Here is a 44556-nt window from a genome sequence, read left to right as displayed (position 1 = left end):
TTCTTAATTCTTAATTCTTAATTCTTAATTCTTTAATAATTTTTGAGTTCAAAGTCCTAAGGTTCAAGAGCAAAGAAAAAGCACGGAGCTGACGAAAGTCAATGAGTACTTTTGAAGACGCTATTGAGTCTTAGGGCGAAGAAATCGGTAATTATTCTCCTTCAAGGCCCCGCACTGGTTTCAATTGTTCCCAGTCATGGCATGAAGGACACGCCCAATAATGTTTACTGCTATTAAAACCACAGGTTCGACAACTATAACGCGGTTTTAGATTCAAATAAGCGCCAATCAATTCTTTGATCATCTCTAAATTTTCGGTGTTGTCATGCTCGGTAGAGTTAACCATTTGCATCTTAATAAAATGCTTAAAGCCTTTAATGGTTGGACGCTTTTTCAAAGCAAGTAAAATAAATTCTTTCGCTTTTTCGTTGCCATATTTAGCTTCAAGGTGACTTAAGTATTTTATCAGTGCGCTCGAACCACCGGTTTCATCATAAACTTTTCTAATAAATTTAAAATATTCATCGTCGGCATCTAACTGATGATAACAATTTTGCATTTCATCAATAACATCAGGAAAGAATTCTTTATCCTGAAGATAGATGTCTTGATAGCATCCGCAGGCTTCATTGAACTGTTGATGCTTTTCATAAATTTGAGCTAATAACCAATTAGCACGACAAGAATTAGCATCATAAATCAACGCCAACTCTAATAACTCTATGACTTCAATAAAGTTATCTTCTGCTAAGGCTGTTGTCGCTAATTCACAATAAAAATTAGCTAAGTTATGAAGAAGTTTTTTATCTTTAGTTTTAACAATGGCTTTTTTATGACTGATGCCTTTTGACCAATCTTTAGTAGACTGGTAAATACGCATTAAATAATCAAGGGATTTTAAGCCATAGTGTTTTGATTTAAGTAGCTTTTCAAACATGGTTTCAGCGCGGTCGTATAAGCCGGCACTAAAAAAATCTTTACCTAGCTCAAAAGCAGCTTGTTGCTTATCTTTAGCGGGTAGATGTTTCTGTCTAACTAAGTGCTCATGCACTTTTAATGCGCGGTCGAGCTCACCACGGCGACGAAATAAATTAGCCATGGCAAAATGTGCTTCAACAGTATCATCTTCAACTTTAAGGGCTTCTAGTAAGTAGTCGATCGCTTTATCTTGTTGATTTGATAGGAGGTAATTTAAGCCTGTTGAATATTTTATCGACAAGGCTTGTTTAGCTGAGTGATCATTTTGTTTAACACTATTACGACCCATGAACCAGCCATAGCCCATTGCAACAGGGAGTAATAAGAACAATAGTTCTAACATATAATTTACACTGATTCTTTAGAGGATGATTTTTTAGGTTTTATCATTCGAACAAACTTCCACAATAATGCAAAGAGTAAGCCCAGTACAAAGCCCAAAGTGGTAAATAAACTGACAGCCGCAGCAACTGATAATTCAGTTCGGGCGATGAGATAATTCAATGTTAAGGTCTGCTCATTTTGACTACCAAAAATAAAAGCGATGACTAGTAAGCTGAACAGGAAAAACGCTGTAATATAAATACGCAAAATAAGTTACCTATGATGAAAATTAAGTTAAAAAAAACGGCATACCATTATAGCATGCCGTTTTATTGATAATTTATCAATTACGCTATTGAAAGATTTACTCTTTCACGTAACTCTTTTCCAGGTTTAAAATGAGGAACGTATTTACCTGCCAACTCAACGGATTCGCCAGTCTTAGGGTTACGTCCAACACGAGGAGCACGAAAATGTAATGAAAAACTACCAAAACCACGAATTTCAATACGCTCACCTTTTGACAAGGTTTGTGCCATCATTTCTAAGATTTCTTTAATAGACTGTTCAACATCTCTCGCTGATAAATGACTTAATTTATCGGCTAATCTTTCAATAAGTTCAGATTTGGTCATTTGACCTCCTGTGTTCACTAGTTTGAAGTTAATAGTACCTTCTCGCCAATGGATTTTAAACGAAGAGAGCGTTATATTTCAAACACTTCTCACCTTCAAGTGTCTAAATTAGTTTTTAGCGTTTTTAAACGCTGCAGCCATTGCACTTAAACCAGTTTCTTCAACTTGGTTTAGGTTATCCATAGCTTCACGTTCTTCAGCTTGGTCTTTAGCTTTGATTGATAAGCTGATAGCACGGTTCTTACGATCCACACCCATAAACTTAGTCTCAACACTATCACCAACAGATAATTCAGTTGACGCATCTTCGATACGCTCACTAGAAATATCAGATACGCGTAGGTATCCTTCAACGCCTTCGGCTAATTCAATTTTAGCGCCTTTAGCATCTACTTCGATAACCTTACCTGTAACAATAGCACCTTTCTTAGTATCTGCAAGGTACTGATTAAACGGATCATCTTCAGTTTGCTTAACACCTAAAGAAATACGTTCGCGCTCAGGGTCAACTTGTAGAACTACAGCTGATATTTCATCACCTTTCTTGTATTCACGAACAGCTTCTTCACCGCCAGCCCATGAAATATCAGATAAGTGAACAAGACCATCAATGCCGCCGTCAAGACCAATAAAGATACCAAAGTCAGTAATTGACTTGATCTTACCTGATACTTTGTCGCCTTTGTTGAAGTTCTTAGCGAACTCTTCCCAAGGGTTAGCGATACACTGTTTAAGGCCTAAAGAAATACGACGACGTTCTTCGTCAATTTCTAATACCATAACTTCAACCGTGTCACCTAAGTTAACAACTTTAGACGGGTGGATGTTCTTGTTAGTCCAATCCATTTCAGAAACGTGAACTAAACCTTCAACGCCTTCTTGGATTTCAACAAAACAACCGTAGTCAGTTAAGTTAGTTACACGACCAGTAAGTTTAGCGCCTTCAGGGTAACGCTTAGCAATTGCTACCCATGGATCTTCACCTAACTGCTTCATACCTAGAGATACACGAGTGCGCTCACGGTCAAACTTCAATACTTTAACTTGTATTTCGTCACCAACATTTACGATTTCACTTGGGTGCTTAACGCGCTTCCAAGCCATATCTGTAATGTGTAGTAAGCCGTCAATGCCGCCTAAGTCTACGAATGCGCCGTAGTCAGTAAGGTTCTTAACGATACCTTTAACTTCTAGGCCTTCTGCTAATGACTCTAACAATGCATCACGTTCTACGCTGCTTTCAGATTCGATAACGGCACGACGAGAAACAACAACGTTATTACGCTTTTGATCAAGCTTAATAACTTTAAATTCTAATTCTTTGCCTTCAAGGTGAGTTGTATCGCGAATTGGGCGAACATCTACTAATGAACCCGGTAAGAAAGCACGAATATCGCTAACTTCAACCGTGAAACCACCTTTAACTTTACCGTTGATAACACCGATAACAGTTTCTTTTTCTTCATATGCTTTCTCAAGCACTTGCCACGCTTCATGACGTTTAGCGTCATCACGTGAAAGAATAGTTTCACCAAAACCGTCATCTGTAGCTTTAAGAGATACGTCGACTTCATCGCCAACGCTTACATCAACTTCACCAGCGTTGTTTTTAAACTGGTTAATGTCAATAACACTTTCAGATTTAAGGCCAGCATCAACGATAACATTGTCTTTAGTAATAGCGACAATCGTACCTTTGATAATTGAACCAGGGCGTGTTTCGATTTCTTTTAAACTTTCTTCAAATAGTTGTGCGAAATTTTCAGTCATAACTTGCATATAAACTCAGTTATTAATCCAGTCAACATCAATGTTTCATGGGGTTATTTAATAGTGCCCAGTGCATCCGTACAGTAGGCTATAGGTTGATTTTTGAAGCTATATAGCTTCGTTTACGTTAACTTGCCATTGGCAAATGTTAAAATCTTAGCGACCACTTCATCAATAGAAAGATCAGTAGAATCAACAATTAACGCACCTTCTGCTGGGATAAGGGGAGCGACCGTACGGGTCTGATCTCGCTCATCTCGCTGACGTATGTCATCCAAAAGGCGCCCGATTTTAACATCAAAACCTTTCTCTTTCAACTGATTAAATCGACGTTGTGCTCGTTCTTCTGCAGAAGCGGTTAAAAATACTTTAACCGGTGCGTTACTAAAAACGATTGTTCCCATGTCTCTTCCATCAGCGACAAGCCCAGGAGCGACTTTAAAAGCACGTTGGCGACGTAAAAGCGCTTCACGCACTCGAGGGAAGGCTGCTATTTTAGAAGCGATAGCACCGACTTCTTCTGTGCGTATGCTATTACTAACATCTTCGCCTTCTAAAATAACTTTTCCTTCACCTTGACTGGTTATTTCAAATTGCACGTCTAAATGAGCAGCAATGGGGATCAAGGATTCTTCATCTTCGATAGTTAAATGGTGATGCAATGTCGCCACTGCAAGCACACGATAAATAGCTCCGCTGTCAAGCAAGTGCCAGCCAAGTTGCTCTGCAACTAAACGTGCGGCTGTGCCCTTACCTGCTCCACTAGGTCCATCTATAGTTATTACCGGTATTTGTTCTATCATATTTTTATCTACACTAAAGCTAGTTAAACTAAGTTAGTCACTTAATTTAAGCTTGATTGAGTGTTAGTCCCACTTGGTTTGCTAAGGTGACAAAATTAGGGAACGAAGTCGCTACATTGTCACACTCTAAAATTTGAATTTCGCCAGTAGCTCGTAATGAGCTAATCGCAAAAGACATGGCAATACGGTGGTCATCATGACTATGAATAGTCCCTGATGTTAATTGCCCACCAACAATATCTATACCGTCATCATAAACAGTACAGTCAATATCTAATTCTTTTAAGCCATCAGCCATTGCTTGGATGCGATCGCTTTCTTTCACTCTTAATTCTTCTGCACCACGTAACCGTGTTGTACCTTCAGCACAAGCAGCCGCAATAAATATCGCCGGGAACTCATCAATGGCAAGCGGTACATCACGTTCGTTAATATCAATACCTTTTAATGGTGATGATTTAACCACAACATCAGCAACAGGCTCTCCGCCCGCCATACGCTCGTTAATGATGCTCAAATCGCCATTCATCTGCTGTAAAATATTAATAGCGCCAATACGCGTTGGGTTCATACCCACATTACGAATAGTCAACTGCCCTTCTTTAGCAATTAAACCCGCAACCATAAAAAATGTTGCTGATGAAATATCGCCAGGTACTTGAATGTCGCAAGCCGTTAATTGATGGCCGCCTTCAATGGAAACCTTTTTACCCATCGGGGTATCTTCAACCTTTACCGGATAACCAAAAGCGGTCAACATGCGTTCAGTGTGATCGCGAGTAATACCGGGTTCGGTTACCGAGGTAATGCCGTCGGCATAAATTCCCGCAAGTAATACACAAGATTTTACTTGCGCACTGGCCATTGGCAAGTCGTAATGAATCGCGGTTAAGGTTTGACCTTCATCAATACCTTGTGAAATAACCGGTGGCGTACCGTTTTCGGCAGCAGAGATATTTGCACCCATTAATTTTAATGGGTCAACAACGCGTGCCATAGGACGTTTATTTAAAGAACTGTCACCAGCCATTTGCCAAGCAAAATTTTGTCCGGCGAGTAATCCCGACATTAATCGGATAGTTGTTCCTGAATTACCAATATTTAAAGCTTCTTGAGGTGCGGTCAAACCACGCAAACCTTTGCCATGAATAACAACATTTTGTTGCTTGTCAGGGCCTTCTATTTTTATGCCCATCGCCTTAAATGCATTCATTGTTGCTAAACAATCGTCTCCAGGTAAGAAACCCGAAACATGCGTGGTACCTTCAGCTAAAGAGCCAAACATAATAGAGCGATGCGAACATGACTTGTCACCTGGTACAATGATATCTCCGGATACTTTTCCGGCAAGGCCTGTGGTGATAGTTAATGTTTTATTTACTTGAGACATTTTTTTTCCATTAAATTAATGTTGTTTTATGACAATTTTTCAATCACTTTTACTAAATATAATTACTTATGTTGCTCGCCAGCACTATAAACGAGCGATGAAACAAAGATAAAACGATTACTTTGCCTGTTATTACTTGCTGTTATTACTTGCTGTTTTTAGCGGAAAATTCTTTCATAAAAGCAACCAACGCAGTTATACCTGCTAATGGCATAGCATTATAGATACTGGCACGCATACCACCCACCATACGATGACCCTTTAAAGCCATTAATCCCTGCGCTTCTGCTTGTTTTAAAAACTCATCATTCAAGCTTTCATCTGTTAACCAAAAGGGAACATTCATTAGACTACGATACTTTGCTTCAATATGATTTTGATAAAACGCGCTTTCATCAATATAACCATATAAAACCTCAGCTTTTTGTTTGTTTATCTTTGAAATTTCTTTAACACCGCCACGCTCTTTTAACCATTCAAACACTAAGCCGGCTAAATACCATGCATAGGTTGGCGGCGTATTGTACATTGAATCGTTCTTTGCTAACACCTGATAATTCATGATTGACGGGGTTGTTAATTGAGCATTCCCTAATAAGTCATTACGTACAATAACAATAGTTAGACCAGAGGGACCAATATTTTTTTGCGCACCGGCATAGATAAGACCGAATTTTTTAACATCAATTTCATGAGACAAAATGGTTGACGACATATCAGCAACCAGTGGCACCCCATGAGTTTCTGGAATATCAAACATCTCGATACCGTCAACGGTCTCATTCGGGCAGTAATGTACAAAGGCAGCGTTAGGGTTTAAGCCCCACTCGTTACTTGATAATACGTGAGTTTCGCCTTCAACCTTACTGACAACATTGATCGCCTTTATTTCACCATAATGCTCAGCTTCTGCAGCGGCAGCTTTTGACCAAGAGCCAGAAATAATATAATCGGCTGATTTGCCTTTTGGTAGTAAATTTAAAGGGACCGCAGAAAATTGACCTCGACCACCACCATGACAAAACAAGACACTGTAATTTTCTGGTATTGCCATCAAATCACGTAAATCCGCTTCGGCTTTTGCTGCTACTACCAAAAACTCTTTACTGCGGTGACTCAGCTCCATCACTGAACTACCGGTATCTTGCCAATTGACAAATTCCACTTGTGCTTTTTTCATTACCTCTACAGGTAACATCGCAGGACCGGCACAAAAGTTAAATACTTGAGACATATAACACAACACCTTCTATAAAGTTTTAAATACGTTTGTCGATGCACTTGGTCAAACTGTTTTAATTATTTTTATTATAAACATCAATTTGGTCAACATTCTCTTGGGTAAAATAAGACTGCTCATCAAATGGAGATATGCTCCTGCATTTGCTTAATACCGTTCGTCCTGAACATCGTCACTCATTCACATCCATGTGATCGTGACATACCGTTCGTCCTGAACATAAAAAGGGCGGTGATTAGCCGCCCTTTAAACTGAATTTTTAGCGGTAACTATTCGTTATCACTTTCGATGAGTTGTTCTTCATCACTATCAGCTTCTGGCAATACCTCTGTTGAAGTACTGTCAGTTGTCGAATCTATTAACTGCTCAGAAGTTTCTTCCGCTCCTTCGAGAACGTCTTCTTCTTCTATTTCGTCAATACGTTGCAATGCAACAACATGTTCGCCTTCAACCGTTCTAATAATACGAACACCTTGAGTATTACGACCAATAACACTGACTTCATTAACACGAGTACGCACTAAAGTACCGTTATCAGTGATAAGCATTATTTCATCTAAATCTTCAACCTGAACAGCGCCAACTACTGGGCCATTTCGGTCGCTGACTTTAATAGAAACAACACCTTTAGTCGCACGACTTTTCGCTGGGTATTCCGTTAACGCGGTACGTTTACCAAAGCCATTTTCGGTTATTGTTAATATTGGGCCATCATTAACTGGCACAATAAGTGACACAACCTTTTGATCACCTTCTAACTTAATACCACGAACACCAGTGCCGGTTCGTCCGATAGGTTTTAATGCCCAGCGTTCTTCACCTGTTTCTGCGTCTAATTTAATTTCACCCGTTTCACTGTCACGAAGTTTCTCATTAAAACGAACAACTTTACCCGCATCCGAGAACAACATAATATCGTTGTAACCGTCGGTAATAGCAACGCCAATTAAGGTGTCATCATCACGTAAGTTAAGGGCTATAATACCGTTAGCACGTTGGTTTTTGTAAGCGGTAAGTGCTGTTTTCTTAACAGTACCTGAAGCCGTTGCCATGATAATAAACTTGTCTTCTGCATATTCACGAACCGGTAATATTGCGGTAATACGTTCACCTGCATCAAGCGGTAAAATATTAACAATAGGTCGGCCACGAGCAGTACGACTCGCTAAAGGTAATTGGAATACTTTCAACCAGTAGAGTTTTCCGCGATCTGAGAAACACAAAATAGTATCGTGGGTATTGGCAATGAGTAAACGTTCAATGAAATCTTCTTCTTTCATCTTAGTCGCTGCTTTACCTTTACCGCCACGGCGTTGTGCTTGATAGTCACTTAACACTTGGTATTTAACATAACCTTCATGCGATAACGTAACCACAACATCTTCTTCTGTGATCAAGTCTTCCATCGATAAGTCATGCGAAGCATTAGTAATTTCAGTACGACGTTCATCACCAAAATCATTACGGATAGTTTCTAGCTCTTCACGAATAATTTCCATTAAACGTTCAGGCGAACCTAATATATGTAATAACTCAGCGATAATATCGAGTAATGCTTTGTATTCAGATAAGATTTTTTCGTGTTCTAAACCAGTCAACTTATGTAAGCGAAGATCTAATATCGCTTGTGCTTGTTGCATAGTTAAGAAGTATTGACCGTCTTGAATACCGAAACCTTCTTCAACCCATTCAGGACGTGCTGCGTCATCACCAGCGGCGCTGAGCATATCGGCAACATTACCTAAATCCCAACCACGAGCCAGCAGTTTTTCTTTTGCTTCACTTGGCGTTGGTGAATTTTTAATTAATTCAATAATCGGGTCAATGTTCGCTAATGCAATCGACAAACCTTCTAGTAAATGCGCGCGTTCACGTGCTTTACGTAATTCAAAGATAGTACGACGAGTAACAACTTCACGGCGATGAAGGATAAACTCTTCAAGCATTTCTTTGATATTAAATAATTTAGGTTGGCCGTTAGTTAACGCCACCATATTTAAACCAAAAGAAACTTGCATTTGGGTAAGTTTGTACAAGTTATTTAAAACAACTTCACCGACTTCTCCACGTTTAATTTCAATAACCATGCGCATGCCGTCTTTATCAGACTCATCGCGTAGCGCTGAAATACCTTCAAGGCGTTTTTCTTTTACCAGCTCCGCCATCTTTTCGATAAGGCGCGCTTTGTTTACTTGATAAGGTAACTCATGAACAACAATCGTTTCTTTACCGGTTGTTTCATGAACTTCGATATCGGCACGGGCGCGAATTTTAATTTTGCCACGACCAGTACGGTAAGCTTCTTCGATACCGGCACGACCACTGATAATACCGGCTGTCGGAAAATCAGGACCAGGTATATGTTCTAATATCTCTTCAAAGGTCAAATCACTATTTTCAATCAGTGCTAAACAACCGTTTATCACTTCTGTTAAATTGTGAGGAGGTATATTGGTTGCCATACCTACCGCGATACCTGAGGTACCATTCACTAATAAATTAGGAATACGCGTTGGCATAACAACAGGTATATATTCAGTACCGTCATAGTTAGGTACAAAATCTACCGTTTCTTTATCAAGATCGGCTAAAATAGAATGTGCTATTTTTGACATTCTGATTTCGGTATAACGCATTGCTGCTGCAGAGTCACCGTCAACCGAACCAAAGTTACCTTGACCATCTACTAGCATGTAGCGTAATGAAAATGGTTGCGCCATACGTACTATTGTATCGTAAACGGCAGTGTCGCCATGTGGGTGGTATTTACCTATTACATCACCAACAACACGTGCTGATTTTTTGTAAGGTTTATTGAAGTCATTACCAAGTACATTCATCGCGAATAATACGCGGCGATGAACAGGTTTTAAGCCGTCTCGTACATCTGGTAATGCACGACCTACAATTACGCTCATAGCGTAATCTAGATAAGAATTTTTTAGCTCATCTTCAATATTGACAGGTACAACATTGTTTGACAAATCGGTCATAAGTCGATGGTATCCCTTAACTTAGCAAGAATTTTGAAAGTTTTTTCGAAATTATAATTATTAATTAACACAGCATACTAGCATAGTTTTAATGAGATGCCATACCGCTTTATTATCTAAAAAGCACTAAAAATGGCCGTGCTGAAAAGTCACAAATCCCCAAGTGGTTATTTATTGTTCAGCATTTTATCTGCCTCAATATTGTTAAGATTTTTGTTGTTCAAAAACACGGCGTTTTGCAATCGCTTTTTCAGTAATAGTTTTATCTAAAACTTTACCCAAGCCAAGTAAAAAATAAACTTCAGCGATAACAAACAATGGACCAATAAGTAATTGATTAATATCATCGAGAAAAGCAGGTTTTGCTTTTTCATAGTGATGACCAATAAATTGGATAACCCAACCAATAACGAAAACGCCGATAGCAATTAGAATATGATGTTCTGCTGTCACAACTTCATGAACACTCCACATTAAAGGGCCAAATAAAATAAACGCGAATAGTGCCAGTGGCAACGATAACAATAGATAATAAAACAGCACAATAACCGGTACTATGCCTGCCAAAGTAAAGTTAACCTGTTCAATACCTAAGTAATTATTAATAAATGTTGATTCAATTTCAAAGGAAACACTGGCCAGTAATAAGGCAATTGACCAAATAATCATCGGCACACCAATAAAGTGGCTGTTAATGTTTTTTCTATTTAAATGGACACTTTTATAAGTGGATAGTTGTTCTACTACTGATTTCATTATGACCTCTTAGGGTTTATCTCATCTTACTTGTTAAGCAATAATTTATCGCTATAGCTACTCAACATCAAGATACAATTACAATGCATTTTACGCCAAGTCGCTATATTGTTCTATTGATTCGGTTGCTCATAATAAAAAACCCTGCCGAAGCAGGGTTTTATTTATCAACATAAAGTGAACGGGTTGCCCCTTTCTTTAGGTTATTTGGGTGTAGCTTGTAGATTTAATGTCATCCCTGAAGCTGCTGAATAACCGTAGATATCCACATACCATACACCTTTAGCTGGGTCGGTAAAGTTACAAGCTTCATTGTTACCATTTTTATAAGGACGACAATCATAAACAGACGTTGTTGACTGTTTACCTTGTGTTACATATAAATCTGCATCACCTGAACCACCTGAAAGTGTAACCGTTAAATCGGCATAACCATCGGCTAAGTCAAGGGTGTAACGTTTCCATGTTCTTCTTGCAACAGTAACATTATTAATTGTGCTATCAATCGGATTAATCGTATTACCACCACCCGTAGTAGGTTCAGTGTAACTCCCCGTTAAACTAACACCAGCAAAATCACTATAGGCTTTAAGTCTTACGTAGTAAGTGCCACCGGCTTGCGTACTTGCACACGATTCAACATTACCTGATTTATAAGGGCGACAATCGTAAACACTGTCGGTTGGCTCAGCACCAAACTTCACATATAAATCTGCATCACCACTACCACCTGTCATAGCAAAATTAATATCTGTTGCGCCAGCAGGTACTTCCATGGTGAAAACTAAATCATTACCCGTTGCAGCCGTTAACTCAGTTTTAACCTGACCATTTTCAAGGACAGTATCTGGTATTGTTCCACCACCACCGCCAGTGTCACCGCCAGAGCCATCACATCCATTCGCGGTAATGTAATCGATCGCATCTTTAGTTTGGGCTAAACCATAACCAAATTTGACATCGCGACCCGCAGCACCTAAATCTTGTGCACTACTATTTAATACGTTACGAATTTCAACGTTAGTACAGCTTGGGTGATGACTCCACACCAAGGCAGCAACACCAGCAACATGAGGAGATGCCATTGAAGTACCACTCATTTTGCCATAATTACCCGCGCCAATATTTATACTGGCGCTTAAGCCAATATTATTTTTCATCGCTGCGCCGTCCGTATCAGATACGGTAACACTTGGGATAGAGGTTGCGTTTGCGTCACCTAATGTGCCACCAAAGCTTCCCGGTGCATTGTTATAAAGAATTGCGCCTACACCCCCGCTGTCTTGACAAGCTTTAACTTTATCGTAAAACGAAATATTGCCACGTTGAATTAAACAAACACTACCTGCAGCGCCTGTATCTATAGTTTCGCCCGTGGCAAAATCATAGAGAGAACCCGTTGCTTGACCTTGGTTTTCCATCGCATTAGCGGTATAACCGACATTAGCGACAGATACTTCAACGACTGAACCTAAACCTTCAGGATAAATAGAATAAACATCAACACCTGGACCAGATATCTCTACTTGGCTATTTTTTTGTGAAAAGTCAGCTAAGGCTTTATTACTGTCAACAGCAGCAACTGACATCACTGCATCGTAAGAAGCAGGAAAGCTTTCTAAATCAGTAGTTGCTGTAGCAACACCATCATTACCGGCTGCAGCTATAAGTAAAACGCCTGCATCATAGGCCGCTTGAATACCATTTTGTTCGCTGGTACTTGAACCAGAACCACCTAAGCTCATATTAATAACGTCTGCGCCGTTACTGACACAATCATTAATAGCACTAACAAGTGTTGAAGAATATCCCCAGCCCGCGGCATTAAATACTTTTATAATGTGCAAATTAGGATCGGTGCCAATAACACCGCGAACACCAATACCATTGTTAAGCGCGGCAATTGTTCCTGCTACGTGAGTACCGTGTGGACCACCTTGATCATACCAGTTACCTGTACCACTATTGCTTGTGCCAGTTATTGTGCCTCCTTGTGCCCCCATGTCTTCATGAGGTAGGTCTAAACCTGAATCAATAATACATATTTTCTTACCGCCAGCATTGGCAGAAGCAATCATATCGTCAACTTGATCGGCTTGAACCATACCAATACCATAAGGCACCGTTTGTGCCATAAAGCGACGTGGTAGATCTTCTTCTACGTATTCGACATTATCGTCCATCGCTAAATTCATCGCTTGTGATGAAGATAGCTCAGCACTGATCATATTTACATCTGGAAATTCGGCTTTAACATTGACCCGCAATTTCTTTAATTTTTCCTTAACAGCGGCAAGACGAACAAAGGCGTTTTGGCTACCAATGAAACTCGTTGCTTGATTGCTGGCTGCTTGGTTATTAGCTGCTTGCTTGTATTTGATAATAAAGCGTTTGGGTAAAGGTGAACTGGTCACTTCAGATAATACATTATCTGCGTTTTGTACGCTAAGCGGTTGGGCAGCGTAAAGTGCTGTCGATATTGATACCGACAATATACTAGCAGTGGTCAATATTAATGATTTCTTTGTTATCTTATTCGACATCTATATTCCTACCTATTAAGTTAATTTTAATTATTATTTTTTTGCTGGGGGAATTTCAAATGAGAGTGATACATCATTATCGAAGCAGCAATGACCATAACATCAAGGTTTAATATATTACAAGCATGTTATTTAAATGTTAAATAAAAGAAACAACAATAAGAGTGATAATTACATAAAAAGCAACGAGTTATAATATTAAACTTTCTTTTTACTGCTCGATGTTAGTGGATAAAGGCTTAAATCAAGGGTATTTATAGCCGATAAAAATCAGTAGTGAGTAAGATAGTAGCGATAAAAAGTCTTAATGTGCCCTACTTTTCTCAGCCTTGGCTCGTCTGCATTAGCATATGACTTATCCACTTTTAACGAGGATAACAAACTCAACGTTCAGTACTAGGCGAACCATTTACTTTAGTTTAGAATTACTGACAATAATTGATTAAAATAATGAAAATGTAATGTCGACAACTAACAACACTAAAGCTGTTAACGTAAATGAAGAAGAAATTGCCAAATTTGAAAAGGTTGCAAGCCAGTGGTGGGACCTTGATGGTGATTTTAAACCATTGCATCAAATAAACCCTATTCGACGACAATTTATTTGTCAGCATGTCGGCGACATTTTTGGTAAAAAAATTATTGATGTTGGCTGTGGTGGGGGTATTTTAGCTGAGAGTTTAGCCAAACTTGGTGGCGATGTTACTGGGATTGACCTCGGCGAAGAACCATTAAATGTAGCAAGATTACATGCGCTGGAGAGTGGATTAACGGTCAATTATCAAAAAATACCTGCCGAAGACAAAGCGATTGAGCAACCCGAAAAATTTGATGTAGTCACTTGTATGGAAATGCTTGAGCACGTACCCGATCCCGCTTCAATTATAGAAGCTTGCGCTCAAATGGTAAAACCCGGCGGTTATGTCTTCTTTTCAACCTTAAACAAATCAATAAAGTCATATTTATTGGCTATTGTTGCCGCCGAAAAAGTCCTTAAAATAGTCCCTGACGGTACACACGACCACAAAAGTTTTATTCGTCCATCGACCTTAATTGGCTGGGCTGAATCATTTGATCTCAAATGCATTGATGCCGCAGGCATTCATTACAACCCGCTGACAGAGAATCACAAACTTATTTCATCACTAGATGTGAATTATATTCTTTGTTGTCAAAAAATATAAATAAGGGAAAGTACATTGCAAAATACTAAAATTTCAGGGGTATTATTTGATCTTGACGGTACCTTATTAGATACCGCCAATGATTTAGGTGCTGCACTTAACTACGTTTTACGAAAATATAACTTAGCAGAAGTAGCCCGTGAAGATTATCGTCCAATCGCTTCTGATGGCGCATTAGGGTTATTAACACTGGGTTTTGCACAAGCTTTGAAAAACTATGATTACGAAGTGTTACGTGCGGAATTTCTCGCTTATTACCAAGAAAATATTGCGGTACATACCTGTCTTTATCCTGGCGTAGCTCAATTACTGTTGACGTTGAATGAACGAAACATTCCTTGGGGTGTTGTCACGAATAAGCCAGAAGGTTTAACAAGACTATTATTGCCTTATTATAGTGAATTCGAAAAATGTTTATCACTGGTTGGTGGTGATACTTTCACCAACCGAAAACCACACCCAGAGCCTATCCTCAAAGCTTGTGAACAAATATCAGTGCCAAGTGAGCTATGTTTGTATGTCGGAGACGCTTTGCGTGATATTGAAGCCGGCAATAGTGCTCAAGCAACTACCGTCATTGCAAAGTGGGGCTATATTATCGCTGGTGAAGATTGTAAAAACTGGCAAGCGGACTATCACGCTGAAACCCCCTTAGATATCTTATCATTACTGTAATAATGTTAAGCCAAACGCGAATAAAGTAACGGTTTAAATCCAGTGATATAGGTCCTTAACTTGCTATAACCAACACATAAAAAAGCCACTCAACCGTGGCTTTTTTCTTAATAAAACACCCATAATAAAGTAGAGCTTGGTTAACTGTTAGTCAATATTGTCAGGGCCTACTCGCACAATTAACTTACCAAAATTCTCACCTTCTAATAAACCAATAAAAGCATTTACTGTATTTTCTAGCCCGGCAATTAAATGCTCTTTATAGTTAATCTCACCTGCTATTAACCATTTTACCATTTGCTCGCTAAACTCGTTATAACGATGACCATAATCATCAAAGACAATAAAGCCTTGCATTTTTATACGCTTAACAAGTAATGTTCCCATCAATGAAGAAAGTCTGTCAGGTCCACTAGGTAATTCTGTCGCATTGTACTGAGAAATTAAGCCACACAAAGGAATACGGGCACAGCTATTTAATAGTGGCATAACAGCGTCAAAGACTTTACCGCCAACGTTTTCAAAATAGACATCAATCCCTGATGAACAAACGGCCGCTAATTGCTCAGCTAAATCATCACTTTTATGATCAAGACAATGATCAAACCCTAAACTGTCAACTGCATAGGTACATTTAGTCTCACCGCCAGCAATACCGATCACTTTACAGCCTTTTAATTTAGCTATTTGACCCACTAAACTTCCAACCGCTCCTGTTGCCGCAGCAACGACTACCGTTTCACCTGCTTTTGGTTGACCGATATCCAATAAACCCATGTAAGCCGTTAGCCCAGGCATACCCAAAACACCTAAGGCATGAGACGGGTTAACCGTATCATTATCAAGCTTGAGCAATTCACTACCATGAATAACGCTATAATCCTGCCAGCCACCAAAAGCGACAACCCAATCACCTTTTGTGTAATCATTGTGATTTGACTCTTCTACTCGACAAACACTTCCACCCACCATCACTGCATTTAAAGCGACGGGATCGGCATAAGACTTAGCATCATTCATTCGCCCTCGCATATAAGGGTCGAGTGAAAGAAAAACCGTACGAAGTAATACTTCGTTAGCTTGAGGGATGGGTTTATTACTAGTAACGAGATTGAAGTTTTCTGCTTTTGGCGCGCCAACGGGTCTTGATGCTAGCACCATTTGGCGATTGATATCTGTTGTTTGAGTCATAAGAGTTACTCCTGTAAAGAGCCAGTAAAAGCGCTAAGTGTGTTGGGATTAAAAAAGGCCAATATAAGAGAAATATATCGACCTTTTATCAATAAGTGCAGCGTGTCAATTAAACAAGCCACTCATTTTTATTTTATCTTTACAAGGCTTGCGTTAAAATCTCTCGGCTTATTGCTAGAGTAATATCACTGTTTTCACCTAGTGCTGTCATGCCATGTTGCTCTAATCGTTCGACAAGGGAATCAATATCAGCGCTACCAAGATCAACGTGAGATAAGCGCGTTGGTACCTGCATCTTTTCAAAAAACTCTTCTGTTAAACGGATAGCTTGATCAATACGTGCATTATCATCACCTTCAGTTATCTGCCAAACACGTGTTGCATATTGAAGTAATTTTTCACGCTTTTGCTCACGACGTACTTTCATCACGGCAGGTAACACAATAGATAAGGTTCGAGCGTGGTCAATACCAAAGGCACCTGTTAATTCATGGCCTATCATATGTGTTGACCAATCTTGTGGTACTCCAGCACCAATAAGACCGTTTAGTGCCATAGTGGCCGACCACATAATATTTGCTCTAACGTCTAAATCATCTTTAGTTGCCGGGGCTAAGGCTTTAGGTCCTTCTTCAATTAAGGTTTGTAATAAACCTTCACTGAACCTGTCTTGTACTTTGCCATTAACGCTGTAAGTTAAGTACTGTTCAATGGTATGAATAAAAGCATCAACAACACCATTACCAATTTGACGATCTGATAATGAGAAGGTCACACTTGGGTCTAACACCGCAAATAATGGACGCACTAAAGGACTAGAAAAAGGGAGCTTATTACCGTCTCGTGTTACCACGGAATTACCATTACTTTCTGAGCCAGTGGCAGGTAAAGTTAACACCGCGCCAATGGGTAAAGCTTTAGTGAACGCTTGCTGTTTGGCAAGAATATCCCAAGGGTCATCACCTTCAAATAATGCCGCAGCGGCAATAAATTTAGCGCCATCAACAACAGAGCCACCGCCAACAGCAAGTAAATAATCAATATTTTCAGCTTTGATGATCGTTTGCGCTTTCATTAAAGTGTCGTAAGTTGGGTTAGGTTCAATGCCTGAAAATTCAAAGTAAGTGTGCTCTTTAAGCGCATCAATAACTTGCTTATAAACACCATTACCTTTGATTGAACCTCCACCGTAAACAATGAGTACTCTTGCATCTAATGGTATTTCTTTTGAAATGGTTTGAATTTCTCCCGGCCCAAAATTAATTTTAGTTGGGTTTTGAAAATTAAAATTTAACATTTATATGTCCTTAAAGGTAAAGCGTTAAATCGATTAGCTAAACAGGTTAGCTAATCGAGTTGTCTGTTCTAAGTAACTATGCTGAAAGGTGAGTTAATAATTTTTCAGCGGCTAATGCCGAGCTAGCTGGGTTTTGACCGGTAATAATGAGGCCATCTTGAATTGCAAAGGCATGCCAATCTTGAGCCTTTTGGTATTCGCCGCCACGTTTAATCAATTCATCTTCTACTAAAAATGGCACAACTTCAGTTAGTTGAACCGCTTCTTCTTCACTGTTAGTAAAACCGGTTACGGCTTTGCCTTTAACAGCAAAATCACCAGAAGGTTGTTTTACATTTAACAAGGCAGCGCTTGCATGACAAACTGTTGCAACAGCTTTTCCGGCGTTAAGAAAGTTTTCAATCAAGGTAATTGAGTCAGTATTGTCGGTAAGATCCCATAATGGACCATGACCACCAGGATAAAATACTGCATCAAAGTCAGCTTCATTAACAGAAGCTAATATTAGCGTATTAGCGATTTTAGCTTGTGCTTCGCTATCTGCATCGTAACGGTCTGTCGCAGCTGTTTGAAAGTCTTCAAGTGTGCTGGTTGGGTCTATTGGTGCTTGTCCACCCTTAGGTGTTGCTAAAGTAACTTCGACACCAGCATCGATAAAAGCATAATAAGGGGCGGCAAATTCTTCAACCCAAAAACCGGTTTTTTGGCCTGTGTTACCAAGCTCATCATGTGAAGTAAGTACCATTAATATTTGTTTAGTCATTATCATTCATCCGTTTGGTTATATAAGTGAGTTTAGGTGTTCGTTTATTCAATGTAGCTAGTATATGCCTAAGAACAAAAATGAACAATGCAGATAAAACTGACATCATTGTATCAATAATTGATACAATGATTAGCAAAGTAAATGATTAACTGGTTATTACCTCAATAGGTGCTGTTATGGATATCTCATTTGAACAACTCAAAAGTATGGTTGTATTCGCTCAAGTCATTGAACAAGGTAGCTTAAGTGCAGCCGCTAAACATTTAGGACTATCAAGAGCAGTAGTAAGTTATCATTTGAAGAAGCTTGAAGCGCAGCTCGAGGTAAAGTTACTTAATCGTTCAACACGTGCGATTAACCTGACCGAAGCGGGTCAAGCCTATTATGAACGCTGTCGAGTTATTGCTGAGCAAGCCAGTGCCGCTAATCAGCAAATTGAAAATTTCAAAAATGAACCTATCGGCTTACTTAAAATAACGTGCCCGGTAAATGTTGGTTTGCAGACCGTTGTGCCGGCGCTGAACGAATTTAAAAAAATTTACCCCAAAATAGCACTCGATGTGATGTTAACTGATGAGGTCGTTAATATTATGAAAGAAGGTATCGATTTAGCGATTCGCGGTGCCCCCTTACCTGACTCTGGTTTACAAGCAACTAAACTGGCGACGCTACAAACATGCCTTTGTGGCGCACCTGAATATTTTCTGCAATTTGGCCGCCCCACTAAACCGGCTGATTTAAGCGACCACCAATGGGTTATTTATAAATTAACCTCTGGAGTGTTAACCTTGACTAAGGGCAGTCGTTCGTTCAGTGTCACCACAAAAGGCAGTATTAGTACCAATAATGCCGCCGCACGTACTGCCTTTGTTGAAGCAGGACATGGTCTGGGCCGTATTCCTATTTACGATGCTTGGCCAAAAATAAAAGCAGGCACTTTAGAAACAGTGCTAGATGATTATGCTTTTAGCGACATTAATGTCTTTGGTGTATTCCCGCCTGGTACAGCCAATTCCAAAAAGCTGCGCTTATTACTTAACTTCTTAAAAGAGTATTTCACCAGCCAAAGTATAATAAAAAAGCAATAACCCCACTTATTAATGTATATATTTTTGTGTGGACCAACCGCTCTTATGATCTACTAATAACTAGCGGATAAACTTTATACAAGTTGTCATCGTAACGCTTAACCTAAACAGTCTATATCAGCATTATTGTTCATTTAGTGCCCTTCCTGCTTAAAAAAAAGCAACGTGTTGTTTTTATTAGAAATTAAGTTTTAGCTGACAAAAACAACCAATAAACGGGTAATTTTATTTAAAAATAAATTACCCACAAAAATTAATTAAAATAAACGTTGCGTTTTTGTAATATCAAAAATAAAAAGCACTACTAAGTTAGTCGTTACTAACTGAACTTTTACTCTAAAGAAAGTTATTAAAAACTATGCTTTTTATCACTTGCAAAAACAGCCAAACCTCATTATCTTGTGATCAGTTTTTAGAAAACCCCTATATATAGTGTATTTGTTGTTCAGATGTTTTTTTGTGCTAATTTACATTTTAGGGAAATATAATACTGATAAGTGTTCACTTAACGTTTTCTTTAGTTGACAACGTTAGGTAAATAAAGCGACCAGCATAATTAATAAATGACAGGCTCTTCATGACTAATAATCTTTTTGTAAGTAAGCGTAACGGCAAAAAAGAACTCATCGATTTAGAAAAAATTCATCAAGTTATCACTTGGGCTGCTGAAGGCCTTGATAACGTTTCGGTGTCACAAGTTGAGTTGAAATCTCATATTCAATTCTACGACGGTATCAAGACTGCTGACATTCATGAAACTATCATTAAAGCCGCCGCTGATCTTATTTCAGAAGAGACACCTGATTATCAGTATTTATCAGCACGTTTGGCTATTTTTCATCTACGTAAAAAAGCCTACGGCCAATTTGAGCCGCCTAAATTATTTACCCATGTTGTTAGTATGGTAGAAAATGGTAAATATGATGAACATCTTCTAGCTGATTACAGCGAAGCAGAGTTTGAACAAATGGAAAAATTTCTTGTTCATCCTCGCGATTTAGACTTTAGTTACGCCGCAGTCAAACAATTAGAAGGTAAATACCTTGTCCAAAACCGGGTAACGGGTGAAATTTACGAAAGTGCTCAGTTTTTATATATCTTAGTGGCCGCTTGTTTATTTGCTAAATATCCTGTTGAAACACGTTTAAAATATGTTGAAGGTTTTTATCACGCGATTTCAACCTTCAAAATATCGTTACCTACACCTATTATGGCAGGGGTACGTACGCCTACTCGTCAATTTTCATCTTGTGTATTAATTGAATGTGGTGACAGTTTAGACTCAATAAACGCGGCTTCTAGCTCTATTGTTAAATATGTTTCACAACGAGCAGGCATTGGCATCAATGCTGGCCGTATTCGCGCTTTAGGTAGTTCGATACGTAATGGTGAAGCCTTTCATACCGGTTGTATTCCGTTTTTCAAGCATTTTCAAACGGCTGTTAAAAGTTGTTCACAAGGGGGAGTTCGAGGCGGCGCAGCTACGTTATTCTACCCACTTTGGCATTTAGAAGTTGAAAGCTTACTGGTCCTTAAAAATAACCGAGGTGTTGAAGAAAATCGTGTCCGTCATTTAGATTATGGCGTGCAATTCAATAAGCTTATGTACACACGCTTAATCAAAGGAGAGTCTATTACTCTCTTTAGCCCGAGCGATGTTCCTGGCCTTTATGATGCTTTTTTTGAAGACCAAGAGAAATTTGAAGCCTTGTATGTAAAATATGAAGCTGATGATTCAATTCGTAAAAAATGCATTAAAGCTATTGAGTTATTCACCTTATTTGCTCAAGAGCGTGCCAGCACAGGTCGAATTTATTTACAGAATGTTGATCACTGTAATACGCACAGCCCATTCGATCCGAAACAAGCACCAATACGCCAAAGTAATTTGTGTTTAGAGATTGCGCTACCGACACAACCAATGAATGATATTAATGATCCAAATGGCGAAATTGCCCTTTGTACTTTGTCAGCCTTTAACTTAGGCGCAATAGAAAGCTTAGATGAATTAGAAGGTTTATCAGACCTTGCAGTTCGAGCGCTTGATAGTTTACTTGATTATCAAAACTACCCGATGCCAGCTGCTTACAATGCCACTATAGGCAGAAGAACATTAGGTATAGGCGTAATAAACTATGCTTATTACTTAGCTAAAAACGGCGTGTATTATTCAAATGGCAGTGCTAACAATTTAACTCACCGTACCTTTGAAGCCATTCAATTTAATTTATTGAAAGCATCAAATGAATTAGCAAAAGAAAAAGGCGCTTGTCCTAAATTTAATGAGACACGTTTATCACAAGGTATTTTACCGATTGATACTTATAAAAAGACCATTGACGACATTACCGGTGAACCCCTTCATCTTGACTGGGAAACTTTGCGAGAGAGTATCAAGACACATGGCGTAAGAAATTCAACGGTTTCCGCGTTAATGCCATCTGAAACTTCATCACAAATTTCAAATGCTACAAATGGAATTGAACCACCAAGAGGTTTAATCAGTATAAAGGCTAGTAAAGATGGTGTTTTAAAACAGGTTGTACCTGAATATCAAAGATTAAAGGGTAACTATGAGTTACTTTGGAATATTCCAAATAACGAAGGTTACTTGCAGCTAGTGGGTATCATGCAGAAGTTTATTGACCAAACCATCTCTGCAAATACTAACTACGACCCTGCACGCTTTGAAGGCGGAAAAGTACCGGTGAAGCAAATCTTAAAGGATATTTTAACCGCTTATAAATTAGGCGTTAAAACCATGTATTACCATAACACCCGTGATGGTGCGTCTGAGAATATGCTCGGATTAGAAGAAGAAGACTGTGAAGGCGGCGCATGTAAAATTTAATTGTGCGCACAAAAAAAAGCTTCATTGTTTTTTAACAATGGAGCTTTCAGCATAATCAGTCATACCTATAATTTTTAAAAACAAAATTTCGATAACAGGCTGTGACTTTCATGCGTGTTATCAAGGAGTAATAGATGTCCTACACCACGTTTAATCAAGTTCCTAATAATGCGCTACTCGAGCCAATGTTTTTAGGTAACAGTGTCAATGTCTCACGATATGACCAACAACGTTTTATCGCCTTTGAAAAACTTATTGAAAAACAGTTATCGTTTTTTTGGCGTCCTGAAGAAATTGATGTATCAAAAGACAGATCTGATTGGCAAAGTTTAACGCCTTCAGAAAAGCATATTTTCATTTCCAACCTAAAATATCAAACTTTGCTTGATTCTATGGCAGCACGCTCGGTGAATGCGATGTTTTTACCGCTGGTTTCATTACCAGAAGTAGAAACTTGGATAGAAACCTGGGCTTTCAGTGAAACCATTCATTCTCGCTCTTACACGCATATTTTGAGAAACTTGTTTTCAGATCCAAGTGAAATATTTGACGACATCGTTGTTAACCCAGCTATTTTAAAGCGTGCATCCAGTATTTCTAAATACTTTGATGCCGTGATCATCACCACACAACTACTCCAGTCACAAGGTGACGGTACCTATGAAGTCGATGGTGAAATGATTGAAGTATCAACTCGCAAGCTTAAAGAGCGCTTATACTTGGCTGTTTGTTCGGTCAACGCTTTAGAAGCCATTCGCTTTTATGTCAGCTTTGCCTGTTCATTTGCTTTTGCCGAGCGTGAGTTATTAGAAGGTAACGCAAAAATTATTAAGCTTATTGCTCGAGATGAAGCTTTGCATTTAACCGGTACTCAACATATTTTAAATAACTGGTTATCCGGTAGAGATGATCCTGAAATGAAAATCATTTCTCAAGAAATGAAAGAGCAAGGATTACAGATATTTCTTGATGTTGTTGAACAAGAAAAAGAATGGGCTCAGTACCTATTCAAAGACGGTTCAATGATTGGCTTGAATGCGGCAATATTAAATCAATATATTGAGTACATTAGTAATCAACGCTTAACGGCTATTGGTTTTGATGCACCCTTTGATATAAAAAGTAACCCATTACCATGGATGAATGCTTACTTAGTATCAGACAATGTTCAGGTCGCTCCACAAGAAACAGAGATATCGAGTTACTTAGTTGGTCAAGTCGACTCTTCTGTATCAAGTGATGATTTTGATGGCTTTGACCTTTAATGGTTTTAACCTCCAGATAAAGAAGCGATTATCATGCTTTCTTATCACATCATTAGCACATTTTGCGTTTAAGCCTTTTTAAATGAAAAGTGCTAATGATATGGCTATGTGCCCGCAAAAATTGTCTGAAAGTAAGAAAGCTCATCGTATTTTTGTCGATAATAAAACCATTACCTTTCAAGCCAACGATAAAAGTTTACTAGAGTGTTTAGAAAAGGCTAATGTGGAAGTGCATTATCATTGTCGTGACGGTTTTTGTGGGGCGTGTCGAGTAACCTTAGTTGAAGGCGAAATTAGCTACCCTCAAGGAGAGCCACTCGCTTTTATTGGCGATGGAGAAGTGCTCTCTTGCTGTTGTGTGCCAAAGAGTGACATCAAACTTATCGTTGAATAACTTAATACTAGCATTATTAACGGGTCTTTAAAGATTGGAGAATCAACGTGTATAGATGTTGAGCGACAAATATACCCGTCACTCATCATCAACATCTATTAGTCTTATATTTATAATTGCGCGCTTAACCTAACTTCTATACCGCCTAAAACCTTAGTTAACTCTGCGGCAACCGGTTGATACAATTGTTGATAACGCGCAGTATCTTCGACACTTACCGCTTCATCTAGCGCTTTAGTCAATTCAAACAGTTGCATAGCTCCTACTGAGCAAGAAACACCTTTTAAGGTATGTACTAAGTGTTTACAAGCAGTTTGATCATCAGTACTGATCGCTTGTTGAATCTTTTCACTGTCTTTTGAATGGTCTTCATAAAACATCACCAGTATTTCAGCAAAAAGATCTTCATCTCCAAGCACATTACCAATACCTATTTCAGCATCAATACCTGGATATTCGTCTTCACTGGTCACCGGTAACTCATCGATAATACCCTCAGCGGCAACCGTATTTGATTCTTGATGCACCTTCACTTTATTTCTACCACTGTGCTTTGCTTCATATAGGCTAAGATCCGCTTCTTTTAATAAGCCTTCTAAGTTCATCTCATCGCCCTTGCCTAATGATAAGCCAATACTGACTGTTACAGACACCTTTTCATCATTAGTATCATCAATATATATTTTACTATGTTCTACTCTTTCTCTTAAGCGTTCGCAGGCAACAAGCGCATTCTCTGCAGAGGTATTTGCCATACATATCGCAAATTCTTCGCCACCAACTCGACCAATAATATCATTATCTCGAAAACAATCGCAGATGATATCAGCAAATTCAACTAGGACTTTATCACCGGTATCATGACCATAATTATCGTTAACCGCTTTAAAAAAATCTATATCGAGCATTGCCACAGCAAGTGGTTTATTAGTGCGTTTTGCTTGGCTAATCGCTTTACCCGCTAAGTCTTCAAAAGCGCCTCTGTTACGAATACCGGTTAAGAAGTCTGTATTAGCTAGAGACTCTAGCTCTAAAGTTTTCTCTAAAAGCCGCAGCGAGGTTCGTATTCTAGCCAATAACACTTTCGGAATATAAGGTTTAGTTACGTAGTCATCTGCGCCAAATTCTAGAGCAGCAACAATTTGATCTTCATCATCTGAAGCCGATAACATAATGACCGGCGTATTGAAAATAATAGGATGATTTTTTAATTTGTGTAACATCTCTAAGCCTGAGATACCCGGCATATACATATCTAATAAAATGAGGTCTATCGCTTGCTCTTCTAAAACCTCTAAGGCTTTTTCTCCAGATTCGGCGGTAAACACATTATAACCTTCTTCACCTAAATCAAACTCTAATAGCATGAGCGTGTCTTTAGCGTCATCAACAGCGAGAATGTTATATTTTTTCTTTGTATTCATAGTTTATTCCCATTGGAAGGCTTATTCGTCATCTTTAGCTGTTAGGTGTTTTTGTAAGATATTAATTAACAAATCATATTCCCTTGATAAATCATTTTGAAGCGATAACAATTCAACGCTATTTTTTATTCTAGCCGATTGTTCAATTTGTCGCGTTAATTTTCCAAGATTAATGCCACCTAAATTTTTTGACGAACCACTAACTTTATGTGCTAAAGCTATAATATCATCAAATAATTTATTTTCCATAGCGATAGCTAACTCATTTTTAAGCGCAGGCATATCCTCAATAAATAAACTGATAAGCTGTTTACTTAATTTGTCATTATTTCTAATACGCTTTAAAAAACCTGTTTTATCCCAAATGATATCTTCATTTGTCTTTGAATGACTACTTTTGGAGTTATCACCATGGCTAGTCTGGGTTAGGGGCTCTACAATCTCGTTACTGTTATCATCAGACACGGTTTCAAAGCTATCTAGCCCAACCCATGCCGATATTTTTTTAAGTAAAATATCGGTATCTACCGGTTTAGTCGCGTAATCACTCATGCCTGCCGCTAAACATTTTTCTTTATCACCTTTCATCGCATTGGCAGTCATGGCAATAATTGGAATGTTACGATGAACAACACCAGCCTTTCCTGCCCTTATTGCTTTTGTTGCATCGTAGCCGTCCATTTCAGGCATTTGACAGTCCATAATAATGATTTGGTAGGGAGAATCGTCTGGTGAAGAATCTAAAGCAGCCAGGGCTTCGATACCATTACCAGCAACATCAGCTGACAAACCAATATTGGCTAGTACACCTAAAATGACCACTTGGTTAATACGGTTATCTTCAACCAATAAGATGCGGGTTTTTTTGGCAATGACGCGATTAGCATTTGAATGTTTTAACTTATGCACGTTATGTTGGGTAACAAAGGGTTTATTGACATTCAAAGTGCCTTCTTCGTCTAAAACAAGACTTAACGTAGCAAATAAATCTGCGGTTGTTGCTGGCTTGGGGAAATACGCAGAAAAGCCGAGTTGTTCAAAAAAGTTAGCATCTCCTCTATCACTCATCGACGTCATCATAATAAGTTTAGTTTTTTGTGTATGTCGATGACCCTTCAAGCGCTCACCTAAAGTAACGCCGTCCATGCCAGGCATTTGCATATCAAGAATTGCCGCATCAAAAAAATCAACCGGGTGATTATCAACCTGCTCGATAGCACAAGCGCCATCCTTTGCTTGCGTAACCTCTGCCCCCCAAATAGCTAACTGTCCTTTTAATACCGCCAAATTTGTCGCATTATCATCAACTATTAGTATTTGCTTACCTTTTATGTCTACCTGAGGCATGACTATTTGAGAATTATCACTTTCGTTAAGTAGTATGGTAAAAGTAAACACACTGCCCTGACCTTCGGCACTTGTTACGCTAATATCCCCTGACATCAGTTGGGCTAATTGTTTAACAATGGCCAAACCTAAGCCTGTACCTCCATATTTTCGTGTAGTAGAGGCGTCTACTTGGGTAAAAGAATCAAACAATGTAATCATTTTATTTTCAGGAATACCAATACCCGTATCTGATATGCTGCATGTTAATTGCAACTGATGTTGATGTTTCTTAATCGAGGCTTTAATGAGTACTTCACCGGTCTCGGTAAATTTTATTGAATTACTGACTAAATTTGACAGTATTTGCCGTAAACGACTAGGGTCACCCTTAACTAAAGATTGTTCAACACCGCAAACATCCAGTATCAATTCCAAGCCTTTTTCCTGCGCTTTTATCGCCATCGACTCAGCAAAGTCGCCAAGCTGACTTCGAATATCAAAATCAAGTATTTCAAGTTCTAGTTTTCCTGCCTCTATTTTTGAAAAGTCCAAAATATCATTAATCAAAGATAATAAAGATTGAGCACTTGAACTGGCTAATTGCAAATGATGAGCTTGTTGTTTATCGATATTACTTTGCTGAAGTAAACCTAACATCCCTAAGACGCCATTCATCGGGGTACGTATTTCATGACTCATACTTGCAAGAAACTGCGAGCGCAGCAACAGAGCGTGCTCTGCCATATCTAAAGCGTCCTGTTTTAAAGTACCTAAGTTTTTTTGCTCGGTTATATCACGATGAGTTCCCACCACTCTGAAGTTTTTTTGATCTTTATGATTAACCATTTGACTATGTGTTTCAATATATCGAATAGTTCCATCAGGCAAAGTGATACGATATTCAAAATTAATTACTATGCCTTTCTTAACTTCACGGATAAATTGTTCTTCGACAAATTTAAGATCGTCTATGTGTATAGCAGTTCGCCAAATTTTTTCTGTAGGTACTGTTGAATCTTTATCATAACCAAACAATTCATACATTCGACTGTCCCAAAGACTTAGCCCTGTTTGAATATCATAGTCCCAAACGCCTATTCTTGGGGCTGACAAGGCAAAGTTTAAACGCCATGCCATATCTTTAGCTTCTTCAATACTGCGGATACTTTCTGCTGCCAACAACTTGTTTTCAGTGATATCACGTATTAATCCGGTAAAAACAACATCACCAGAAATATTTATTTTACTGACACTTAAATGCATAAAGAACTTTTCGCCATTTTTTCTTAATGCTGTCAGTTCAAGGGTGCGGCCTTTTACTTCACTTGAAGTATGTTGTAAAAAACATTTAAATTCGTCCACTGGGTTAATAGTATTATCTACGGGCACTAGAAATAGTGCGTTTTTACCAAGGACCTCATTGGTTTGATAGCCAAATATTTTTTCAGCCGCATGATTAAAAGCGAGAATATTACCTTTCCCGTCAATATTTATAACACCATCAGCAATTGAGTTTAAAATAGAATAAAGCTTTGCTAACGCATCTTCTGCACGTATTGTTTCACTTTTTTGGACAATCGACTTTTGCTCTATTTGCATTAATAAATTTTGAAAACTTCTTGCTAAAGCGCCAATTTCATCATTTTCTTGCACCGGTAACTTACCGATAACACCCTGCTCTTCAAATTGGGCAACACCTTTAGTCATCAACAACAAAGCACGTGTTATCCGCTTAGACGCCATAATACAAAACACTAGACTTAATATGGCTAAGATAAAGCTAAATAATATTGCCCGGTTTTTCATACTTTCTAATGATTGCAAATAAATATTACTTTTATTTTCAATAACTAAGTGTAATGGATTTACTTGGCCAAATTCGGCAAACTGAACAGTAGAGTAATAGGCTAATTTATTATCAACATCTATCTCTTTATCTTGCACTAGCTTATCGCTAGTGAGTATTGAGGAAAAAATAACACTCAGCGACGGAAACTTTTCAATCACCTTGATATTGTTTTTATCAACTTTTTGATCGGCTGGAAAATAAATAAAATCACCCGCTGAATTAGCAAGATAAAAAGTAACTTTTTCTAAAGCATTTTCCTTAAGCCGTTCAATAAATAAAGAAAAATCAACTTCTATTGTTATTGAGCCAAAAAGTTCGTTATCAGCCGTATAAATAGGGGTAGCGATAAATAAAGAACTCTGTAAAGGCTTGCCCTGAGTATTTTTTTGATAATATATCTCTGAAAAATACACTTCACCTTTTTTAACTAATAATGCCGCTTTTAATGAATCAAGCGCTATATTTTGACTAGATTGCTCAAAAGGAATGACCTTCACTTGGTCATTTTCATGGTCAACACTGACAATACTGCGAACATGTTTCTCTGTTGTTAAATAACTTATATTTTTATAAATAGGTTGGTTTTTGATAAATTCTTTGAATATCCCCTGTAATTTTTTCCGCCATAACAGGTTTTGTTCATCATCAGATTTGATAGACTCCATAACACCTTGTATTGACGCGGTCTTACTGAGGAAGATTGAGTCGTTGGCACTTTCTCGATAGAAATAGGCTATTAATGGTTTTACAATTTTACTTTTAATATTGAGTTCATCAAACGCCTGCTCTTTAACCAACTGCTGGCTTTCAATATAAAATACAGTGCCAACCGCAAAAGCAATAAGGAGTGATAAAGAAAAGCCAGCAAATGGAATTTTAAAAGCTAATGAGCTAAAAACTTTTCCGATAGAGAAGCTTTTACTGGCTTTAGTTAATGGCTGCGCAGTATGATGATGTTCTTTAGATGCGCCATTATTATCTTGTAAATGATTGTTTTTGATAAGTGCTACTTCTCTTTTGGTGAATCTATTCATACGCCGATAAAAATAGAGTCTGAAACAATATTTTTGAGAAAAGGCTAAATATTCAATTGGCTATCAAATAACATACTAGAACCAACGCTTATATGCAATTGTGGTAGATCAACAACAATAACACTGATAACTAAACCTTAGGATATTACAGAGCATTTACTGATAAAATATCACTAAATTAGTCACAATTACTTGCTAAGCGGCTAACAATCATTAGAAATATTCGAGCTGCAATTTAATTATTTTCAATTAAAAAATTTGCCAATTCTTTTGAATTAAACGGTTTTCTTAAAACGGGGTAATGCCATTGTTTATCTTCCTCAGCAATATAACCACTAATTGAAAAGATTCGAATATTAGGAAACTTTGCTTTCACTAATTCCACAGCCTCTCGACCTGAAATATCGGGTAATATCATATCGGTAATAAAAATATCAAAAGGTTGCTCAGTCGCTAAAATGTTCATTAAACCCATTTTATTGTTGGTATGTTCAGTTTTAACGCCTTCGTTTTCTAAATACAAGGAAACAAACTCAGCAATACTTATCTCATCATCTAAAATAAGTACGCGCTTTCCCTTTATATTTAATTGGCTTTTAAGCGTTAAGGGACTTTTTTTCGGGGGATTTTTTAAAATCTGGCACTTAAAGACTAAGGTAAAGTGCGCCCCACCCAAACTGCCATGTCCTGAAACTCGTATATGACCATTATGCTTATATATTGTGCTATAAACATTAGCTAATCCAATACCGTTGCCCTTATTAACTGATTTACTGCTGTAAAAGGGATCAAACACTTTAGTCAAATTACCTTGCTCAATACCCACACCACTATCTTTGACATGAATTTCTAAATTTTGCTGATCATTAATGTTGGCTGATATTTCTATCTGTCCAATTAAGCCTCTTTCGCGGATCGCATCCTGAGAATTTAACACTAAGTTAAGCAATATATTAATAAATTCACCTTGAGGAAACTTTATTTTACAGCATAGTTCATTGGTATGAATGCTAAAGTCTATGGTAGGAAGTAACAATTGCTTAAAAAGATATTGGTTATCAATAATATCCTGTATCGGGTCAAACCGAACCACTTTGATGGTAGGTTTACGCGTAAAAGCTAATAAACGCTCGGTAACGCTTTTACCTTTATCTATCGCATTCTTGACCCGCTCAATATACCTTGAAATATCACGTTCACCTTGGGCGAACTTAATCTCTAACATTTCGGTAGCGCCTAAAGCGACGCCCAGTACATTATTGATGTCATGTGAAACATTGCCAAAAGTATTACCCAGTAAAGCGAGTCGATTACTAATAAGTTGTTGTTGGTCTTTACGAAATTGCTCAGTAACGTTTTCAACAATCCAAATAAATATTCCTTCATCGGCTTCATAGGTTACCGATAAATCAAAAACACTATTGTATTGATCAAAACTAATATGAGTTTCTTTAAGTTGACCACACTTTTTTGCTTTTCGTTTAAACGCAAGATAGTCGGTAATACTGAAATTAATATAATTAAAAAGCACGGCGCTACTGTGGGCAGTTTTTGGTGTTAGATCTTGATAAACGACATTATCTTTGTCATCAATAAAGAAAACCGGTACCTTTATTGTATAATTGACCATAGCGAGCAGTTTTAATTTTTCAAAAATAGTTTCTGATTGGCTAATATCTTTAAATACGCCGAAAACACCAACAACGTCACCCGCAGTATTGAGTTCAACCTCACCAAAACACTCCACTTTCACTTTATTGCCCTGTTTATTTCTTATAGCACTTTTAAAGTAGAAGCCTTGTTTATTGACAATGGCATTATCTAAATAATTTCGTACCTTAACCTGTTCTTCTACCAGGTAAAAGTCTAAGGCCGAAACTACCTTTGGTTGGTAATTAGTGGCGTCTACACCATGAATTTTATAAAGCTCAGTTGACCAATATAAGGTATTATCAATACAATCTAGACGCCAATGCCCTGATTTATTTAAACTTTCCGCTAGCAACAGATAATTATTTCTTTCTTTTAGCTTTTCGACTAATTGATGTTGCGCGGTGATATCTTTAACTGAGCCAAACATTTTATAAGCACGCTCAGCCCTGTATTCGATAATTTTACCAAAAACAGTTACCCACTTCGTAGCACCTTGCTCTGTAGTCATTGACAGCGTTAAATTTATACTGGGTATTTCACCAAGACAATGCGCTTTGGCTTCTTGGTTAAGGCGGGCTAAATCTTCTTCTTTTAACCATTTTTGACCAAAAGAAAGTGGGCCTAAGAATGCTTCTGCAGAATAATCCAACATAGCCATAAATTGTGCGGAATAAAGTAGCGTTCCTTCAATAATATTCCACTCCCAAAAAGCTTCTTCTATGGTGTTTAATATTTTATGGGTGTGTTTTGATAACGCTGCAGATTCTATTTTTTCTGCTAGCTTTTCCCGCTCATTAATCGTTTTATCGTCAGAGCTATCGTTTAACAATGAATCCGAAAGGTAGACGGTATAACCGCCAGCAACTTCACTTGTTTTTATTGTACAATTGAGCATCTCATCTGATTTACTCAATAAGACAACATCTCTAACACCTGATCCACGTTGGAAGTTATGACAAAACTTTAGATGCGAATTAGCAAATTCCTTGGGCAAGAGCATTTCTAGCGGTTGCCCTTTAATTTCTGCTAAACAATAACCAGAAAAACTTTCTGCCCAACGATTACAACCGGTAATAATCCCTTGATGATCTAATTGAATAACCGAAAAAGGAATACTATTGATCGATACCGTTAAATCGTTAGAGGTAGCGTTCAAAATAGTTCATCTTCATCATCAAAATCAACTACTTCCTCTTCTTGTTGTTGATTAAGGACTTCAAGTTCATCAACACTGGCTAAGGCGCCATCAAGTAAATCGGTAACTTCAAGAAAATTTATATCATCTTGTGAGTGTTTTTTTAAAGCACCATGAACCAAGTTGGTCAGATATTGTTCTTGTTCATCTGACATCTCTAGGACATGGAAGCTCATACCTATGTTAGTGACTATCTCATTCATCACTTCCTGTTGATGGTGCTTAGATATGGCAATCATATTTTTGGTAGTAGAAACAGCTTGCTGAATTTTACTTTGTACTTGCACCAGTGAATTTTTATAGGTAATAAAAGCAATACGAGCACCGATGCATTCAATAACAGAGGCGAGTGCATCAATATATATATCAGTATCAATAGCGCCATCTACTAAATTTAAAATAAGGATTGAGCACAGTGGGTGGTTAAAAATAGTTCTAGAACTAAAGCGATATAAGCGAGGTTTAACCCTTAACAGTTTCATTACATCGATTTCTACCGGAGAACAAAAGCCATTTTTAGAACTAAAGAAAAGTGATTTTTCATTGATCGGGTAAAAAGCAATACAGCCATCTAAGTTCATTGTATAAAGAAATGAAAACACTTCATCTCTAATTTTTTCTAAAGTAAAACAATGATTAAGTCGAGATGTTAGCTGCATACAGCTGCCATATTTAGCCGCTTGTGCCATTGAAATATTAATAACTCGATCTTTTGAACTAATTTCTGTTTCAAAGCTATGAATTTTATCTTGATAAGAAATAAGTTTTTTTAGCTTTTTATCCAAAGCTAATAAAGAAATAGGTTTTGCAAGGAAATCATCGGCACCACACTCTAAACCTTTAAGTACAGCATCTTCGGTGGCTAGGCCAGAATACAAGACAAAAGAGGTTGCGACGGTATGTTGTTCAACGTTACGTTTTATCCATTGTGACCCTTTGTCTTCGCCAATATTTTCATCAACTAAGGCGATGTCAAAAAGTTGATTGTCGCTGACTAACTTATCCGCATCTTTAATATTAGTCGCGCACGTTACTTCAAAACTTTCGGTTAATGCTTCATGAAGCAGTTCAAGGTAATCTTTGTCATCATCAATAATTAACAAACGGGGTTTAGGCATAATAATTCCTTTTTTTATGAGATTTCAACCTTAGTAAAGGCAGTTGTTAAGCACTTTTTTGAAAAACACTAGAACGATTACGCCCTTGGTCTTTTGCTTGATATAAAGCGATATCAGCTTGTTTTATTAATTCACTTGCATTGGATACGTGATCGGCAGCGCTTGTTGTTGCAATACCAATACTTACCGTCACATAAGGAAATATTGATGAATATTCGTGTTTTATTTTTTGGCTTAATAGCGCTAAGCTTAATTCTTTTGCTTTAAATCTAGCGCCCTCGACTGGCGTAAAAGGCAACACAACAATAAATTCCTCTCCCCCATAACGAGCTAATGAGTCAGTGGCTCGATTAAGCGTTTCATTAAGCGTATTAGCAACCTGAACTAAACACTTATCGCCTTGTGGGTGACCATAGTTATCGTTATAAGGCTTAAAAAAGTCAATATCTATCATCAATATTGATAATTCCCCTTGTTGTCGCTCATTAATTTGCCAAGCACTAGCGAGGACTTCTTCTAACCCTCTTCGGTTAAGTATCTGCGTTAGCGGGTCAATACTACTGAGTATTTCTAGTTGTTTATTGGCGCGTTCAAGCGCTCCTTTCATTTTGGTAATACGTTCCATCGCTCTTAATTTTGCGCTCAAAATCACTTGTTTTATCGGCTTTGTTAAGTAATCGTCAGCACCCGCATCAATACCTTGAGTTAAATACTCTTCGCTGTCGTTGGAGCTAAGAAAGATAATAGGGAACCATTTGGGGTATTCTTTTCTTATCATTTTTGTTAGCGCAAAACCGTCAACCTCGGGCATTTCTATATCCATAAGCACTAAATCAATGTTTTCTTTCTTTAATGCTGCCATCGCCTGCACATGACCATTAGCAACGACGGCAATATGGCCGCTGTCAATGATCATCGCACTAACAACTTCTCTGATAAACTTATTATCATCCACAACTAAAATGTTCACATTAATGCCTTATTACATGGGCCATAAATTAAAATATTGATGTTTACGATGCCCAAACATATGATGCTTCGACAACATTACCATTATCTTGGAAGTCTAAGCTGTCACACAGCTGCTCAACTAACTCAATACCACGACCGCTAAGCTCGAGTTTATTTGCTGGCTTGTTCACTCGTTGCTCATAGTATTTTTTTATATCAAATCCTTGCCCACTATCTTGTATTTTAATCATAATTCGACCGCCATTTGGAAAGGGGTAATGGCATATTTGTAATTCGATAAAGCCATGCGCTAAATTTTTCAAACGCAATTCTCGTTCTTTATAATATTGAGAGAAACCATCTGCACTGGCTTTTAACTTAGAGCTTAAGCCTAAGACACCATGGTCAAGTGAATTAATAAATAACTCAGTGAGTATGCTGTATAAACTTTGCCAATGCTCTGCATGACCTTCTATATCATTTATTTGATTCATAGCCATAGGAATTGGGTTTATAGAGGCTAAGCGCTTACCACTTAAGGTTAGTTGCCAGTGCCATGCTGGCTCTGTTGCCAAATAGATATCGTCAAGTTGCTTAGCTGAAATATTGGTAATGCCATGACTGGCGACCAGCACGTGCTCCCAACCTCCGCAAGGAATGTCAATCAATGAAATATCATCTTCTTGTGGCATAGCTTGGCAAAAGTCATTAACCGCGTTAAGCACACATTCACTAACCTTATGCGTGATTACGCCATGCTTTGCCGCCTGTTCGAATCGGTCAAAATCAAACATTTCCCCGTGTTCATTTCTCGCCTCGACAATACCATCACTGATTAAGATCATCCGATCGGTTTCTTCAATACCAAATACGGTTAATTTACTATCGGGTAAAAGCTTTGGAAGCACACCTATCGGTGGGTGACTTGACGATATTTGATGTTTTATTTTTCCTTGTTCAGAAAACAAGTAAGCATCGGGTAAGCCCGCATTAAAAACATAAACAGATTTATCATGGCTAGAGATACTGGCAAACCCCGCCGCAAGAAATAAATCTGCAGGCAGTAAATCATAAAGTTGATGATTAATTTGATTAATAATTTCAAATAACAAAAAACCTTTTTTGGTCATTGCTCTAAAGGTTTCCGCTAAGGGAATAGCACCAATAGATGAACGCAGTCCATGGCCAGTAAAATCTCCCAACATAACATTAACGTCACCATTAGGAGATAAAGCCGTTAGTTGTATATCACCACTAAATAACGCGGCGGGTTTTTTAATAATGCCAATGCGGTCAAGCGAGAAGTTTCTTGCCTCAATAACGCCCGACATTAACTGTTCAGCAAGCTCGGCATCTTTTTGTTGTTCTTGTTGTAAAATCTTAACTTGTGCGTATAAATCACTGATTCGTTGGATTGACTTTATTTTAGCTTTAAAAACTTTGGGTGAAAACGGCCTGACCAATATACCGTCACCGCCAGCATCAACACACTCAATAAAGGCTTCATCTGTATCCATACTGGTAATAAAAATCAGTGGGCACAAGCTATTATCTTGCGATAAACTTTTAATTTCTCTTGCTGCTTCATAGCCGTTCATAATGGGCATATTAATGTCCATTAACACTAAGTCAGGCTTATATTTAACATACATTGCCACGCCACGAGCACCATCATTAGCTGTAAAAACACGATAACCTTGCTCTTTTAATAAGACGCTTAAGACTTTGCATTGCATGGCAGAGTCGTCAACAACTAAAGCTAATTTAACATCATTTTTTCCAGCTAACACGGCTATAACCTATAATTCTATGGTGAGTAAACGGTGAAATTGCGCGATTTCTAAAATTTTATTCACTGAATCGCTTGGCTTACTAATCACAACTTTTCCTGAATAGTTTTCAGCATGATCTTTAAGTAATAAAATCATGCCTAAAGCAGAGCTATCCATATAAGTCGCTTTTGATAAACAGATAGTAAACATCGAGTTTTTTTCTTTACAGTTAATATAGGCATCTCGAAAGTGTTGATGCAGTGAGAAATCAAACCGACCTTCAATACTAATTTCTATATTTTTTTTATCTTCTGATACTTGCTTTATAACATTCATAGTCGTTCCTAATAATTTATAATTAAAACAACTCAACAACACCCTCATCCATAGATGACTGAGATACGCTGCGCTGCTCATTTTGATGATGAGATTGTTCGATAAGCGATTGACATTGATGCTGTAATTTTTGTAATGCTTGTGGAGTATTACTATTATTGATTTCAAATTCCATTAAAACTTGATTGAGAGCCGTAATAGTTTCAGTATTATGTTTAAGGGTTGCAAGGGCTTGACACGTTAAGTCTTCAAATTGTAGCGAGCGAATGCCTGTAGCGACTGTTTCAGCAATTTTTGGTGATAATCCAGCAAGCTCTTCAACAATGGCATTGGTTTGTGAAGAAGATTCACCCACATGCTCAACCATAAGACTGACTCGACTTTTAGCCTCAAGTGTTGCGGTCATATCAGCTGAAGCCATAACTTGAATTGAGTTTCTTAGCTTTTCAATGATAATTTGTGCCAATGATATTTCTTCACGAATATTATCATTGAGCTCGGTAGAATTAACTGATAACGCCCTGACTTCATTGGCCACTACAGCAAAACCTCTACCGGCATCTCCGGCTCTCGCTGCTTCTATAGCGGCATTAAGGGCTAATAAATTAGTTTGGCTCGCTAAACTTTCTACTTGTCCCAATAAGCTAAAAATACCGTCGAGCTGTTTACTCATTTCATCGCTAAATGACACGGCGGCTAAACTTTGCTTGCTAGTGGTCATAATCACCTGTAAAAAATCATCTAAAGTCTCACTGGAGTCGTGAACAAAAGACTCTATCGTGGTACCGTTTTCATCAACAGCACCTCGATGATTACCAATAGCAACATTAAGCATGACTTGTTGTTCATCCGTTAAGCTTTTTAAAGACTTGAAACTATCTGCAATCCCAGTCGTAGCCTCTTGAATTAAGATACTGGCCCGGTCAACTTCTGTATCAACGATGGCTATTTGCTGGCTAAGTAAGCTAACAATTTTTGTCAGGGTTATTTTTATTTCTTTTTCATTGTTGTTTACATTAAGCCCATTGCGCCCCTCAACATCACTTGCACTAGATAATGTTAGCAAAGCATGATTATTTTTATATAAGATAATCAAGACAAACGACAGTAATAATGTCAGCGTAATTGATAAGTAACTCAGTTGAAAAAATAAAAGGTCCATCAGTATTACGCCAACAATCACCAGCCCAGTCTTTAATAACAGCATGGCTTTATTTTTCATAAAACACCTCTTTTTTACTCTGTCGAGCCAGTGCAGCATGAGCTAAAATTTCCTTAGGTATATTAACTAATGAGCACTCTTTTACCTGAGCATTTAATGCATGAGCACTGCCTGGCATACCCCAAATTAAACTACTTGCCTTATCTTGGATAATAGTCATAGCGCCAGCATTTTTTAAATTTAATAAACCTTTGGCTCCATCTTGTCCCATGCCGGTTAATAATACCGCTTGAACATTGTTAGCAAGTGGTAGTAAGGAATTAAACAAAATGTCAACGGCAGGCTTGTGGCGGTTAACATCAGGTGAGTCTTCTAAAATACAAAAAAGTGCTCCACCTTTACTTTCTACTTTTAGATGAAGATTACCTGGCGCAATATAAACATTACCCGCTTTAATCTTTTGGCCATGCCTTGCTTCTTGCACATCAACGGCACAAATTTCGTTCATCCGTTGTGCATATCTCGCACTGAATGTTTTTGGAATATGTAAGGTGATAACCACAGCTGGAGAATTACTTGGCAAAGCGGTAATAATCGCTTTAATTGCTTCAGTGCCTCCTGTTGAAGCGCCAATAGCCACTAAATGATTCGAGCGCTGGCAACCTTTAAAGGGTAGTAGACCAGTCGCTAGAGGTTTTGATAACGTGCTGTTAAGTCGAAAATTTTTATTATCAACCATTGCGGCAAATTTTATTTTTCTCAATAAAGTCTCTTGAAAGGTAGACTTATTAGCAATCAAGGCTTCAAAACTAGGTTTTGCAATAAAATCAACAGCTCCTATTTCTAAAGCTTGTAGGGTGATATCAGCCCCTTTAGTCGTTAATGTTGATAGCATCACTACCGGCATAGGATGCAGTCGCATTAAGTTTTTCAAAAAGGTAATACCATCCATCTTTGGCATTTCAATATCTAAAGTCAGTACGTCAGGATTTAGCTTTTTGATTTGCTCTCGAGCGATCATAGGGTCTTTAGCTTCGCCAACTACTTCAATTTCAGGATCATCTTTTAAAACCTCATTAACAACCGCTCGAATAACCGAGGAATCGTCAATAATTAATACTTTAATTGGCTTCATATAACTAACATCCTAAGCTCGATAGTGGCTAATAAATAGCGCTAAGAAAATTCTACTTCACCTTCTACAGGTGTTTGGTCTATACGGTTTTACTATTCAACACTTTCATCGGTTGATTATTATCGCTAAAATAATTCTACATCACCCTCTACAGGTGTTTGGTCTATACGGTTTTAATATTCAACAGTTTCATTGGTTAATTGTTATCAATAAAATAATTCTACGTCACAAGCTCAGCATGTGCTTGGTTTATATGGATTTTAATAATCACTAAAATAATTCTACATCACCTTCTACAGGTGTTTGGTCTATACGGTTTCTGTAAGCACTTTCACGGCGCGCAATAGTATCATTATGTAAATTATCAATCGTTTTAACAAAAGCTCGGCCACTTAGCGGTTCAAACAAAATTTTGCGAGGAAAAAAAGAACCTAAATCTGAACCTTCAACGGGTATCCCTTCATCTGCAAGATATTTCATCACAAAGCTAATATTTCTTTCGCCAATATCAGACATATGTTTTAAGACTTTACCGCCACCAAATACCTTAGCGCGTAAATTTACTTTTCGACCACCATTTTTCAATATCATATTAATGAGGTGTTCCATTGCAAAGTTGCCATAACGCGTTGCATCAGATGCCATACCACGTTGTCCCCAATCAACTTCATGGGCTTCTTTATCGGTTAGCGGCAGCATAAAATGATTCATGCCACCTATTCCGCTATGTTCATCCCAAATACAGGCTGAAATACAAGACCCTAACGTGGTCGCTATAGCAACATTTTCTCGAGTCATATAAAACTCACCCGGAAGAATTTTAGCGATAACTTGTTGTCTTTTTGCATCCCAGTAATGATTTATATGGGCAAACTCTGCTAAACATTGTTTTAAGCATTGCTTAACATAAATATTATCTTGTCGATTTAAAACCATGATTATTTGTTCACTTATTATAGAACGGCTAAAATGCTTTTCTAAAAATGGTACGTCCGACACTTTCAAAATGTTGTTGATATTGACCTAAATTTTCACTATGCCCTAAAATAAGCAAACCGCCTGGTGCTAACATTTCATAATACCGGGCAAATAATTCTTGCTGCGTTTTTTTGTCAAAATATATAATCACATTTCGACAAAAAATGATGTCAAATGGCCCTTTCATTGGCCATTCATGTAATAGATTCAATTTTTTAAAGGTAATAAGTGCTTGTAACTGTTTACCTACCTTTACTTTACTTTCGTTAATGCCAATGCCTTTGGTAAAATATTTTTCCTTAAACTTCCTGGGAACATCTTCTATGCGGCGTTCATCATAAGTCCCTTCTTTAGCAACAGCTAACACATTACTGTCAATATCTGTTGCTAATATTTTTACATCCCATTGACTTAATTGGCTTTTCATTGCTTCGAGCACCGTAATAGCAATACTGTAAGGTTCTTCTCCAGTGGAGCTTGCAGACGACCAAATTCTCAGACGTTTATCATGCGATAGGCGATTACCGAGTAATTTAGGTAGTTCATCTTGCGTCATATAATCAAAATGATGTTGCTCACGAAAAAAACTGGTTAAATTCGTGGTAATCGCATTGATAAAGTAATCTTGCTCTTTTTCTGTATCTGCCTTTAATAAGTTGCAATAAGCCGTAAAGGAGGGAAGTTTACGCTCACGAATAATACGAGTAAGACGACGGTACACCATCTCTTTTTTACTGGCATTGAGTACAATACCAGCTGTGTCATAAACAAATTGACAAAGATAATCAAAGTTATCGCCACTTAATTGAAACGCTTTATCACGCTCTGTCATTAATAGTTTGCCCTAGAACTCTTCCCACTCTTGATCAGATTCAGTTTTGGTTCTAGTCACCCTTGCTCTGGGCGCTGGTCTGGTTGGTTGTCTGCTCGCGGCTCTTGTTGGTTGTCTACTTGCAGGTTGTCTACTCGCGGGCTGTCTACTTGCTGGTCTTCTACTTGTTTGTTGTGAGCGACGAACGGGGGTTTGAATCTCTTGTTCATCATCTTCGCCATTATTAAAGAAGGCAACTTGATCAAGGAGTGCTTGTGACTGTTCTTCCATTGACTTACTCGACGCTGCCGCTTCTTCGACTAATGCAGCATTTTGTTGAGTCATTTCGTCCATTTGGCTAACGGCTGCACTGACTTCGCCAATACCGGCCGATTGCTCTTTACCCGCACTGTCAATATCGCTGATCATTTTACTGACTTCTTCAATAGCATTAACCAATTCAGTAAAAGTTTGACCGGTTTCATCAACTAACTTAGTCCCTTGACCTACCGCTTCAACACTGTCGTTTATTAAACCTTTAATCTCTTTAGCAGCACCGGCTGAACGTTGCGCTAAGTTGCGAACTTCTGCAGCAACCACCGCAAAACCACGACCTTGTTCACCCGCTCTTGCCGCTTCAACTGCAGCATTTAAGGCCAACAAGTTGGTTTGAAAGGCAATTTCATCAATAACACTAATAATGTCAGCTATTTTTTTACTCGACTTATTAATATCACTCATCGCCGTGATAGCATTTTTTACTACTGCGCCACCATTAGTTGCTTTGTCCATGACCGAAGCTGACAACTTACTCGCTTCAGATGCATTCTCTGCATTTTGCTGCACAGTACTGGTTAGTTCTTCCATAGCAGAAGCTGTTTCTTCAAGGCTAGAGGCTTGAGATTCTGTTCTGTGGCTAAGTTCATTGTTTCCTTCAGCAAGTTCACGAGCCGAATCAAAAACATTGGTTGACGCGCTGCGAATATCACCAACCATATTACTCAATACATCAATAAATTCATTAATAGAAGTGCCAATAATATTAAATTCACCTACCAACTCTGTTTCAATGTATTGCGTTAAATCACCGTCGGATAAGGTCATTAACGTTTCTTTAATTTGAGCAATAGCTTGCTTTCTTCCGGTGATATCTGCGGCATATTTAACGACTTTCATGGTCTTGCCATTTAAATCTAAAATAGGGTTGTAAGACGCTTGAATCCAAACTTCTTTTCCGCCTTTGCCTATGCGTAAATATTCGCCACTGTCGAATTCACCGCGATTCAGTTTTTGCCAAAATTGTTGATATTCAATAGTCGACTTATGAGCAGGCTCAACAAATAAGCTATGGTGTTGCCCCTGTATTTCACTAAGTGTATAACCTAACGCCGATAAAAAATTGTCATTGGCGGTAATAATAGTACCGTCCATATTAAATTCAATCACCGCTTGAGATTTGCTTATCGCGGCAATTTGTCCAGAATAATCAGCACTTATTAATTTTTGTTTGGTGACATCTGAGGCGAATTTCACCACTTTAAAAGGTTTATCATTTAAGTCTAATATAGGATTGTAAGAAGCTTGTATCCAAACTTCTTTACCACCTTTACCGATGCGTTTATATTCTTTTGAGTCGTATTCACCGCGATTTAAGCTTTCCCAAAAGAGTTTATATTCAACACTCCCTTTGAGCTCTGGCTCAATAAATATGCTGTGATGCTGGCCTTTTACTTCTTCTAGGGTATAGCCGAGCGTTGATAAAAAGTTTTCATTCGCGGTGATAATTGTGCCGTCCATATTAAATTCAATCACAGCTTGCGCTTTACTTATCGCTTCGATCTGACCTAAAAAGTTTGCGTTGGCTAATTTTTGTTCAGTAATGTCCGTTGCAAATTTCATCACTTTATAAGGAACACCCTCTGTATTAAGAATAGGGGTATAAGACGCCTGTATCCAAACTTCTCTGCCGCCTTTAGCAATGCGTTTATAAGTTTTTGATTCAAACTCACCACGATTCAAGCTTTCCCAAAAATTTTGATATTCTTCACTTATTTTAAAACTATGTTCGACAAACATACTGTGATGCTTACCTTGCACTTCTTCTAAGCTATAACCTAAGGTCGATAAGAAGTTTTCATTGGCGGTAATAATAGTACCGTCCATATTAAACTCAATTAGCGCTTGAACTTTATTCAGCGCTTCTATCTGAGCTAACATGTCTGCAAATTGCAATTCTTTAGCCTGCTCAACTGAAATTTCGGTATCTTTACCCATGGTAGTATTCTTCCCTATCGATTGAATGTTATCTTTTATTTTTATAGAATTAAGCACTAACTCAATAACAATGCTTCCTACTAAACGTTTAATTGTCGAGATCCAAGCTCTTTTGAGCGCAATTTTTAACTCTTTATCTAGTATCATTGTTAATGCTAGCAACAAGGCATTTTCAACATCTGCTTGATAATTTTTAACATCATTAATAGTGACTGATGTATTAATTTTTTCTTTAGTCAGTTCAATTGGCTGTAATAAATTTATTTCATGGCTTAATAAACAGATAAAGTCTTTATTAGCCCGGATTTTATCTTGCTTATCATTTTTTAATAATGCTGCTAATTCCGGTCGTAATACAAATAATTGTTGATAAAACAAATCGCCAACATTGGGTGAAAGTGTCAGTATTTTTTGCCAACTTTGCTGAACTAAATTGATCTGTTTACCTGTCATTATATTAATGCTCTTATTTATTGAGATTGTCGTTTATTCAATAACTATCAACAATTAACGCTGCTTTCTATGTGTTTTGCTGTGAACTTTTTAGGTGATTGTCTACGTCGTAGAGTTCGTCCTGATCTAATAAACTATGACTATCAAGTAAAATAATAAGCCTGTCGTCAATTGACACTAAGCCCTGTAAAAAACAACGATCTATTTTATTACCAAAAGTAGGAGGGACCCGTATTGATTTTTTGTCAAACTTGTACACTTCTGACACGGCGTCGACCACAATACCGACTACCATGTTTTTTTGACTATTTGGCTTTCGTAAAATAATGGTCACTGTTTGCTCATTATATACGAGCGGTTGTTGACCAAAACGTTGGCGTAAATCTATGATAGGTACAATAATGCCACGTAAGTTAATGACCCCTTTGATATAATTTGGCTTGTTCGGTAACTCAGTAACTGAACTCCACACGCGTATTTCTTGTACGCATAAAATATCAACACCATACTCTTCGCCATTTAACATAAAGGTGAGATATTCTTGCTCTTGTTCCATGGTATCTTCCTTTATTTATATTAACTGATGTTTTTCAATTTCTTGTAAAACGTTAACATTGAGTAAAATGACAACATTTTCGCCAACATTTACTAAACCTTGTAAGTAATTTTGTGGTACATAGCCACCAAATGCTGGGGCAGGTTTTATATCGCTAGCTTCTACATTGAGCACATCTGAGACGGCGTCAACCACAAAACCTATAGTGCGCGTTTTGTCTTCGGTTTCCACAGTTAAAACAATCACTACCGTTGTTTCACAATAAATAGCACTACCGATATTAAATTTCATTCGTAGATCAACTATCGGTACAATAATACCGCGCATATTTATAACCCCTTTAATATAACAAGGTGAATTAGGGATGCGGGTTGGGTTTTCCC

33 protein-coding genes (1 of these 33 cut by a window edge) are annotated in these 44556 nt (G+C 37.9%); 6 read left to right on the top strand and 27 right to left on the bottom strand.

From position 1 onward, the window contains the following. Positions 1-151: 151 nt before the first annotated feature. From lapB to H4J62_RS11780, 10 genes are all read right to left on the bottom strand, one after another. Positions 152-1321, bottom strand: coding sequence for a lipopolysaccharide assembly protein LapB (lapB, locus tag H4J62_RS11825; RefSeq protein WP_182215838.1), 1170 nt, complete (start codon positions 1319-1321; stop codon positions 152-154). A gap of 5 nt (positions 1322-1326) precedes the next feature. Continuing rightward, complete coding sequence (locus tag H4J62_RS11820; RefSeq protein ID WP_182215837.1) at positions 1327-1569, bottom strand: lipopolysaccharide assembly protein LapA domain-containing protein; 243 nt, start codon at positions 1567-1569, stop codon at positions 1327-1329. An 80-nt stretch (positions 1570-1649) separates the two neighbouring features. Further along, positions 1650-1937, bottom strand: coding sequence for an integration host factor subunit beta (ihfB, locus tag H4J62_RS11815; protein ID WP_070373831.1), 288 nt, complete (start codon positions 1935-1937; stop codon positions 1650-1652). Positions 1938-2045: 108 nt separating this feature from the next. Continuing rightward, positions 2046-3707, bottom strand: a complete 1662-nt coding sequence (gene rpsA, locus H4J62_RS11810) for a 30S ribosomal protein S1 (protein ID WP_070376968.1) — start codon at positions 3705-3707, stop codon at positions 2046-2048. 122 nt (positions 3708-3829) lie between these two features. After that, positions 3830-4510: a (d)CMP kinase gene (cmk, locus tag H4J62_RS11805; protein ID WP_182215835.1), complete on the bottom strand. Its 681-nt coding sequence runs from the start codon at positions 4508-4510 to the stop codon at positions 3830-3832. Between the two features lie 46 nt (positions 4511-4556). Beyond that, entirely contained in the window at positions 4557-5900 is a 1344-nt protein-coding gene (gene aroA, locus H4J62_RS11800) for a 3-phosphoshikimate 1-carboxyvinyltransferase (protein WP_182215833.1), read from the bottom strand. Positions 5901-6045: 145 nt separating this feature from the next. Next, the gene (gene serC, locus H4J62_RS11795; RefSeq protein WP_182215832.1) at positions 6046-7134 is read right to left on the bottom strand and encodes a 3-phosphoserine/phosphohydroxythreonine transaminase; all 1089 of its coding nucleotides are present in this window, start codon (positions 7132-7134) and stop codon (positions 6046-6048) included. Positions 7135-7409: 275 nt separating this feature from the next. After that, positions 7410-10133 (bottom strand): DNA topoisomerase (ATP-hydrolyzing) subunit A, encoded by a 2724-nt coding sequence (gyrA, locus tag H4J62_RS11790; RefSeq protein WP_182215830.1) that lies wholly within the window; start codon positions 10131-10133, stop codon positions 7410-7412. Between the two features lie 204 nt (positions 10134-10337). Further along, positions 10338-10889 carry a DUF962 domain-containing protein gene (locus H4J62_RS11785; protein ID WP_182215829.1) on the bottom strand — a complete coding sequence of 184 codons (552 nt, stop codon included), beginning with the start codon at positions 10887-10889 and terminating at the stop codon, positions 10338-10340. A 203-nt stretch (positions 10890-11092) separates the two neighbouring features. Continuing rightward, positions 11093-13432 carry a S8 family serine peptidase gene (locus H4J62_RS11780; protein ID WP_182215827.1) on the bottom strand — a complete coding sequence of 780 codons (2340 nt, stop codon included), beginning with the start codon at positions 13430-13432 and terminating at the stop codon, positions 11093-11095. Positions 13433-13893: 461 nt separating this feature from the next. On the opposite strand from H4J62_RS11780, the gene ubiG reads away from it, so the two are divergent. Next, positions 13894-14616: a bifunctional 2-polyprenyl-6-hydroxyphenol methylase/3-demethylubiquinol 3-O-methyltransferase UbiG gene (gene ubiG, locus H4J62_RS11775; RefSeq protein WP_182215825.1), complete on the top strand. Its 723-nt coding sequence runs from the start codon at positions 13894-13896 to the stop codon at positions 14614-14616. A 15-nt stretch (positions 14617-14631) separates the two neighbouring features. Further along, positions 14632-15291, top strand: a complete 660-nt coding sequence (locus H4J62_RS11770; protein ID WP_220465306.1) for an HAD family hydrolase — start codon at positions 14632-14634, stop codon at positions 15289-15291. Positions 15292-15438: 147 nt separating this feature from the next. On the opposite strand, the gene H4J62_RS11765 is transcribed toward H4J62_RS11770, so the two are convergent. The 3 genes from H4J62_RS11765 to H4J62_RS11755 all read right to left on the bottom strand — a co-directional run bounded on the left by H4J62_RS11765 (position 15439) and on the right by H4J62_RS11755 (position 18542). After that, positions 15439-16482, bottom strand: coding sequence for an NADP-dependent oxidoreductase (locus tag H4J62_RS11765; protein WP_182215823.1), 1044 nt, complete (start codon positions 16480-16482; stop codon positions 15439-15441). A gap of 139 nt (positions 16483-16621) precedes the next feature. Beyond that, positions 16622-17779 carry an iron-containing alcohol dehydrogenase gene (locus H4J62_RS11760; RefSeq protein ID WP_182215821.1) on the bottom strand — a complete coding sequence of 386 codons (1158 nt, stop codon included), beginning with the start codon at positions 17777-17779 and terminating at the stop codon, positions 16622-16624. Positions 17780-17855: 76 nt separating this feature from the next. Next, positions 17856-18542, bottom strand: a complete 687-nt coding sequence (locus tag H4J62_RS11755) for a type 1 glutamine amidotransferase domain-containing protein (protein WP_070373842.1) — start codon at positions 18540-18542, stop codon at positions 17856-17858. A 179-nt stretch (positions 18543-18721) separates the two neighbouring features. Here H4J62_RS11755 and H4J62_RS11750 point away from each other — a divergent pair, with 179 nt between their 5' ends. From H4J62_RS11750 to yfaE, 4 genes are all read left to right on the top strand, one after another. Beyond that, positions 18722-19633 carry a LysR family transcriptional regulator gene (locus H4J62_RS11750; RefSeq protein ID WP_070373843.1) on the top strand — a complete coding sequence of 304 codons (912 nt, stop codon included), beginning with the start codon at positions 18722-18724 and terminating at the stop codon, positions 19631-19633. A gap of 577 nt (positions 19634-20210) precedes the next feature. Then, positions 20211-22484 carry a class 1a ribonucleoside-diphosphate reductase subunit alpha gene (gene nrdA, locus H4J62_RS11745; protein ID WP_182215820.1) on the top strand — a complete coding sequence of 758 codons (2274 nt, stop codon included), beginning with the start codon at positions 20211-20213 and terminating at the stop codon, positions 22482-22484. 134 nt (positions 22485-22618) lie between these two features. Further along, positions 22619-23749 carry a class Ia ribonucleoside-diphosphate reductase subunit beta gene (nrdB, locus tag H4J62_RS11740; protein ID WP_182215818.1) on the top strand — a complete coding sequence of 377 codons (1131 nt, stop codon included), beginning with the start codon at positions 22619-22621 and terminating at the stop codon, positions 23747-23749. 82 nt (positions 23750-23831) lie between these two features. Further along, positions 23832-24143: a class I ribonucleotide reductase maintenance protein YfaE gene (gene yfaE, locus H4J62_RS11735; RefSeq protein WP_259364623.1), complete on the top strand. Its 312-nt coding sequence runs from the start codon at positions 23832-23834 to the stop codon at positions 24141-24143. 110 nt (positions 24144-24253) lie between these two features. Here yfaE and H4J62_RS11730 read toward each other — a convergent pair whose 3' ends face one another. From H4J62_RS11730 to H4J62_RS11665, 14 genes are all read right to left on the bottom strand, one after another. Further along, positions 24254-25567 carry a diguanylate cyclase gene (locus tag H4J62_RS11730; protein WP_182215816.1) on the bottom strand — a complete coding sequence of 438 codons (1314 nt, stop codon included), beginning with the start codon at positions 25565-25567 and terminating at the stop codon, positions 24254-24256. 21 nt (positions 25568-25588) lie between these two features. After that, complete coding sequence (locus H4J62_RS11725) at positions 25589-29779, bottom strand: response regulator (RefSeq protein WP_182215814.1); 4191 nt, start codon at positions 29777-29779, stop codon at positions 25589-25591. 235 nt (positions 29780-30014) lie between these two features. After that, positions 30015-32588 carry an ATP-binding protein gene (locus H4J62_RS11720; protein WP_182215812.1) on the bottom strand — a complete coding sequence of 858 codons (2574 nt, stop codon included), beginning with the start codon at positions 32586-32588 and terminating at the stop codon, positions 30015-30017. After that, entirely contained in the window at positions 32585-33745 is a 1161-nt protein-coding gene (locus tag H4J62_RS11715) for a response regulator (RefSeq protein WP_182215810.1), read from the bottom strand. Before H4J62_RS11715 ends, H4J62_RS11720 begins: the two co-directional genes overlap by 4 nt. Before the next feature lie 46 nt (positions 33746-33791). After that, positions 33792-34715 carry a diguanylate cyclase gene (locus H4J62_RS20675; protein ID WP_182215808.1) on the bottom strand — a complete coding sequence of 308 codons (924 nt, stop codon included), beginning with the start codon at positions 34713-34715 and terminating at the stop codon, positions 33792-33794. A gap of 43 nt (positions 34716-34758) precedes the next feature. Continuing rightward, positions 34759-36486 carry a SpoIIE family protein phosphatase gene (locus H4J62_RS20670; protein ID WP_310733516.1) on the bottom strand — a complete coding sequence of 576 codons (1728 nt, stop codon included), beginning with the start codon at positions 36484-36486 and terminating at the stop codon, positions 34759-34761. A 9-nt stretch (positions 36487-36495) separates the two neighbouring features. Then, positions 36496-36804: an STAS domain-containing protein gene (locus tag H4J62_RS11700; RefSeq protein ID WP_182215806.1), complete on the bottom strand. Its 309-nt coding sequence runs from the start codon at positions 36802-36804 to the stop codon at positions 36496-36498. Between the two features lie 22 nt (positions 36805-36826). Next, entirely contained in the window at positions 36827-38026 is a 1200-nt protein-coding gene (locus tag H4J62_RS20665; protein WP_182215804.1) for a methyl-accepting chemotaxis protein, read from the bottom strand. Further along, positions 38016-39101 (bottom strand): chemotaxis response regulator protein-glutamate methylesterase, encoded by a 1086-nt coding sequence (locus H4J62_RS11690; RefSeq protein ID WP_182215802.1) that lies wholly within the window; start codon positions 39099-39101, stop codon positions 38016-38018. Before H4J62_RS11690 ends, H4J62_RS20665 begins: the two co-directional genes overlap by 11 nt. Before the next feature lie 270 nt (positions 39102-39371). Continuing rightward, positions 39372-40037, bottom strand: a complete 666-nt coding sequence (cheD, locus tag H4J62_RS11685) for a chemoreceptor glutamine deamidase CheD (RefSeq protein ID WP_182215800.1) — start codon at positions 40035-40037, stop codon at positions 39372-39374. Between the two features lie 28 nt (positions 40038-40065). Further along, positions 40066-40911, bottom strand: a complete 846-nt coding sequence (locus H4J62_RS11680; RefSeq protein ID WP_182215798.1) for a protein-glutamate O-methyltransferase CheR — start codon at positions 40909-40911, stop codon at positions 40066-40068. 12 nt (positions 40912-40923) lie between these two features. After that, positions 40924-43617: a methyl-accepting chemotaxis protein gene (locus H4J62_RS20660; protein WP_310733517.1), complete on the bottom strand. Its 2694-nt coding sequence runs from the start codon at positions 43615-43617 to the stop codon at positions 40924-40926. A gap of 67 nt (positions 43618-43684) precedes the next feature. Next, the gene (locus tag H4J62_RS11670; RefSeq protein WP_182215796.1) at positions 43685-44173 is read right to left on the bottom strand and encodes a chemotaxis protein CheW; all 489 of its coding nucleotides are present in this window, start codon (positions 44171-44173) and stop codon (positions 43685-43687) included. A gap of 15 nt (positions 44174-44188) precedes the next feature. Then, a protein-coding gene (locus H4J62_RS11665) for a chemotaxis protein CheW (protein ID WP_182215795.1) crosses the window boundary here: on the bottom strand, positions 44189-44556 show its 3' portion. The gene runs 157 nt beyond the window's last position; 368 of the gene's 525 nt are visible here — the last part of the coding sequence; its start codon lies off the right edge, out of view; the stop codon is at positions 44189-44191.

The sequence above is a fragment of the Colwellia sp. BRX8-5 genome (genome assembly GCF_014077325.1).
In the GTDB taxonomy this organism is placed as follows: Bacteria; Pseudomonadota; Gammaproteobacteria; order Enterobacterales; family Alteromonadaceae; genus Colwellia_A.
The sequence above is the reverse complement of the archived record's forward strand: the minus strand, read 5'-3'. Positions and strand labels throughout refer to the sequence as shown.

Coding starts and splice junctions, on each gene's coding strand:
- lapB (WP_182215838.1), bottom strand. CDS start 1,321: ATGTTAGAACTATTGTTCTTATTACTCCCTGTTGCAATGGGCTATGGC.
- ihfB (WP_070373831.1), bottom strand. CDS start 1,937: ATGACCAAATCTGAACTTATTGAAAGATTAGCCGATAAATTAAGTCAT.
- rpsA (WP_070376968.1), bottom strand. CDS start 3,707: ATGACTGAAAATTTCGCACAACTATTTGAAGAAAGTTTAAAAGAAATC.
- cmk (WP_182215835.1), bottom strand. CDS start 4,510: ATGATAGAACAAATACCGGTAATAACTATAGATGGACCTAGTGGAGCA.
- aroA (WP_182215833.1), bottom strand. CDS start 5,900: ATGTCTCAAGTAAATAAAACATTAACTATCACCACAGGCCTTGCCGGA.
- serC (WP_182215832.1), bottom strand. CDS start 7,134: ATGTCTCAAGTATTTAACTTTTGTGCCGGTCCTGCGATGTTACCTGTA.
- gyrA (WP_182215830.1), bottom strand. CDS start 10,133: ATGACCGATTTGTCAAACAATGTTGTACCTGTCAATATTGAAGATGAG.
- H4J62_RS11785 (WP_182215829.1), bottom strand. CDS start 10,889: ATGAAATCAGTAGTAGAACAACTATCCACTTATAAAAGTGTCCATTTA.
- H4J62_RS11780 (WP_182215827.1), bottom strand. CDS start 13,432: ATGTCGAATAAGATAACAAAGAAATCATTAATATTGACCACTGCTAGT.
- ubiG (WP_182215825.1), top strand. CDS start 13,894: ATGTCGACAACTAACAACACTAAAGCTGTTAACGTAAATGAAGAAGAA.
- H4J62_RS11765 (WP_182215823.1), bottom strand. CDS start 16,482: ATGACTCAAACAACAGATATCAATCGCCAAATGGTGCTAGCATCAAGA.
- H4J62_RS11760 (WP_182215821.1), bottom strand. CDS start 17,779: ATGTTAAATTTTAATTTTCAAAACCCAACTAAAATTAATTTTGGGCCG.
- H4J62_RS11755 (WP_070373842.1), bottom strand. CDS start 18,542: ATGACTAAACAAATATTAATGGTACTTACTTCACATGATGAGCTTGGT.
- H4J62_RS11750 (WP_070373843.1), top strand. CDS start 18,722: ATGGATATCTCATTTGAACAACTCAAAAGTATGGTTGTATTCGCTCAA.
- nrdA (WP_182215820.1), top strand. CDS start 20,211: ATGACTAATAATCTTTTTGTAAGTAAGCGTAACGGCAAAAAAGAACTC.
- nrdB (WP_182215818.1), top strand. CDS start 22,619: ATGTCCTACACCACGTTTAATCAAGTTCCTAATAATGCGCTACTCGAG.
- yfaE (WP_259364623.1), top strand. CDS start 23,832: ATGAAAAGTGCTAATGATATGGCTATGTGCCCGCAAAAATTGTCTGAA.
- H4J62_RS11730 (WP_182215816.1), bottom strand. CDS start 25,567: ATGAATACAAAGAAAAAATATAACATTCTCGCTGTTGATGACGCTAAA.
- H4J62_RS11725 (WP_182215814.1), bottom strand. CDS start 29,779: ATGAATAGATTCACCAAAAGAGAAGTAGCACTTATCAAAAACAATCAT.
- H4J62_RS11715 (WP_182215810.1), bottom strand. CDS start 33,745: ATGCCTAAACCCCGTTTGTTAATTATTGATGATGACAAAGATTACCTT.
- H4J62_RS11700 (WP_182215806.1), bottom strand. CDS start 36,804: ATGAATGTTATAAAGCAAGTATCAGAAGATAAAAAAAATATAGAAATT.
- H4J62_RS20665 (WP_182215804.1), bottom strand. CDS start 38,026: ATGAAAAATAAAGCCATGCTGTTATTAAAGACTGGGCTGGTGATTGTT.
- H4J62_RS11690 (WP_182215802.1), bottom strand. CDS start 39,101: ATGAAGCCAATTAAAGTATTAATTATTGACGATTCCTCGGTTATTCGA.
- cheD (WP_182215800.1), bottom strand. CDS start 40,037: ATGGTTTTAAATCGACAAGATAATATTTATGTTAAGCAATGCTTAAAA.
- H4J62_RS11680 (WP_182215798.1), bottom strand. CDS start 40,911: ATGACAGAGCGTGATAAAGCGTTTCAATTAAGTGGCGATAACTTTGAT.
- H4J62_RS20660 (WP_310733517.1), bottom strand. CDS start 43,617: ATGACAGGTAAACAGATCAATTTAGTTCAGCAAAGTTGGCAAAAAATA.
- H4J62_RS11670 (WP_182215796.1), bottom strand. CDS start 44,173: ATGGAACAAGAGCAAGAATATCTCACCTTTATGTTAAATGGCGAAGAG.